Genomic DNA, 43,797 nt, shown 5'->3' on the forward strand with positions numbered 1-43,797 from the left:
CTGGCCCACAACATCAGCCGCCTGCTGGCCGCAAAGCGGCTTTCGCGCGTCTACTGGCTGGTCGCCCCCGAAGGCGTCTTTGCAGCCCCGGGAAATCAATTCCCGGCAACCCTCTGAGAGCGTTGCCGGGAAGCGTCGTCCGCGGGGCGCGCGCAATGCTCGCGCTAGCCTGCCGCCATGGCGCATCCCCGCGTCGTCTCCCACGGCGCCGCCGTGCGGCGCCCCCGCCACGGCGCGTGAGCGCCCCGCCGCCGATCGTCGTCGTCTCGGGCCTGCCGCGTGCGGGCACCTCGCTGCTCATGCAGATGCTCGCGGCCGGCGGCCTCCCGCTGCTCGCCGACGACGGACGCGCCCCCGACGAGTCCAATCCGAAGGGGTACCTCGAGTGGCAGGGCGCGAAGCACCTGCCGCAGGATCCCGGCGCGATCCGCGCCGCGCGCGGGCGCGCGGTCAAGGTGATCGCGGCGCTCTTGCCCTCGCTGCCGGAGAGCGAGCGCTACCGCGTGCTCTTCGCCGAGCGCGATGCGCGCGAGATCGACGCCTCGCAGCGCGCGATGCTCGCGCGGCAAGCGGCGGCGCGCGGCACGCCGCCGCTTGCCGGAGACGAGCTCGATCCCGCCGCCCTCGAGGCCCACGTCGAGCGGATCCGCGCCTGGCTCGCCGAGCCCGCCCGGCGCGATCGCTTCCCCGTGCTCCGCGTCCGGCACGGCGACGTCCTCCGAAGCCCGCGCGAGGCCGCGGCCCGCATCGCCGAATTCCTGGCACCGACGGGCGTCCGCCTCGATCCGGCGTCGATGGCGGCAGCCGTGGATCCGGTCCTGTACCGAGCTCGTGTCACGACCCGCGGGATGCCCAGCGGTGCCGGGGTCCGATGAGCCCGAGCGCAGCGGATCCCCTGGTCGTACCTCCCGCCAGCGGGCCGCGACGACCCGGCAACCCGCGGCGCCACCCCTCCGCCGGCGAGCGACCGCGTCCCCGTGGTGTCAGGCGCGCGCGAAGTACTCGGCCGGACCGAGGCAGCGCTCGAGCCACGCGCCGCCGGCGACGTCGGCCAGCGTCATCCAGCGGGGATCGTCGACCAGGCGCGTGACCTGGCTCCGGTGGCAGACGAGGGCGTCGCGTTTCGACTGCAGATGCCGGCCGAGCTCGACGGCAATGTCCAGGTCACGCGCGAGCCGCCGCGCGCGCCGTGCTCGCACCATCGCCCGCCAGCGCGAGCGGACGCCGTGGACCTCGGGCTGCACGAAGGGCCAGACGTTCCAGAACCAGATCGGGTACTCGAGCACCTCCGTGCGCTGGGCTCCGATCTCGCGAGCGCGCAGGCCGGCCTCCCGGGCGGCGAGGTGATCGGCGACGCTCTCGCCGCGGAACGGCACCAGGATCCTCTCGATGCGGTGCTCGGCGATCAGGCTGGCGAGCGTGCGCGCGGCCTCGTCGACGTGCGCCGCGAGGGAGCCGTCTGCGTGGCCGAGCAGGTGGACGCAGGGAGGCTCCACGCCCAGACGCTGGCAGGCGGCGAGGAACTCGGCAGCGCGGCGCTCGCGCAGCTCCGCGGGCGGCATCAGGCGTGGATGCGAGCGGCTACCGTCCGTACACGCGACGGCGATGACCGGCGCGCCTGCGGCACGAATGCGTGCGATGGTTCCGCCGCAACCGAGCGTTTCGTCATCTGGATGCGGGGCAACCACCAGCGTCGGCCGCGCCAGGGCAGCGTCCTCCAGCTTTCGGCACTGTCGCGCGAGCATCCGGTCGAAGCGCGCGATCGCACGACGCTGTCGCGCAACGCAGGCCGGCGCTCCGCGTCCGCGGCCGTCGCGGAGGTCGGCGTCGTGATCCGCGAGGGGGCGGTCGGCGGAGGGGTCCGGTCGCCGGGGAGACAAGGGCATGATGGGCCTTCTGCGGGTTCGATGGGACGAGGCCGGGGCTCTGCGCATCGGTATCGGCTGCGGGCTCAACGCGAGGAGCAGGTCCCCTCCGGCTCCATGACCCCATCGGAGCCCGGCTCGCGGCGGGAGAGGATCGCGAGCAAACGCTCGGTCGAGGCCTCCCAGGAATGGGCCGTCGCCGTGCGCCTGGCTCCCTCCGAGAGCTCCTGCCAGGTTTCGGCCGGCATACCGGCGAAGCGAAGGATCTCGTCTGCAAAGGCCGGGGCCGAAGCGGGCAGGAGAGCCCCGTTGCTGCCGTCGATCAGGTCCGGCGCGGCCCCGGCGCGGGTGGCGAGGACGGGCGTCCGGCACGCCATCGCTTCGAGGATGGGTAGCCCGAACCCCTCCTTCTCGGAGGTGAAGAGCCAGGCATCACAGGAGGCGTAGATCCTCGGAATCTCCTCTTGTGGCGGGGCCTGGCGATACCCGACCCAGGCGGGCAGGGGCAATTCCGCTGCCGGCGGGATGGCGCCGAAGGCCAGCGCCCGCAGACCGGGAAGCCGTTCGCGGGCCAGGCGGATCGCCTCGATGGCCAGCACGATGTTCTTGACCTTCTTGGTGGTGTAGAGGAAGCCGACCGTGAAGTCCGCGTTGCGTCTTCGCTGCGGGGCATCGAACTGCTCGAGATCGACGGCATTCGACACCACCTCGATGTCCGTTGCTCCGTGATGGGTCGCGATCGCATGGCGGATGTAGTTCGAAACGGCGATCTTTCGCAGGGGCAGCTGGTAGGTGGCAACGACCCGCTCGACGGGAAGATGCGGGAAGACCTCGTATCCCTGCAAGAGATAGAACTTCCGTCCCTTGACGGCGGGAAGTTCCGCCACCCATTCCGCGGTCTGCCACCAGGTGGCCACGACGACATCGGCATCGGGCACGTCCCCGGCGGTCACCGGGCGGCGGCGCTCCAGGATGCGGTGGCGAGGCCCGAGGAAATCGAGCAGGGGCGTGGCTCTCACTTCTGGCTTCCGCGGCCGCCCGAGGATCGCCTTGATCGTGGACTTCCAGCCCGGTTCCGCCTTCACGGGCTGGGAGACGACGGTCAGCTCGTGGCCGCGCTCGTGCAGGACCCGGGCGTAGGTCGCGACCACCCGGATCCCGCCGTCCAGGGAAGCAATCGGAAGGACGAAGGTGATCCTCATTCTCGAGCAGCCTCGCCACGCAGTCCCGTAGCGGGCAGACGGCGCATCTCCCGCCCCTCGGCCGGCCGGGGGCTCGCGCCTCGCAAGGGTTGTCGCGGGGCATGGAGATCGGTCGCGGGGTGCCGGCCCGAGATCGTTCCCGCACGATGTCGGCCCGTCGAATGCGTCATCTACGTCCTGCTGGCGATGAACCGGTCGACACGCGCGCAGATGCGGTCGATGCGCTCGGCCAGGTCATCGAGCACGGCAGGGTCGGCGATCAGCGGCGGCGCGACGGCCATGAAGGTGGCGCCGCGGTCGTCGGGGCGGATCAGGATGCGTGCCTCGCGGATGTACTGGAGCAGCAGGCCCCCGCGCAGCGCGGCGGTCTGCGCCTCGTCGAGGTCGCGGCCGCTGTCGCGGTCGGCCATCAGCTCGACGGCGTAGAAGTAGCCCTGGCCGCGGATCTCACGCACGCAACGGTGGCGCGCCGCGACGTCCTCGAGTCGCGCACGCAGGGAGGCCTCGTTCGCGAGCACGTTCGCGAAGACCTTCTCCTCGTCGAGCGCGCGCAGATTCGCGACCGCGACCGCCGTCGCGACCGGATGCCCGCCGAAGGTCGAGCCGTGTACGAACGAGCCGCCCGGTGAGTCCCAGATCGTCTCGATCACGGGCCGGCGCGCCACCACGCCCGCGAGCGGCTGGTAGGCGGAGGTCACGCCCTTCGCGAAGGTGATCAGGTCGGGGACCACGCCCACGCGTTCGCTGCCGAACCAGTGCCCGAGGCGGCCGAAGGCGTTGATCACCTCGTCGGCGCAGAGCAGCACGCCGTAGGCGTCGCACAGGCGCCGCAGCTCCTGCCAGTAGCCGGGTGGCGCCACCAGCGCGCCGCGCCCGTTCTGCACCGGCTCCGCGATCAGCAGCGAGACCGTCTCCGGCCCCTCGCGCAGGATCGCCTCCTCGATCGCGCGCACGCAGGGCAGATCGCGGGCGGGCGCGCCGAGCGCGCCCGGCGGTGCGTCCAGCGTGTTGGGCACGTGCACGACACCGTTCCAGAGCATGGGCGCGAAGGGCTCGCGCATCGCCGGGATCCCGGTCACCGCGAGCGCACCCAGCGTGGTGCCGTGATACGACCAGGTGCGTGCGATCACCTTCGTGCGCGACGATTCGCCGCGCGCCAGGTGGTAGTTGCGCGCGAGCTTGAGCGCGGACTCGACGGCCTCCGAGCCGGAGTTCACGAAGAAGACGTGGTCGAGGTCGCCCGGCGCGACGGCGGCGATCCGGCGCGCGGCCTCGATCGCGGGCGGATGCGCGGAGCCCCAGTTCGTCGCGAACGCGAGCCGCCGCATCTGCTCGGCGGCAGCCTCTGCCAGGTCCGCGCGGCCGTGTCCGAGGTTCACGCAGAACAGCCCCGACAGGCCGTCGAGCCACCGCTCGCCATCGGAATCCCAGACGTAGCAGCCGGCGCCGCGCTCCAGCACCGGCAGGTCGTCGGCGCGCCAGACGGCGCTGCGCGTGAAGTGCGGAACCAGGTGGCGGCGGGCCTCGTCTCGGATCGGCATGGGGCGACAGGGTACGCGACCGGCGCCGGGGCCGGAACGTACCCCGGGCGCGTCGCGATCGGGCCCTCCGCGCCGGCGGCGGCCCGGGCGGGGCCCCGGGGACGGCGGTGATCCGGCGGCCCCCCCACGACCACGCCCTCAGCCTCCGCCTCGATCTTCCGATGAGGGACGCGGAGGGCCGGCGGAGGCGGAGATCCTGGGCCGGGTCGGGGTCGGCTCGCTGCTGGTGCTCGCGGCGGCGGCCTGCGAGTGGCTCGCCTTCTTCCCGCCGGGCGTCTGGCGGGCGCGCTTTGCATCACGAGCCGCTGGCTGAGCGACACGGAGGGACCCGGCGTGGATGGAGCCGTCAAGGGCAGCGCGATCTCGAGCGTCGTGGAGGACGTGCAGCGGCTGGTCGCGGAGGGGCGTCTGACCCCGGAGACCGTCGAGGCGGCGCTCGACAAGGAGGACCTCGCGCTCCTCGATCCCGCGACCAAGATCCTCCCCTCGCTGTGGTACCCGCTCGCGAGCTACGGCCGCCTCACGGAGCTGCTGCTCCGCCACGAGGGCAACGGCGAGCTCGAGTACCTCGTCGAGCGCGGCCGGCGCGCGGCCGAGCGGCTCCGGGCGGCGGGACTCTACGCGCAGCTCTCCGCCAACCGCGCGCGCTGGGGCGAGCGGGTCGGCGAGGTGATGATCCTGCTCGGGCCCCAGATCTACCGCGACACCGCCTGGCAGATCCGCTTCACCGACTTCCGCTTCGTGATCGAGGTCGACGTGCCGGCCTCGTTCCCCGACGTCTGCCGCTACCAGACCCAGGGCTTCATCGAGCACGCCGCCTCGCACGCCCGCGGCGACGCCGTCCGCGTCGCCAGCGAGCGCGCGTTCCCGACCCGCGTCCTCTTCCGCGGCGAGCCTGGCTAGGGTCCGGGGAGACCCGACGCCGCCCGCGTCCTGACCCCCTGTGATCGGGCGCTACCCTCGCAGCCGATGGCGGCCCGGATCTTCATCGACGGCTCGGTCGGCACCACCGGCCTGCGCATCCGCGAGCTCCTCGAGGCGCGCCCGGACCTCGCCGTGTCGGTGCTCTCCGAGGACGCGCGCAAGGATCCGACCGCACGCCGCGCCGCGCTGCGCGCGGCCGACGTCGCGATCCTGTGCCTGCCCGACGATGCCGCCCGCGAGGCCGCCGCCTGGGCAGAGGACGTTCCGACGCGCCTGATCGACGCGAGCACCGCCCACCGCGTGGCCGACGGCTGGGTCTACGGCCTGCCCGAGCTCGCGCCCGGCCAGCGCGAGGCGATCGCCGCTGCCAAGCGCGTGGCGAACCCGGGATGCTGGCCAACGGGCTTCCTGCTCCTGGTGCGCCCGCTGGTGGCCGCCGGCCTGATCGCACCCGACACGCCGCTCACCGTGCACGGCCTCTCCGGCTACAGCGGAGGCGGCCGTCCCTTGATCGAGAAGTGGGAGGATCCCGCGCGCGGCCTGCTCTCGCTGGTGTACGAGGCGCCCTACTCGCTGGCCGCGCGCCACAAGCACGTCCCCGAGATGGTGCGCTGGAGCGGGCTCGCGACCGAGCCGCTCTTCGTGCCCGCGGTCGGCCCGTTCCGCTGCGGCATGCGCGTCGAGCTGCCGCTCCCCGCGCCGCTCCTGCGCCGCGGCGCCGACGGCAAGGCGGTCTGGGAGACCCTGCACGCGCGCTACGAAGGCGAACCGCACGTCCGCGTGCTCCCGCTCGCCGACGCCGCGTCGCTCGACGAGCGCAGCTTCGACCCCCAGGCCTGCAACGGCAGCGACCGGGTGGACCTGCACGTGGTGCCGCACGCCTCGGGCCACGTCGTCGCGATCGCGATCCTCGACAACCTCGGCAAGGGCGCAGCGGGCGCGGCGGTGCAGAACCTCGACCTCCTGCTCGGCGCACGCTGACGGGCGGGGACAGTCCCGGCGATTCGGCGATTCTAACCCCCGATCCATGGAAGCCGGGATGACCAGAATCGCCGAATCGCCGGGACTGTCCCCGGGCTTTCGCCGCGTGGGGGTTCTCGATCTCGGGAGCACGTCGTTCCACCTGCTGGTGGCCGATGCCGCGGCGGACGGCACGATCGAGCGCGTGTTGCGCGAGCGCGTGATGCTGCGGCTCGGCGCGCTGATCGGCGAGCGCGGCGGGCGCATCCCGGAGGAGGTGTGCGTCCGCGCGGTCGAGGCGGCACGACGGCTCGCCGGGACGGCGCGCCGCGCAGGGGCGGATCTGCTGCTGCCGATCGCGACCGCCGCGATCCGCGAGGCGAAGAACGGCCCCGAGATCGCCGGGCGCATCGGCGCCGTGACCGGCGTTCCGGCGCGCGTCCTGAGCGGCATCGAGGAGGCGCGCCTCACCTTCGCGGCGTTCCGGCACCGGCTCGCGGTGGGCTCGCGGGTGGCGCTGGGCCTCGACCTCGGCGGCGGCAGCCTCCAGCTCATCACCGGGGACGACCGTACCCTGCGCTGGGAGACGAGCCTCCCGCTCGGCACCACGCGCCTGCACGCCGAGCTGGTCCGGAGCGACCCGATGACCCGCGACGAGCGCCGCGCGATCCGCGCTCGCGTGCGCGAGCGCCTCGCCGACTACCGCGAGGCGATCGAGCGCTGGATGCCGCAGCCCGCAATCGCTGCCGGCGGCTCGCTGCGCGCGCTCGCGCGGATCGCGATCGCCGAGGACGGCCGCGATCCCGAGGCGGCGCTGCGCGGCTGCTTCCTCGACGCCGAGCGGATCACGGCGCTCACCCGCCGCCTCGCGCGCTCGAGCCAGGAGGAGCGCCTGCGCATGCCCGGCATGGGTCGCCGGCGCGCCGATCTGGTCCCGACCGGCGCGCTGGTCCTCGACACCCTCGTCGCGTCCCTGCGCCTGCGCGGGCTCACCGTGTCGGACTGGGGCCTGCGCGAGGGCGTGATCCTCGAGACGCTCGAGGGGCGCTGAGCGCGCCCGGCGCCTGCCCCGCCGCGTCGAGCGGCGCCGATCGCGTTCATTCCGCCAACGCGAACGCCACCAGCGTGTCGCCGGGCTCCGACCAGCCGTGGCCGCCGGCGGCGACCACCACGAACTGGCGTCCGGCGCGGCGCAGGCGGTAGGTCGCGGGGGTCGCGTTCGCGGTGTAGGGCAGGCGCGCGCGCCAGAGCTCGCGGCCGCTCTCGGCGTCGAAGGCGCGCAGGAACTTGTCGGTGGTGGCACCGATGAAGACGAGGCCGCCCGCGGTCGCGATCGACCCGCCGAGGTTCGGTGCGCCGAGCGGCAGCCAGAGCGGGAACGGCGCCTGGTCGCGGGTGGTGCCGAGCGTGCTCTCCCAGAGCAGCCGGCCGCTCTTCAGGTCGACGGCCTGGAGGACCCCCCACGGAGGGGGATTGCAGGGCGCACCGAGGGGGCCGAGGAGCGGGCCCACGCGCAGGCCGTAGGGCGTGCCGCGCATCGGCGCGAGCATCTCGGGATACGCGACGGCGGCGGGATCGAGCTCGTCGAAGGCAGCGCGCGGCACGAGCTGCACCACCGACGGGACGCGCATCGAGTTCACGAACAGGACGCCGCGCTCGGGATCGATCGAGACGCCGCCCCAGTTCGGGCCGCCGGCGTTGCCCGGGAACTGGATCGTGGGCTCGAGCCCGGGCGGGGTGAAGATCCCCTCCGAGCGCATGCCGGCGATGAGCTCGCGGCACCGGCTGCGATCCCAGGGCGTGAAGCCCCAGGCGTCGTCGGGGGTGAGCGTCGCGGGGTGGAGCGGGGCGGGATGGGTCGGGAAGGGCTGGGTCGGCGCGAGCACGTCGCCCGCGACGCCGCCCTGCGGTACCGGCCGCTCCTCGACCGGATAGAGCGGCACGCCCGTCTCGCGGTCGAGCAGGAACAGGTGACCCATCTTGGTGATCTGCGCGACGCCCGGGCGCCCGCCGCCCACGCCGTCGATGCGGAACAGGGTCGGCTGCGCGGGAACGTCGTAGTCCCAGTGGTCGTGGTGCACGGTCTGGTAGTGCCAGCGCAGGGCGCCGGTGGCCGCGTCGAGCGCCACCACCGAGCTCGAGTAGCGGTCGAGACCGCGGCGCTCGCCCCCGTAGTAGTCGGGGGCTGCGTTGCCGGTCGGGACGAAGACGAGCCCACGCCCGGGGTCCGCCGACATCGCGGACCACACGTTCGGGGTGCCCGCGGCCCAGCGCTCGCCGGCGCCGCGCGGCCAGCCGGGCGGCACGGGATCCCAGGCCCAGCGCAGGGCGCCCGTGCGCGCGTCGAAGGCGCGCACCACGCCGGCCGGCGCGTCGGTGCGCTGGTTGTCCGCCACCAGCGCGCCCACCACCACGACGTCGCCCACCGCGAGCGGCGGCGAGGTCACGTAGTACTCCCAGGGCTCGGCCTCGATGCCCTCGCGCAGCGCCACGCGCCCGTTTGCGCCGAAGTCGGCGCAGGGCCGGCCGGTCGCCGCGTCGAGCGCGACGAGCTCCGAGTCGATCGTGCCCGTGAAGATCCGGCGGGCGCAGGTGCGGCCGGCCGCGGCCGGCGCCGGGTCCACCCAGTGCGCGACACCACGACACACGAGAGGATAGGGCCCCTGCAGGCGCTGGAGCCGGAGCTCCGGGTCGAAGCTCCAGCGCTCGGTACCCGTCTCCGGATCGAGCGTGATCACGCGGTTGAAGCCGGTGCAGAAGGTGAGCCCGTCCTCGGTCACGACCGGCGTCGCGTTGAACGAGCTGCGCGTGCGCTCGCCGCGGCCGTCCGACACGTCTCCGTGGCGATAGGTCCAGGCCACCTCGAGGCGCCCGACGTTGTCGCGGTCGATCTGGTCGAGGGGCGACCAGCGGAGCCCGCCGGGGTCACCGCCCCAGGCGGGCCAGTCCGCCGTCGGGCCCGAGGCGTCGAGCGGCGGCAGCTCGCCGCCGCAGGCCGGGAGCAGGGCCGCGAGGAGCGCCAGCGCGCGCAGCGCCCTCGACCGCGGGGGCGGGGCCCTTCGGGAAGGTCTCTTCGAAGGACGCCGCCCGGGACGGCGGCAGGCGGGGCCCATCCCTCAGCGGCCTCGCGGGCTCGCGGCCGGCCGTGCCCGAGGGCTCACGCCGGGGTGCCGCGGCGGCTCACGCGATCGCCCCGGCCTCGCGCAGCTTCGCGAGCTCGCCGGCGGCGAAGCCCCAGTCGGCGAGCGCCGCGTCGGTGTTCTCGCCGGGCTGCGCGCCGAGCCGCTCGATGCGCCCCGGGGTACGGCTGAAGCGCGGCGCCGGGCCGGGCTGGCGCGCACCCTCCACCTCGACGAAGGTGCCGCGCGCCCGGAGATGCGGATGCTCGGGCGCCTCGGCGAGCGAGAGCACCGGCGCGAAGCACACGTCGCTGCCCTCCAGGATCGCGCACCACTCGTCGCGGGTCTTCGTCTTGAAGAGCGCAGCGAAGCGCTCCTTGAGCTTCGGCCAGCCGCTGCGGTCCATCTGCTGCGGGAGATCCTCGCCGGCGAGCCCCGTCTTCTCGAGCAGCTCGCGGTAGAACTGGGGCTCGATCGAGCCGATCGAGACGTAGCGGCCGTCCTTCGTCTCGTAGCAGTCGTAGAAGTGCGCGCCGCCGTCGAGCATGTTGGCCATGCGCTCGTCCCGCCACCAGCCGGAGGCGTGCGCACCGTAGATGATCGCCATCAGCGTGGCGGCGCCGTCGACCATCGCGGCATCCACCACCTGGCCCTTCCCGGAGCGCGCGCGCTCGACCAGCGCGCACGCGATCCCGTAGGCGAGCAGCAGCCCGCCGCCGCCGAAGTCGCCGACCAGGTTGAGGGGCGGCGGCGGCGGCGAGTCGGGCCGCCCGATCGCGTGCAGCGCGCCGGTCAGCGCGATGTAGTTGAGGTCGTGGCCGGCGGCCTTCGCGAGCGGACCCTCCTGGCCCCAGCCGGTCATCCTGCCGTAGACCAGGCGCGGGTTGCGGGCGAGGCAGACGTCGGGGCCGAGGCCGAGGCGCTCCATCACGCCAGGCCGGAAGCCCTCGAGGAGCGCGTCCGCCTTCTCCACGAGCCGCAGCACGACCTCGACGCCGGCCGGCTTCTTCAGGTCCACGGCCACGCTGCGCCGGCCGCGCGCCAGGAAGTCGAGGTTGGGGCCGGGGCGGCGCGGCAGGCGGGTGGACTCGACGCGATCGACGCGCAGCACCTCGGCGCCGAGGTCGGCGAGCATCATGCCACAGAAGGGGCCGGGGCCGATCCCGGCGATCTCGACGACCCGGATTCCTGCGAGCGGTCCCGCCACCTGCTGCCCTCCTGGAGCTGCGCTCTGCGAATCGAGGCGGCACGGTAGCCCAACGCGCACCTTGGAGCGCGGCGCGCCGTAGCCGGCTACGCCCCGCCAGCGCCCGCGCGCGCCACGGCGTCGAGCGACGCCCGCCCCTTCGCGAGCGTCTCCGCCCACTCCGCCGCCGGCTCGGAGTCGAGAACGATCCCGCCGCCCACGTGGATCCAGGCCCGGCCCGGCCGCAGCAGCAGCGTCCGGATCACCACCGCGAGCTCCGCCCCCCCGCGCGCGTCGAGCCAGCCGAGCGCGCCCGAGTAGACGCCGCGGCGGACCGGCTCGAGGCGCGCGAGCCGCTCGATCGCGGCAAGCTTCGGAGCGCCGGTCATGGAGCCGGGCGGGAAGGCCGCGCACACCGCGTCGACCGCGTCGAGCCCCGGGCGCAGGCGGCCGCACACGGTCGACACCATCTGCCACACCGTCGCGTAGGGCTCGAGAGCGAAGAGCTCGGGGACCTCGACGCTCCCGGGCATGCACACCCGCCCGAGGTCGTTGCGCACGAGGTCCACGATCATGACGTTCTCGGCGCGCTCCTTTCCGGAGCCGGCGAGCGCGGCGCGCAGCGCGGCGTCGGCGGCGGGCGTGGCGCCACGCGGCCGGGTGCCCTTGATCGGGCGGCTCTCGAGCGCGCCGTCGGGGCCGAGGCGCAGGAAGCGCTCGGGCGAGCTGCCGGCGACGGCCGCGCCCTCGCCGGCCAGGAAGGCGGCAAAGGGCGCGGGATTCCTCCGGCGCAGATCCAGGTATACGTCCCAGGGATCGACGTCGGCACGGGCGAGCAGCCGGTGGGTCAGGTTGGCCTGGTACAGGTCGCCGGCAAGGATCTGCTCGCGGATGCTCTGCACCGCCTTGGTGTAGGATGCCTCGTCGAACCAGGCGCCGAGCGTGAGCCCGCTCGCGGGATCGACGAGCCGGACCGGCTCCGGCCCCTGCTCGGGGGCGACGCCGCGCGGCCAGGGGCTCGCATCGGGCGCCTCGAAGGGATCAGGCTCGCGGCGCGCGACGCGCGCGGCGAGCCGCTCCGCGGCGCGCTCCGCCGCGGCCAGCGCGGCGGCCGGGTCGGCGCCGAAGCCGAGAGCGGTCGCGTAGAGGCGCCCGCTCGCGAGATCGCGGGCGAGCAAGCGGTCCGCGAGCGCGAGCCGCAGCTCGGGAAGCCCGAGGTCGTCGAGCCCCGGGAACGCGAGCCGCTCGAGCCGCGCCGAGAGCTCGTAGCCGAGCCAGCCGACGAGGCCGCCGGCGAAGGGCACGCCGGTGTCGGCCGCGTCGGCGCGCGGTGCCCGCGGCAGCCAGGCACGCAGCTCCGCGATCGGGTCTCCGCGCCAGCGCAGCCGCGCCGGCGGCCAGCGGCCCGCGAGCGTGCGCGCCGCGTCGAGCTCGAGCCGGTCGCCCTGGCTGCGCAGCACGAACGCGGGATCGCAGCCGGCGAACGACCAGCGCTCGGCACCGGCCGCACCGCCCGTGGGTCCCGGGGGCATCGCGTTCTCGAGCAGCCAGAAGCCGCGCTTGCGGCGCAGCGCGTCGAGCAGGTCGTCCCAGCGCGGCGGGCCGGGGATCTCGCGCACCGCGATCCGGGCGGGGGGCGTCATGATCCGCGCGCGAGGCTAGAGCAGATCTCCCGAATGCTCCCGTCGCCTCACGGGTCCTCGGCCCGGCTCGGTCTGCCGCTCCGAGGTGCGCTCCAGCGAGCGCGAACGCCGGACGTGCGCGTGTATACTGCGCCCGCCGCGCCCCGCGCTCCTGGGAGATCCGATGCCCTTCCCGCCCGCCCGCTCCGTCCAGCTCCCGCCGCTCCGGCTCCCGGACGGCACGAGCGAGCCCGGCATCCGATTGTCCGTCCACGAGGCGGGAAGCGGGCCCGCGATCGTCTTCTCGCACGGCTTCCCGGAGCTCGGCTGGTCGTGGCGACACCAGGTGGAGGCCGTCGCCGCAGCCGGCTTCCGCGCGATCGCGCCGGACCAGCGCGGCTACGGCGCGAGCGAGAAGCCCGAGGCGATCACGGCCTACGACATCCACCACCTGGGCGGCGACCTGGTGGGCCTACTCGACGCGCTCGGGATCGAACGGGCCGTCTTCGTCGGCCACGACTGGGGCGGCTTCGTGGTCTGGGCGATGCCGGCGCTGCATCCCGATCGGGTGGCGGGCGTGGTCGGCGTGAACACGCCCCTCACGCCCCGGCCGCCGGTCGCGCCGACGGCGCTGATGCGCGCGATGGTCGGCGGGCACGACGAGAAGCTCTACATCCTGTGGTTCCAGGAGCCCGGCGTCGCCGAAGCCGCGCTCGACCGCGATGCCGCGCTGGTGTTCGAGAAGCTCCTGCGCAGCGGCGTGCCGATGCAGGAGCTCGCGGCGCGCATGGCCGGGAAGGACATGGACATGAACCCCTTCCGGCGCCTGGCCGAGCTCGAGCCGCTCGGCGAGCCGATCGGAACGCCCGAGGAGCGCGCGCACTACGTCGAGACCTTCCGGCGCACGGGCTTCCGCGGCGGCATCAACTGGTACCGCAACTTCGACCGCAACTGGGAGAGCGCGCCGGCCGTCGGCGCCACCCGGATCGCGCAGCCCTGCCTCATGGTGACGGCCGAGTGGGATCCCGTCCTGCGCCCCGAGATGGCCGCGGGCATGGATGCCTGGTGCGCGGACCTCGAGACCGTGATGATCCCGCGCTGCGGGCACTGGACCCAGCAGGAGAAGCCGGCGGAGCTGAACCGCATCCTCCTCGACTGGCTGCGGCGGAAGATCGGATAGCAGCGCTCGCGAGGGACGCGCGGCGGGAGTGGCCGCGAGCCCCGGACCGGGGCACGGGCCGGGGCTCGCGCAGCACTCCCCTCTTCCGATATAACCCGCCAGCGGGGGAAGGACCTTGGGTGGCGGCGTCGTGATCGCGCGGATCACGGGCGGCTTGGAGCTCTCGGCGCGCGCGCTGGCGCTGCCGTGGCTGCTCGGCCTGCGCTGGGCCGGCGCCTTGCGCGGGCCGGCCGGCTCCGGCATGCCGCAGGTGCGGCGCTCGGCCGCCCTTGCACTCAAGGTGGCCGCCGACGAGGCCTTCCTCGCGACGGAGCTGGTCTCGGGCGGGCTCCTGCTGCGCGCCACGGACCGCCGGCGGCTGGCCGGCGAGATCGCCGCGGCGCACGAGCTCTTCGCGCGCCGCGGCTGGCTCGCCGAGCCGCGTGGCTACCACCGGGCGCCACCGCTCCTGCACAGCGTCGAGGAGGAGCCCCGGAGGCTCGGGCGGCTCGGCTACCGGCATGCCCGCTTCGAGAGCGGCTACGCGCCGCACCCGGACGAGCCCGGATCCGAGCGCTGGTCGCAATACCACGCGAACCGCAGCGCGCACGTCTGGCTGCTGCGGCACGACGAGGAGGCGCCCGCTCCGGGCGCGCCGGGGCCGGGTCGGAACGGGAAGGGGCGCCCCTGGGTGGTGTGCGTGCCCGGCTTCCGGATGGGCCATCCGCTCGTCGATCTCACCGCCTTCCACGCGCGCTGGCTGCACGAGGTGCTGGGCCTCGACGTCGCGATCTACGTGATGCCCTTCCACGGGCCCCGCCGCTGCGGCCGGCGCAGCGGCGACGGCTATCTCTCCGGCGATTTCGTCGACACGCTGCACGCCCAGGCCCAGGCCGTGTGGGACCTGCGGCGGCTGATCGGCTGGCTGCGCCGCGCGGGCGCCGGCCGCGTCGCCGTGCACGGCATCTCGCTCGGGGCCTACACGGCGGCACTGCTGGCGGCGCTCGAGCCGCGGCTCGACGCGATCGTGGCCGGCGTCCCGGCATCGTGCTTCGTCGGGCTCGCACGCTCGCACGTGCCGCCCGGGATCGCGGGCCTGCTCGCCCGCACCGGCTTCCCGCTCGAGCGCATCGAGGAGGTGCTGCGCGTCGTCTCGCCGCTGGCGATGCCGGTGCAGGTGCCCCGCGAGCGACGCTTCCTCTACGCCGGCACCGCCGATCGCCTCGCGCCGCCCGAGCAGGCCTGGAACCTCTGGCGCCACTGGGAGCGCCCGCACGTGACCTGGTACCAGGGCAGCCACATCTCCTTCCTCTTCGAGCCCGCCGTCCACGACCTCCTGCGCGAGGCCCTCGTCGGAGAAGGGGACGGCGACGGTCGCAGGACCGTCCCCCGCGATCAGGCGTGGATGGGAGGACGCTGGTGGCGCCAGGGGAGCGCCTCCTCGAGCTGAGCGGCGACGCGCAGCAGGAGATCCTCGCGGCCGGTCGCGGCCACCAGCATGGCGCCGACCGGGAGCCCGCTCTCGGTCAGGTGCGCCGGGAGCGAGATCGCGGGCTGGCCGGTCATGTTGATCGGGAAGGTGAAGGGGCCGAACGGAGCAGCGCGTAGGAACGGGCGCAACGGCTGGTCCGGCGTCTGCTCGAACTCGCCGATCCGCGGCGCCGGCTCGGCGGTGGTCGGGGTGAGGAGCAGGTCGAAGCCGCTGCCCCACCACGCCGCCATCCGCCGCCCGAAGCGGTGCACGAAGTCGATCTGCTCGAGGTAGGTCGCCACCGGCGTCGCGCGGCCGAGCTCGGCGATCGCCCAGGTCATCGGCTCGACGTCGCCGGGGCCGAGCGCGCGGCCGAGCTTCTCGCCGACGGCCTCGAGGGCACGGGCGACGTTGCAGGCGACCACCGTCACGTAGCCGCGCCCCACGGCCGGATCCGCGTAGGCCTCCGGGCTCGCCTCCTCGACCCGGTGGCCGAGCGCGTCGAGCGCGCGCGCCGTCGCGAGCGCGGCCTCGGCGCACGCCGGATCGACGACGACCCCCTCGCGCGGCGAGCCCGCGAGCAGGCCGATGCGCAGGCGGCCCGGGTCGGCCCCGACCTCCCGCACGTAGCGGCGCGCGGGCGGCGGCGCCGTGTAGGGATCGCCCGGCTCGGCACCCTGCGCGAGGTCGAGGAAGCCCGCGGTGTCCCGCACGGTCTTCGACACCACCAGCTCGCACGAGAACCCGCCCCAGCGCTCACCCGCGCCCGGCCCGAAGGAGCTGCGCCCGCGCGTCGGCTTGAGGCCGACGAGGCCCGTGTGTGCGGCCGGGATCCGGATCGAGCCCCCTCCGTCGCTCGCGTGCGCCATCGGCACCATCCCGGACGCGACCGCCGCCGAGGCGCCGCCGCTCGAGCCGCCCGAGCTGTGGCCCGGGTTCCAGGGGTTGCGCGTCGGCCCGTAGGCGAGCGGCTCGGTCGTGGGAAGCAGGCCGAGCTCGGGCGTGTTGGTGCGACCGAGCGAGATCAGGCCGGCGCGCGCCACGCGCTCGGCGAGGTGGCTCCCCTCGCGCTCGATCCAGCCGGCCTCCTTCAGGCACCCCATGCCCATGTGGCAGGGGGCGCCGGCCTCGGGGCCGCCGAGATCCTTCATCAGGAACGGGACGCCCGCGAAGGGCCGGTCGGCGAGGTCCGGCGCGGAGGCGAGCGCCTTCGCGGCGGCGCGCGCGCGCTCGAAGGCCGGCAGGATCACCGCGTTCAGCTGCGGATCGAGCTTCTCGATCCGCGCGATCGCCGCGTCCACGAGCTCGATCGGCGTCACCTCGCGCCGGCGCACCAGCTCCGCCATCCCCGTTGCGTCCGTTTCCATGGCTCCTCCGCGTCCGGAGCGGCGAAGCTAGCAGTCGGGCCGGCGCCGGCCCGCGCGGCGCGGAAGCCGGGGAGCCCAGGCCCTGCGGGCGGCGCTCGCGGAGCGGCGCGACGCGGCCCCCTTGCGGAACGCCGCTCGACCGGATGCTCGCGGGGGCGGAGCCAGGACACCGGGCTCCAGCAGACGTCCGCCGCCCGCTGCCAGGACCCCGGTGCGGACTCCCCGGTTACGCCGAGCGCTTGTAGGTGACCAGCGCGCGCGCCACGTGGGTGCCGTCGGCGCCGTGCACGTCGACCTCGGCGATCACGATCGAGCGCCCGCGCTGCACGATCCGGGCCGCGGCGAGCAGGTCCTGCGCGCGGCCCGCGTTCAGGTACGAGATCGAGAAGCCGATCGTGGTGCCGCGTGCGCCGGGGGCCAGCTCCGGCGTCGCCCAGCAGGCGCCCGTCGCGGCCACGTCCACCAGCGAGGCGATCGCGCCGCCGTGTACGAGGTCGCCGATCGTGACGTGGTCCGCTGTCCAGGGCAGCCGCATGCGCACCTGGTCGGGTGCGACCTGCTCGCAGGCGATCGCGAGCTTGCGCGCGTAGGGCGAGCCGGCGATCACGTCGCGGACGATCGTCTCGAAGGTCTCCATGGCGAATCCTTCCGGGGCGCGGCTAGCCGAGCGCGGTCAGGAGCCCGCGCATCAGCGTGTGGGCCTCGGCGAAGGGCGCGTCGGGAGCCAGGATCGCGCTCGCATCCTGCACCCAGCGTCCCGGCCCGAGCTCGTGCGCGCAGTGCTCGACCAGCGCCTTCGCCGACTCGGGCGTCGTCTCGAGGTGGAACTGGAGCCCGAGCACGCGCTCGCCGATCGCGAAGGCCTGCTCCGCGCAGGCCTCGCTCGCGGCCAGGCGCACGGCCCCGGGCGGCAGCGCGAAGGTCTCGCCGTGCCAGTGGAAGGCCGGGAAGCGTGCGGGCAGCGCGCGCCCGAGCGGGGAGCACTCGGCGCCCGGCGCGCGCGCGACCGGGAACCAGCCGATCTCGCGCTCCGGGTTGCGCGTCACCGCGGCGCCGAGCGAGGCGGCGACGAGCTGCGCGCCGAGGCACACGCCGAGCACGCGGCGCCCGCCCTCGACGGCAGCGCGCAGCAGGCGCTTCTCGGGCGCCAGCCAGGCGTAGTGGGCTTCGTCGTGCACGCTCATCGGGCCGCCCATCACGACGAGCCAGTCGAGCTCCGCCAGCGAAGGAAGGGGCTCGCCGGCGTCGAGGCGGGTGACCGCGACCTCGTGGCCCGCGGCGGACAGCGCGGGCGCGAGCGCTGCCGGACCCTCGAAGGCCACGTGTTGGAGGACGCGCACGCGCATTCAGAAGCTGTACGGCCGGCGCTGCGGGTCGTCCGCGCGTGCCCAGGCGTTGCGGAAGCCCTTCTCGGCCCAGCTCGCCTGCGCCTTCTTGCCCTGCTTCTCGAGGCTCTTCGCCAGCCCGTAGAGCGACCAGCCGTTGTTCGGGTGGCGGCGCAGGTCCTCGCGGAACACCGCCTCGGCCTCGCTCGCGCGACCCGCGTCGAGCAGGACGCCGCCCAGCACCTGGCGCAGCGGCACGTAGAAGGGGGGCGGCTCGGAGTAGGGCATCGCGTCCTGGAGCGCGATCCCCTCCTCGAGCGCCTCGACCGCCGCCGCGACGTCCTTCGCCGCCGCGGCGATCTCGCCGTCCAGGTGCTTCTGGGCGACGCCGAGCCGCTCGCCGGCCGTACCGCCCGCGGTGTCGTAGAGGAGCGCGCCGAGCTGGGGGTCGGCGGCGATCGCGGCGAGCGCGGCGCGCTCGCCGGCTGCGGCCGGGAGGTCGCGGGTGCGCGCGAAGGCGAGACCGCGGGCGTAGTGCCACAGCGCGGTCTGGAAGCGCCGCTCGGCCGGCGGCGGCGGCTCGCCGAGCACGAGATCCCACTCGCCGAAGCGCGCGAAGGTGAGCATGGGCGTGGCCAGGAAGTCCTCGAGGAAGGGGAAGCTCGCGAGCTGGTCGTCGCGGACCTGGGCGACCAGCCGGCGCGCCGCGGTGAGCGAGCCGTCGAAGTCCCCCGCTGCCATCTCCGAGGCCCACAGGAAGTGCAGGTTGTGGGTGTAGTAGAGGGCCGCATAGGCCTGCGGTGCGCGGCACCACGAGAACCACGCGACGTCGGCGGCGGCGGCGCGCTGGTTCACGTCGGAGGACTCGGCGTAGCGGCCGACCCGGAAGTAGATGTGGGCCGGCATGTGCACGAGATGGCCCGCCGCGGGCGCGAGCTGCCAGAGCCGGTCGGCCTCCGCCTCGGCCCGCTCCGGCTCGAAGCGCTCGTAGAGATGGATCCAGAAGTGCAGCGCCCCGACGTGGTTCGGGTCGCGCTCGAGCACCGAGGCCAGCGCCTCGGCCGCCTCCTCGGTGTGCTCGCGCGGAGAGCCGTCGTCCTCCCAGTAGTTCCAGGGCGAGAGATCCATCAGCGACTCGGCGAAGAGCGTGGCGACGTGCAGGTCGTCCGGCTGCGCCCGGCGCAGCGCGCGCATCGCGTCGGCAAAGGCGAGGTCGAGCGCCTTGCGCTCCGCGCCGGCCGACAGCTCGGGGTCCTCGCTGTAGCGGACCTGGATGGCCTCGATCCAGGCGCGCTCCTCGGGGCTCGCGTGCTTCGCGAGGCGCTTGGCCTGCCGCGCTGCCCGCCACGCCTCGGCGGCGCCCTGCGGCCCCATCGGCGCGTTGATGTTCGGGCCCGCGGCGTAGGCGACGCCCCACCAGCAGATCGCACACCGGGGATCGAGGCGCGCTGCCTCTCGGAACGAGTCGATCGCGGCCTCGTGGTTGAAGCCGTAGGTGAGCGCGAGACCCTGCTCGAAGTACTGCCGGGCGCCGGGGACCTCCGTCGAGATCGGCTGGCGCACGTCCCCCAGGCCTTCGAAGAGACGCGGCGGCTCGAGGGAGGCCCCGTCGCCAGGCCCCTGGCGGCACGAGCCCAGGCCCACGGCGAGGGCGGCCGAGAGCGCGAGCGCGGCGAGACGCGGCATGGGCGGTCCTCCGTCCGGGCACGCTACCGCCGCGGCCCCCCCTGTAAAGAGGCTCCGCGAGGGCATCGGCAGGGAAGCCGCCCGCCGGGGCTCGACCGGACACGCCCGCGCTCAGGCGCCGTAATTGAACTCCGTGCGCACGAGCCGCCGCCAGCGGCGCTGGCGATGCGCGAAGAACAGGCGCGCGAACGCGGCCACGAAGGGCGTGCGCCAGCCGGCCTCGATCTGCAGCCGGTCGCAGTAGTGCGTGCCGCCGTCGTCCGCCGGCGAGAGCTCGATGCGATGGTCCCAGACGGGGATCCGGACGCTCGTGCCCTGGTCGTGCACGAGCAGGCGCAGGCCGCGCTGCTCGACCGCACGGATCCCGATCCACTGGGTGCCGAGCGACACCCTGCCGAGCAGCCGGAGGCGCACGAGGTAGCGGCCGGGCTTCCACTCCTCGGGCAACGCGGGCGGGTCGACCGGCTCGAAGCGCAGCCAGGGCGCCGCGACGTACTCCATCAGGCGCGGGCTGCGCGCGTGCGCGATCGCGTCGGAGGGCGGGCACGCGAGATCGGTGCAGCGGGCGAAGCGCATGGGCCTCTCGGGAGCGGCAGGACGGCGGAGCCGGCCAGGAGGCCGGCGAGCATGCATCAGCGTCCGGCGTCCAGCCAGGGCCCCGCGTCGAAGGACAGCTGCCTGGGTGCCGCCGGCGGCAGCTCGATCCCCGGCTCCGACGCCACGAACAGGTACTCCGTGTTGCGCAGGCGGCCGGGCGTCCCGACCTTGCGCCCGGCGGGATCGTAGATCCCGATCTGGGCGCCGACGTAGCGCTTGTAGTCGTACGCCAGCACCGCCACGCGGCCGCGTGTCGCCAGCAGGGCCTCGAGCTCTGCGCGCGTCAGGAAGCCCTCGTCGTTGAACGACGCGATCAGCACGGGCGCGCGTACGGCCGCCACCAGCCGGGCGTAGGTCTCGCGGAAACGGCGCCGCGAGTTGAAGGGGCTGCGTCGCTCGCGGCAGTCGGTGCGCTTCATCGCCGTGCCGTAGACCGCCGGCGCGTCCCAGCGCACCAGCGTCTCCCAGACGTGGTAGTTGCCGAGGTAGGAGTGCTGGTTGTAGGGCGGATCGAGGTAGGCGACGTCGCCGTCGAGCGCGGCCGCCGCGTCGAGGGCGTCGAGGCCGTGGGCGGAGCCGGCCCCGGCGGCGGCCCGCGGCAGCAGCGCCGGAACCCGCAGCGAGAGCTCCTTGTGCGCGCGCGGCGCCCACTGCTTCAGGTACGCCATCTGTACGCCGGTGGTCGAGTCGACGCGGTCGGCAGCCTCCATGAGCGACACCAGCAGCACCGCCTCCAGCACCGGCGGCAGCGCCTTGCGCGCGATCGCCTCGCGGATCGCCTCGATGCGGGCGCCGTTGCGCGGCTGGAAGTAGCGGGCGCGCTCGCAGAAGGTCTCGGTGAACCAGCCCGCGCGGCCGGGCAGCGCGGAGAGCTCCGCCACCAGCCGCTCGGCGTCGCGCCCGTGGGCCTCGCGGTCGGCCTCGACGTAGCAGCGCGCGAGCGCGTGCGCGTAGGCCAGGTGGTCGTTCGCGCGCACCCGGTAGCCGGCGGCCTTGAGCGCGTGGCCCACCCGCGCCGTGCCCGAGAACAGGTCGACGACCGTGCGGGCGCCCGGCACCGCGGCGACCACGTCCAGGATCGCGGGCACCAGCGTGCGCTTCGAGCCCAGGTACTTGATCACGCGCGCCGCCCCGCCTCAGGCGCCATGGCCACGCGCCCAGGCGAGCGCCGCCTCGAGCCGGTCGTTGCCCCAGAAGAGCTCGGCGCCGACCACGAAGCTCGGCGCGCCGAACAGGCCGAGCGCCGCCGCCTGCTCGCCGCGCGCGCGCAGCTTCGCCTTGGCGGCGTCCGCGGACCCGGCCGCGAGCGCGCCCGCCGGCGCGCCCGCGCGCTCGAGGCACGCGGCCACCACCTCGGACTCGGCGATCTCGAGGTCGCGCGCGAAGCTCGCGTCGTAGACGGCGCGCACGAACGCGGGCAGCCAGGGCTCGTCCTCGAACCAGCAGGCGACGCGTGCCGCCCGCAGCCCGTTGCGGGGAAAGCGCGTGGGCCGCCGCAGCGGCAGCCCGAGCCCCGCACAGACCCGTTCGAGGTCCCGCCACATGTAGCGGCCCTTGGCGGGGTAGAGGTTGAAGGGAGAGTCGCTCCAGCCCTGCGCGGCGAAGATCGGGCCGAGCAGGAAGGCCTTCCAGCGCAGGGGGACGCGCAGCGCGCGGGCGCGCTCCTCGATCCGCATCGCCGCGGGGTACGAGTAGGTGCTCGCGAACTCGAACCAGAACTCGACCGGCCGCGGCGGCTCCGTCACAGCCGCTTCCACGAGGAGAGCACGCGCACGACCTCGCCGAAGCCGAGCCTGCGGCGCCACTCGCTGCGATCGGCCGCCGCGGCGCGGCGAATCGCCATCGGCGCCGGCACCATGCTCAGCCTCCCGGCGCCGGACCCGCGGTGCTCAGCTCGAGGTCGCGCAGCAGGCCGTCGCTCAGGTCGTAGATCCAGCCGTGCACGAACAGCTCCTGGCCGCGCGCCCACGCCGCCTCCACCAGCTTCGTGCGGCACACCGCGGCCACCTGGGCCGCCACGTTCCGCTCGCACAGCCGGCGCCAGCGGGCGTCCCGGTCCGGCAGCGCGTCGAGCTCCGCCTGGTGCGCGGCCCGCACGCCGCGCAGGTGCTCGATCCAGCCGTCGAGCGGCGGCTCGAGCCCGCTGCCGAAGGCGGCCAGCACCCCGCCGCACTCGTAGTGCCCACACACGATCACGTGCGAGACGCCCAGCACCTCCACCGCGTACTGGAGCACCGAGACCGCGTTCGCGTCCTTCGGGTCGAAGACGTTGCCGATGTTGCGGTGCACGAACAGCTCGCCCGGCTCGAGCCCGACGATCTGGTTGGCCGGCACCCGGCTGTCGGCGCAGCCGATCCAGAGATGGCGGGGCGTCTGGAGACCGCACAGGCGCTGGAAGTAGGCCGGATCCCGCGCGACCTGGTCCGCGGCCCAGGCACGGTTGCGGGCGAAGAGCTCCGGCAGGTAGCGCATCGCGGCCGAGCTTAGCCGAGGGCACCCGAGACCCGGGCCCGCGGGCGGCCCGCTGCGGCCCGAGCACGACCCGCGAGCGGGCCCCGGGCGTGGATCTCCGCGGGCAACACCGGTTCAGGACCGGCGAGCGGCGGCCGATCACGAAGCTCGCCGCCCTCTCGTGCGTCCGATCCCATCCAGGCTCCCCGGCCCCGGGGGTCTGGTCCCCGAACCCCGCGGGCCCTGGGTTATCCTCGACCGGCCATGATGTACCGTCCGTCCTCGCTCCCCCGACTCGTCCTCCTCCTGCTCCTCGCCTTCTCCGGACCTGCCTCCGCTGCGGGCTCGAGCGCAGCGGTCGTGCCCGGGGCCTCCGAGGGCGAGGCGGACGGCGCCCACAGCGCCCTCACCTGCGGCGATCTGTCGCGGCTGATGGCGACCTACCTCCAGAACCACGTGCTCTACCACTCGGTGAGCGACGAGCTGCGCGGGCGCGTGGCGGAATCCCATCTGCGGCTGCTCGACGCCTCACGCGCGCTGTTCCTCGACGCCGAGGCCGCCGAGCTGCGCGAGAAGACCCGCCAGCTCTTCCCGGCGCTCTCGCTCGACGACTGCTCGCTCCTCGATGCGATGCACCGGGCGAGCATCGAGCACTACCGCGAGATGGAACACTTCGTGCGCGGCTTCGTCTCCGACGAGGACTACGCGATCGACGCGCAGGCGGAGCTCCTGCTCGACCCCGAGAAGCGGGGCTTCCCGAAGACGCCCGCCGAGCGTGAGGCCCTGTACAAGAAGCTCGTGCACTTCCAGATGTCGAACTACGTGAGCAACGGCGAGTCGCTGCCGGAGGCGAAGCAGAAGCTGATCCATCGCTACGAGCTGATCACGAAGCGCGCCGAGGAGATGACCCCGGACGAGATCTACGCGCGCTTCCTCGGTGCCTTCGCGATCTCGCTCGATCCCCACTCCGCGTACCTCACGCCCGACAGCCTCGAGGACTTCCGCATCCACATGGGACTGTCGCTCGAGGGGATCGGCGCGGTGCTGTCCTCGCGCGACGGCTACACGGTGGTCGAGGAGGTGGTGCCGGGCGGCGCCGCCGACCTGTCGGGAACGCTCCGGCCGAAGGACAAGATCCTGGCGGTCGGCCAGGACGCGGGCGGCATGGTCGACGTGATCGACATGGACCTGCGCGACGTGGTTCGCATGATCCGCGGCAAGAAGGGCACCCACGTGCGGCTCGCCGTGCTGCGCCAGGGGTCCGACACCGAACGCTTCACGGTCAAGCTGACGCGCGACAAGATCAACCTCGAAGAGCAGGCGGCGAAGCTCGAGTTCCAGACCGTCGAACGCGACGGCCGCAAGCTCAAGCTGGCGGTGCTGGACCTGCCCTCCTTCTACGGCGACAAGGAGCCCGACGCGCGCCAGGCCACCGACGACGTGGCGCGCCTGCTCGACCTCGTGAAGCGCGAGAAGGTGGACGGCCTGGTGCTCGATCTGTCGCGCAACGGTGGCGGCCTGCTCGAGTACGCCGTGCGCATCAGCGGCTACTTCCTGAGGAGCGGCGGCGTCGTCGCGGTGGGCGACTCCGGCAAGCGCAACCAGGTGCTCGAGGATCCCGACGGCTCGATCCTCTACGCCGGCCCGCTGGTGGTGCTGACCTCGCGGGTCACCGCCTCGGCGGCCGAGATCCTGGCCGGCGCGGTCAAGGACTACCGGCGCGGCGTCGTGGTCGGGGACGACCACACCTTCGGCAAGGGCAGCGTGCAGACGGTGGCGCCGCTGCCGCCGGGGCTCGGCGCGCTCAAGCTGACGACCGCGATGTTCTTCCGGCCGGGCGGCGCCTCCACCCAGCAGAGCGGGGTGCGGGCCGACGTCGTGCTGCCCTCGTTGACGCAGGTCCCCGACCTCGGGGAGGAGTACCAGCCGTACTCGCTGCCCGCGCGCTCGATCGACTCCTTCGCCGCGGGCGGCGAAGCGGGCCTCAACAGCGCGGGCGGCTACGTGGCGGTGTCGGCCGAGACGCTCGAGCAGCTGCGCCGGCAGTCCGGGCAGCGCGTCGGCGCGAGCGAGCGCTTCGCCGAGGTCCGCGAGGAGATCGAGAAGCAGCGCGAGAACGAGGGCGTCGTGAAGGTGGCCGATCTCGTCGAGAAGGAGAAGGACGGCGAGGCGGCCTCGGCCGGCGACCCGGCGCCGCTCTCGCCCGAGGCGGCGATGCTCGCGCCGCCCGAGCCCGGCGAGGCGGCCGGCAAGGAGAAGGACGAGCCGACGCCCCAGCTCGAGGAGGCGCTCCAGATCCTGGCCGACCTCGTCGAGGCGAGCCCGCAGCTCGCGCTCAACTGAAGCCGCGCCGCCGGCGGGCGAGCCGGGCGTTGGTGTAGGCCGGGTCGTCGGTCACGTCGTGCCAGGCCCGCACCCACGGCGGCCGATGCGCCTCCATGAAGCGGCGGCGGGCCTCGACGTCGCGCAGGTCCGGCCCCTCCCCCTCCCGCAGCTCGAGCTCGACCAGGACGATCGCCTCCGGCCAGGTCAGGCAGTCCACCTCGAGCCGGCCCTCGCGGCGGCGGAGCTTCTCCACGCGCGGCAGCGGCAGGCGCAGCAGCGCGCGGGCCAGCCACCCGGGCACCCGCCACTGGAACTCGTGACGGCCTTCGGCGGCCGGCAGCTTCAGGTTGACGAGAGCGCCCGGCTCCTCCCCGACGCGCACGCGCGCCGTCAGCGGGCCGCGCAGCAGATAGGCCTGCGCGAGGCGGCGGCCGCCGGCGGGCGGATCGCCGTCGCTCACGCGGAAGCGGATCTCGCGCTCACGAGCCATCCGGCGCCCCCTACACGCCCCGGCTAAGCTCGCCCCGTGCGGCGCGTCTGCTTCTATCACGCCGGCTGCCCCGACGGCTTCGGAGCGGCCTGGGCGATCTGGAAGGCCTGGGGCGAGGCCGGAGAGTACCGCGCGCGCGGCCACGACGACGCCGTGCGCGCGACCGAGCTGGCCGGCGACCTGGTCGTCTTCGCCGACAACGCGCCCCCCAACGCGGCTCTGCGCCAGCTCGGCGAGCACGCCGGCCAGGTGGTCGTGCTCGACCACCACGTCTCGGCGCTCGAGCGCTTCGCGAGCGAGCCGGAGCTGGCCCGCGCCCTGGCCGCGCGCGGCCACCTGGTGCGCTTCGACCTCGAGCGCTCCGGCGCCATCCTCGCCTGGCAGCACTTCCACCCCGACCACGAGCCGCCGGCGCTGCTCGCGTACGTGCAGGACCAGGACCTGTGGCGCTGGGAGCTCCCGCACTCGGAGGCCGTGAACGCCGCGATCTACTCCTACCCGCGGCGCTTCGACGCCTGGGACGAGCTCTGCGCGATGCCGCTCGACCGGCTGGTGGCCGAAGGCAGCTCGATCGCGCGCGCCCAGCGCATCGAGGTCGAACGCTCGCTCCAGAACGCGCACCCGATCACGGTCGGCGGCCTGCGCCTCGAAGCCGTCAACGCGCTCTTCCACCGGGCCCTCATCGGGCACGAGCTGGCCGTGCGCGCCGTCCACGGCTCACCGGCCGGCGCCGTCTACCGGCTCACCGGCCGGCGCGTCGACTGCTCGCTCTACTCCACCGGCGACTTCGACGTGGCAAAGATCGCCGCCCGCTACGGCGGCGGCGGCCACCGCAACGCCGCCGGCTTCCACGTCCCGCTCGCCGACTGGCTCGAGCGCTTCGTCGCCTGACGCCCCCCGTTACGAGGGCTCGCAGCGCAGCGAGAGGGCATGGATGTCGGGGCCGAACATGTCGGCGAGGGCCTGGTAGACGAGCCGCTGCGCCGCGACCTGCGAGAGGCCGGCAAAGCGCGGCGAGACGACGTGCACCCGGAAGTGACCGGCCCCGGAGCGAGCGCCCTCGTGCCCCGCGTGCCGGTGGCTGTCGTCGATCACCTCGACGCGCAGCGCACCGACCCGCTCGCGCAGCAGCGCCTCGATCCGCCGCACGCGCTCCGCGTTCACCGCCGGCTCCGCCACGCTTCTCCCTTCACCCCGTCACGAACAACACGAAGCTAAAACGCCGGGCCGAAGGCCCGCGAACACCCAGCGGCTCAGCGGCAAACGCCGGGCCGAAGGCCCGCGAACACCCAGCGGCTCAGCGGCGAGCGCCGGCCCGAAGGCCCACGCCCCGCCCAGCGGCTCAGCGGCGAGCGCCGGGCCGAAGGCCCGGCCGCTCGTCCGCTGCAGCCGCCCCCACCCCGCCCGAAGCTCCACCCCCACCACCGACGCCCCTCCCCCCTCGATCAGTCTTTCGGCAACCCGAGGACGCGCTCCCCGATGATGTTCCTCTGGATGTTGGGCGTGCCGCCGCCGATCACGACCTCCGGCCAGTTGAGCGCGAAGCGCTGCCAGCGACCGCCCTCCACCTCCTTCTCGAGGTGTCCGGCGCTGCCCTGGATCTCGAGTGCGAGGTCGCCCATCTCCACCTCGAGCGCGGCGCGATGGAGCTTGTTGATCGAGGTCTCCGCGCCGAGCGGCTCGCCCTTGAGCTGCTTGGTGAGGAAGCGCAGCCCGTTCATGCGCATCGCCTCGATGCGCGTCTCGCAGCGCGCGATGCGCCGCCGCACGCCGTCGTCCTCGAGCGCGGGCCGGCCGTTCTTCACCGCCCGGCGCGCCAGCTCCACGAGCTCGTCGAGCTTGCGCAGCAGGCCCTCGACCTCGGCGATCGACGAGCGCTCGTGCGCCAGGGCCGAGACCGTCACCTTCCAGCCCTGCCCCTCCTCGCCGAGCCGGTTGCCGACCGGCACGCGCACGTCGTCGAAGAACACCTCGGCGAACATCGCACCACCCGACATGTTGCGGATCGGCCGGACGGTGATGCCGGGCGTGTCCATCTCGACGAGCAGGCAGGTGATGCCGTCGTGCTTGTGTTCGACGCCCGGAGGACCGGTGCGCACGAGCAGGATGATCCACTTCGACCACATCGCGATCGAGGTCCAGATCTTCTGCCCGTTCACCACGTAGTGCTCGCCGTCCCGGACCCCGCGGCACTGGAGCGACGCGAGGTCGGAGCCCGAGCCCGGCTCCGAGTAGCCGGTGCACCACTGGACCTTGCCGTCGAGGATGTCGGGGACGAAGCGCTGCTTCTGCGCCTCGGTGCCGTACTGGATGATCGCGGGGCCCACCCAGGCCAGGCCCATGAAGCAGGTGCCGAGCGGCGGGGCCTTCCGCTTCGCCATCTCCTCCTTGAGGATCACCTGCTGCATGATCGAGCCGCCGCCGCCGCCCACCTCGCGCGGCCACGAGAAGCCGACCCAGCGCTTCTCGCGAACCCGGCGGTGCCACTCGGCGAGAAAGGCCGGGTCCATCGTGTGGGTGCCCGGCGGGAGCATCTCGTCGAGGAAGGCCCGCACCTCGGCCCGGAAGGTCTCCTCCTCGGGGGTGAGCTGGAAGTCCATCTCAGCGCGCCTCCGTGCGCAGCCGCGCGACGCGGTCGTAGTGGTGGTCGGGGTCGCCGAACGCGGCGCGCGCCCACTTCGAGCGCTTGAGATAGAGCTGGATGTCGTACTCCCAGGTGTAGCCGACCCCGCCGTGGAGCTGGACCCCGTCGATCCCGATCCGTGCGAAGGCTTCCCCGGCGTAGGCCTTCGCCATCGAGACGAAGCGCGGCGCCTCCGGGTCGCCCTGATCGAGACACCAGGCGGCGTAGTAGAGCAGCGACTTGAAGCTCTCGACGTCGACGTACATCTCGGCGAGTGGGTGCTTGACGCCCTGGAAGCGCCCGATCGGGGAGCCGAACTGCACGCGTTCGCGCGCGTAGTCGACGGTGAGGCGCAGCGCCCCCTCGGCGGCGCCGATCGTCTCGGCGGTCACGACGGCCGCCGCCTGGTCGAGCAGGCGGGCGAGCGCCGGGCCGGCCGCGCCGGGCGCGCCGAGCAGGGCGTCGCCCGCGACGCGCACGCCCTCGCAGCGCAGGCGCGCGACGCGGCGGGTCCCGTCGATGCTCGGCGTCGTCTCGGCGGTGAGCCCGGGCGTGCCGCGCTCGACGACGCCGAGCGCGATCTCGCCGTCGCCGGAGCCGGTGCGGAAGGCCACCACCAGGAGATCTGCGGTGGCGCCGTCGAGGACCTGGAGCTTCTCGCCCGTGATCCGCCAGTCGCCGCCTTCGCGGCGCCCCGCGAGCCGCACGCCGCCCGGGTCCAGGCGGTCCCCGGCCTCCACGACGGCGATCGTGCCGATCGCGGAGCCCTCGGCGAGCCCCGGCAGCCAGCGCGCCCGCTGCGCCTCGCTGCCGGCGTCGCGGATCGCCGCCGCCGCCAGGGTGGTGGCCAGGAGCGGCGAGGGGAAGAGCGTGCGCCCGGTCTCCTCGAGCACGACGACGAGGTCGACCAACCCGAGCCCGGCCCCGCCGTGGGCCTCCGGGATCGTGAGCCCGAGCCAGCCGAGGGCGCCGATCTGCTTCCAGAGCGCACGCGAGAAGCCCTCCGGCGTCTCGGCGAGCTTGCGCACCGCCTCCATCGGGGCGTTCGCGTCGAGGAACTTCCGCACCTCCTGGCGCAGCAGCTCCTGCTCCTCGGTGAAGCCGAAGTTCATGGGCTCTCCGCTCCAAGCATCCGCCCGACCGAGTGGTCCGGCGCGGCCGAACCTAGCCTATACTGCCGCGCCGTTCGACTCGAGAGTCAACCCGAGGAGGCGACGATGGCCCGGCCCGAGGAAGCGACCGAGTCCCGGGAGAACGCGGAGTTCCGCCGCCAGGTCCGCGCCTGGATCCAGGCGAACCAGCCCGCCCACCCCGGCTTCAAGCTGCCCCAGACCTTCCTCGAGGTGGAGTCGGAGCGCCAGTTCGACTTCCTGCGCGAGTGGCAGCGCAAGGTCTACGACGCCGGCTACCTCGGGCTCGACTGGCCTGCGGAGTACGGCGGCCACTCCGATCCCCACAAGCGCCAGCGGATCGTCTCGCAGGAGCTGAACCGGGCGGGCGCCCCGTTCCTCGTGAACGTGATCGGCCTGCAGTGGGCCGGGCCGACGATCCTCGCCTACGGCAGCGAGGAGCAGAAGCGCAAGTACCTGAAGAACATCCTGAGCTGCGAGGACGTCTGGTGCCAGGGCTTCAGCGAGCCCGGCGCGGGCTCGGACCTGGCGGGCCTGCAGGCCAGCGCGACGCGCGAAGGCGAGGGCTGGGTGGTGACCGGGCACAAGGTCTGGACCACGCTCGCGCACTTCGCGAAGTGGATGATCCTGCTCGCCCGAACGGACCCGACGGCCCACAAGTACGCCGGCATCTCCTACTTCCTCTTCCCGATGGACGCCCCCGGCGTGACCGTCCAGCCGCTCGTCAAGATGACCGGCGAGGGCGGCTTCAACCAGGTGATCTTCGACCGCGCGCCGATGCCCGCCGATGCGCTGCTCGGCCAGCTCGGCCAGGGCTGGCAGATCGCCATGACGACGCTCACCTTCGAGCGCGGCGCCGCCGAGGGCACCGGGGGCGGGTCCGCAACCTCGACGGCGGAGTCCGTGCGCGCCGTCGCCGCGCTCGCGAAGCGCATGCGCCGCGACGGCAGCCCCGCCGCCGCCGACCCGGTGATCCGCGACCGCCTGGCCCAGCTCTGGATCGAGGAGGAGGCGCTGCGCCTGACGGCCCAGCGCGCGCGTGTAGCCGGCCTCAACATGGACGACCGTCCGCTCGCGACCCGGCTCATGAACAAGCTCGTGTTCTCGGAGCTCGGCCAGCGCCTGACCGAGCTCGCCTGCGAGGTGCTGGGCCCCGACGCTGTCCTCTGGCTCGGCGACCCGAGCGCACCCGACAAGGCCGAGTGGCCGCGCGCCTACCTGAACTCCTTCGGCGTCACGATCGGGGGCGGCACCAGCGAGGTGCAGCGCAACATCATCGGGGAGCGCGTGCTCGGCCTCCCGAAGACCAAGTGAGGAGCGTGCCGTGACCCTGCGCCTCGAGGTTCCGACCGACTTCGGCTTCACGGAGGAGCACGCGCTGCTGCGCGCCGAGGCGCGCCGCTTCCTCGCCGAGCGGCTCCCGATCGCGGAGCTGCGCCGGCAGGTCGACGCCGGGGTGCGGCTCGACCGCGGCCTCTGGAAGGAGATCGCGGGCCTGGGCTGGGTCGGCCTCGTGCTGCCCGAGCGCTTCGGGGGTGCCGGGCTCGGGTGGCTGCACCTCGGGATCCTGATGGAGGAGATGGGCCGCCGGCTCGTGCCCGGGCCCTTCCTCGGCTCGCTGCTCGCGGGCATCGCGATCGAGCGGGGCGCCGGCGACGCGCAGCGCGAGCGCTGGCTGCCCGCGATCGCCAGCGGCGAGACGATCGCGTCGCTGGCGCTCGTCGAGCCCGGCGGCGCCTTCGAGGGCGCGGCGATCACGGCCAGCGCCGATCCCGCCGACGGCGGCTTCGTGCTGCGCGGCCGCAAGACCCACGTGGTGGGTGGTGCCGACGCTGGGATCGTCGTCGCCGCCTTTCGGGAGCCTTCGGGCCGGATCTCGCTCTTCGCGGTGGACCTGCCCGCGCCCGGCGTCGCGATCGAGGACGAGGTGTCGATCGACCCGACGCGCCCGACCGCACGGATCGCCTTCGACGGGGTCCGCGTCGGGGCCGGCGCGCGGCTCGACGGCGACGGCTCGCGCGCCCTCGCCGAGACCCTGACGCGGGGCTCGGCCGCGCTGGCGGCCGAGCAGGTGGGCGGGGCCGAGGCCGTGCTCCAGCTCACCCGCCAGTACGCGATCGACCGCAAGCAGTTCGACCGCCCGATCGGCTTCTTCCAGGCCGTGAAGCACCCGATCGTGGACATGATGTGCGGCATCGAGCTCGCGCGGAGCCTCGCCTGCGGGGCGGCCGCGGGCCTGGACGCGGACACGCCCGCGGCCCCCGTGCACGCGCGGATGGCGAAGGCGCTCGCGAGCGACGTCTACGCCCAGGCGGTGCGCAAGGGCGTGCAGCTCCACGGCGGCTACGGCTTCACCTGGGACTGCGACGTCCATCTCTACTTCCGGCGGGCGCTCTGGAGCCGTCCGATGCTCGGCGACGCGATCCACCACCGGAAGGGGCTCGCCAGCGCGCTCGGCGGGGAGGCCTGAGGCGGCCCGATCCCCCGGAGGCGGGCTTTCGGAGCTGTCATCCGGGAGGCCGAATCGGGTCCGGGCAGGCCTCGTCGAAGAGCGCCGAGCGCCGGCATTGCGCGGTGGCGCCGTCAGGGGGCGGTGCGCCGGCCGCGCCAGCCGTGCGCCAGGAGACGCAGCATGTTGCGCCTGGCCCATCCCACCGCGCGGGCCGCGACGGCCGGCCTGCTCGGCCTGCTGATCGCGGCGCCGCCACCTGCCGGGGCGGAGGACGACGACGCGGACGAACGCTCGCGGGCCCACGTCACGCGCCGCTCCGACGACCGGCACGAGGGGCGACGGAGCGACGACCACGAGCGGCGCCGGAGCGAGCGCAACGAGCACCGGCGCGACGACGGCCGCCACCACCACGGACGCGAGCAGGCCCGCCACGGAGGAGGGCAGACGCACCCGCGCGGGAGCGATCGTCACGCGAACGGCCGCCGGCACGAGCCGGGGCCGCAGGTAGGGCACCGCGAGCGCCGCGACCGGCGTGATCACCACGAGGACCGTGACCACGCGGTGCACCGCAGCCGCTCTTCGGACTGGCGCGAGTACTCGGGTCGGCGCGAGCGCTCCGAGTGGCGCGACGACCACCGCGCGTGGCGATGGGACGACGAGCGGCACGAGCACCGGGATCGGGAGTGGGACCACGCCCGCTACACGGCTCTCCACGGCCAGCGCTGGCACTGGCACGGGAGCCGCTGGTGCCCGCCGGGCCACCGGGTTCCGCCCGGACGCCACCTCGGCTGGTACGCGGCGCACGACGACTGGCGCTGGGCCCGCTATCGCCGGCCCCTGATCGTCCACAGCGGCTACTACTGCGCGCCCTGCGGGTCCTGGTACGACGACCGCTACGGCTTCGACCGCCACGTGTACGGCTACCATGGCCTCGCGCGGCGCTCGTTCGCCGACGCGGTGGCGCAGGTCGTCTGGGGGCTCGTGTACTTCGGGCTCTGAGGGACGGGGAAAGACGACGGGGGATCGGGTGTGCGCCCGATCCCCCGTTCCTCGTTCCGCGTCCTCCTAGGCGGTCGTCACCGGGATGTGACGGACCCGCGCGTGCTCGGCCTTGGGCAGGGTGATCGCCAGGACGCCGTTGCGGAAGCTGGCCGAGGCCTTGTCCGCCGCCACGTCGTCCGGGAGCTGGATCGAGCGCCGGAAGCTGCCGGAGGCCCGCTCGCTCCAGCGCCAGCCCTTGCGCTCCTCCTCGCGCTCGACCCGCTTCTCGCCCGTGAGCGTGAGCGCGTTGCCGTGCACCTCGAGCTGGAAGTCCTTCTCCTCGAGGCCCGGGAGCTCCGCCGTCACCAGGTACTCGCCCTCGCGCTCGACCACGTCGATGCGCGGCGCGAACCCGGCCGGCACCGGCGGCGCGGCGGCACCGAGACCGCGCCACAGGCCCTCGACCGCGCGGTCGAAGGACCCGAGGGGGTCGGCAGTGTCCAGGTGGACGGGATAGCCGCGGAAGATGGTGGGGAATGCCATGTTCGTGTCTCCTCTCGCTCCGCCGCCGCCGGTCCGCCCGCAGGTCGCTGGGATTGGGACCGGTTCGGCGATGGCAAAGAGCTAGACACGAACCCGGGCGCGTCAAGCCGCGCAGGAACACCGATCGAGGTCGATCCCCGTGGGATCAGAGGGTCAGGACGGCGTAGATCCCGGCCAGGCTGCCGACGGCGGCCACCGCGTAGAGGAGCGAGCCGATCAGGCCGTCCGGCCCGTGGCCGAGCCAGTCGCCGAAGAGCGAGCGCAGGTGATGCGCACCCTTCCAGAGCGGCAAGGCGATGATCGCAAGCAGCACCAGGCGTCCGAGCAGGCTCGAGCCGAGCGCATGGGCGCGCTCGTAGGACAGGGCCCCTTCGGGCAGCAGGCCGAGCGGGGCGCCAAGGCCGACCGCGAGCACGTAGGCCGGCAGCAGGAGCGTGCCCACCATGATGCCGGCGCCGAAGAGCAGCCAGATCACCGGCTCGAGGCGCAGGAGCAGGGTCTTCACGGCCAGAGCCCTCCGAGGATGGCCAGGAGCACGACCGTGACGCCGGCCCAGGCCGCGTAGAGGCCCGCGTGGATCAGCGGGCGCGGGGGCGGCTTGGCCGGGCCGATCCGGGCCGGCTGCGCCTTCGGGAAGAGCCGGAAGAAGCGCACCCCCACGCCGAGCGCCGAGACCAGGACGAGCAGGTGGAAGGCCACGTAGAGGGGGCTCGCGAAGTCCTCCATCAGCCCCGCCCAGGCCTCGGGGCTGCGCAGTGCGAAGGCCACGCGCAGGGCGAGCAGCCCGACCAGCAGGTACGGCAGGCCCGTGGCGTCGAAGAGCAGGTAGCGGAGCATCCGCGGGCGGCGCCAGAAGTCGTCCGGGAGCTGGGGCGCAGCCGTGCGGGTGGCGCCGGGGCGCCGGGAGGTCATCGCCTGCGGGTGGGATGCACGCGCCATCTAGCGCTTCCTCTCGACCACGAGCCCGCTCGCCCAGTCCACCACCGCCAGGAGCTTGGCCTGGTTGATCGCGGCCGCGGGGTCGACGTTCTTGGGGCAGACCTCGGAACATTCGTTGGCGTAGGAGCACTCGAAGACACTCCCCTCGCCGCGGAACACCTCGTTGCGCTCGGCCTGGCCCTGGTCGCGCGAGTCCAGGTTGTAGCGGTGGCCGAGCGCGATCGCGGCCGGCCCCAGGAAGTGGGGCTCGGTCGCCACCACCGGGCAGGCCGCGTAGCAGAGCATGCAGTTGATGCACATGCTGTACTGCTTGTAGGCCGCGAGCTCCTCGGGCGTCTGGCTGTAGGTGCCCTGCTCGGCCGCCTTCTCCTTCGCGACGATCATCCAGGGCTTCACGGACTGGAGCTTGTCGAGGAAGCCCTCCATGTCGATCACCAGGTCGCGGACGATCGGGAAGCTCGCGAGCGGCGCCACCTCGACGACGTCGCCGTAGCCCGCGAGCGACGTCTTGCAGGTGAGCTTCGGCTCCCCGTTCACGTTCATCCCGCAGCTCCCGCACACCGCCATCCGGCACGACCAGCGGTGCGAGAGCGTGGGGTCCACCTCGTCCTTGATGTGGTTCAGTGCGTCGAGCACCTTCCAGTCCGGCCGGCAGTCGACGTCGTAGGTCTGGGTCCTCGGCGCTTCGTCCTGGTCGGGATCGAAGCGCGTCACGACGAAGGTCCGCTTGCGCATCTCGCCGCTGTGGGCCGCCATCAGTACTTGCGCTCCTCGGGCTGGAAGCGGGTGATCGTCACGGGCTTGCGGTCGAGCCGCGGGGCCCCGTCGGTACGGAACGCCATCGTGTGGTAGAGGAACTCCTGGTCGTTGCGGTGCGGGAAGTCCCGGCAGGCGTGGGCGCCGCGCGACTCCTTGCGGTGCGCCGCCGACACGGCCACCGCCTCGGCCACCTCGAGCATGTTCTCGAGCTCGAGCGCCGCGACGAGCTCGGTGTTGAAGACCCGGCTGCGGTCCTCGAGTCCGACGTCGGGGAAGCGGCTCTTGACGCGCCCCATCTCCGCGGCCGTGGCCTCCATCGCCTCCTGGTTGCGGTAGACGCCGCAGCCGCGCTCCATCGTGGCCTGCATCTCGCCGCGCAGGGACGCGATGCGCTCGCTCCCGCGCCGGCCGCGCAGCGCGTCCACGCGCGCGCCCTCGGCCTCGACCGCGGCGCGCAGCCGCGCTTCGTTGCCATCGGAGGTGGCGCGCCCGTGGGCGACGGCCTCGATCCCCGCCCGCGCGCCGAACACGAGGCACTCCGTCAGCGAGTTCGAGCCGAGGCGGTTGGCGCCGTTGATCGACACGCAGGCGGCCTCGCCCGCGGCGTAGAGCCCGGGCAGCGCGGTCGCGCCGCGCCCGTCGGTGTCGATGCCGCCCATCATGTAGTGCACGACGGGGCGGATCGGGATCGGCTCGTGGACGGGGTCGACGCCCGCGTAGGTCTTCGCGAGCTCCCGCACGAAGGGCAGCTTGGCCATGATCTTGGCCTCGCCGAGGTGGCGCAGGTCGAGGTGGACGTACTCGCCGTAGGGGCCCTTGATGCCGCGGCCCGCTTCCATCTCCAGGATCTCGGCGCGCGAGATCATGTCGCGCGGGCCGAGCTCGGCCTTGTTGCCGACGCCGTAGTCGCGCGTCACCAGGAAGCGTTCGCCGTCGGCGTTCAGCACGTAGCCGCCCTCGCCGCGCGAAGCCTCGGTGATCAGGATGCCGGTGCCCGGCAGGCCGGTCGGGTGGTACTGGACGAACTCCATGTCCTTGAGCGCGATCCCGGCCCGATAGGCCAGCGCCATGCCGTCGCCGGTCTTGATGTTCCCGTTGGTGGTGAAGGGGAAGCACTTGCCGGCCCCACCGGTCGCGAGCACCACGGCACGGCCCTGGAAGAGGCGCATCGCGCCACTACGGATGTCGAGTGCGGCGACGCCGCGCACCGCCCCGTCGTCGACCAGGAGCTTGGTCACGAAGTGCTCGTCGTAGCGCACGATGCGCTCGAAGCGCAGCGAGTGCTGGAAGAGCGTGTGCAGCATGTGGAAGCCGACCTTGTCGGCGGCGAACCAGGTGCGCGGGACCGCCATCCCGCCGAAGGGGCGCGTGGCGACCGAGCCGTCGTCGTTGCGGCTCCACGGGCAGCCCCAGTGTTCGAGGCGGGTCAGCTCGAGCGGCGCCTGCTCGACGAAGTAGTCGACGGCGTCCTGGTCGCCGAGGAAGTCCGAACCCTTCACCGTGTCGTAGGCGTGCTTGTCGAGGCTGTCGTCCTTGCCCTCGACGTAGGCCGCGGCGCCGCCCTCGGCCGACACGGTGTGGCTCCGCATCGGGTAGACCTTCGAGATCAGCGCGACGCTGATCTTCGGGTCGGCCTCCACCGCGGCGATGGCGGCGCGCAGGCCCGCCCCGCCTCCGCCGACGATCAGCACGTCGTGCCGGAACACCTCCACCACTCGTCGGGGCCTCCAGGTGGGAGATCTCGGGGGCAGGGATAACGGATCCGCCCGCCCCTGAAAAGGATCCGGCTCAGGTGCTGCTTCCGGCCGGCTCCTGCTGCGTCACGCAGTGGACCGCGCCGAAGCCGGATACGAGCTCGACGGACGGGATGCCCACCACCTCGCGTCCGGGCAGGAGCTCGCGCAGGATCGCGAGCGCACGCGCGTCGGAGGCGCTGCCGAAGACGGGCACCAGCGCGACGCCGTTCGCGAGGTAGAAGTTCGCGTGGCTCGCGGGGCTGCGCTGGCCGGCGGCCGCGAGGCACGGCGGCATCGGCAGCTCGACGACCGTGAGCGCCGCGCCGCGCGCGTCGCGCATCGCGCGCAGGCGGCGCAGGTTGTCGGCGAGCGGCGCGTGGTTCGCGTCGGCGGGGTCGTCGCAGGCGGCGGCCACCACGACCCCCGGCGCGACGAAGCGCGCGACGTCGTCCACGTGCCCGTCGGTGTCGTCGCCCTCGATGCCGTCGCCGAGCCAGAGCACGCGGCGCGCGCCGAGGAAGTCCGCGAGCAGGCGCTCCATGCGCTCGCGCGTACGCCCCGCCCCGCGGTTCGGGTGCAGCAGGCAGGCCTCGGTCGTGAGCACGCTCCCCTGCCCGTCGCCGTCGACGGCGCCGCCCTCGAGCACCGTCTCGCTCGCGAAGCGCGGCAGCCCGAGCACCTTCTCGACGTGACGCGGGACGGCGTCGTCGAGCTCCCAGCCGGGGTACTTGCGGCCCCAGTTGTCGAAGCGGAAGTCGCAGAGCGCCCGCTCGGCGCCGCGCACCACGAAGATCGGGCCGTGGTCGCGGCACCAGGCGTCGGTGGTGGGCCAGCGGTGGAAGCGGACGTTGCGGTCGGGATCCCAGCCGGCCGCGCGGATCGCGGCGCGCGCGGTCTCCTCGAGCGCCTCGTCGCCGGCGCCGATCTCGACGGCCTCGCGGGGCGCCAGCGCTGCCACCATCGCGCCGAAGCTCGCGTGCACGGCCGCAAGGCCCTCGGGCCAGGTCTCGCGGTTGTGGGGCCACGAGAGCCAGGTGGCGCGGTGCGGCTCCCACTCGGCGGGCCAGCGATAGCCCTGGGCGGCGGGGCTCTCCACGGTCAGTCGCGCAGGCGCTTCAGGAGGTCGCCGTAGGCGTCGATGCGGCGGTCGCGCAGGAAGGGCCAGCCCCGCCGCACCTCCTCGACGAGCGCCAGGTCGCAGTCGACGACCAGGGTCTCCGCGCGGTCTGCCGGCGCGCGCGCGATCACGCGGCCGAAGGGGTCCGCGACGAAGGACTGGCCCCAGAAGGTGAGTCGCCCCTCGACACCGATCCGGTTCACCGCGACCACGAAGACGCCGTTGGCGATCGCGTGCGCGCGCTGGGCGGTCTCCCAGGCGTCGTGCTCGGCGGCCTCCCACTCCGGCCGGACCCCGGTCTCCCAGCCGATCGCCGTCGGATAGGTGAGCACCTGCGCCCCGGCCAGCGCGGTGAGGCGCGCCGCCTCCGGGAACCACTGGTCCCAGCACACCAGGGTCCCGATCCGGCCCGCCCGCGTGTCGACGGCGCGGAAGCCCAGGTCGCCGGGCGTGAAGTAGAACTTCTCGAAGTAGAGCGGGTCGTCGGGGATGTGCATCTTGCGATACATGCCGGCCACGGCGCCGTCGGCGTCGAGCACCACCGCGGTGTTGTGGTAGAGGCCGGGGGCGCGCCGCTCGAAGACCGACGCGACCACCGTGACGCCGCGCGCCGCCGCCACCTTGGCGACCGCCTCGGTCGTGGGGCCGGGCACGGGCTCGGCGAGGTCGAAGCAGCGCGCGTCCTCGGCCTGGCAGAAGTAGGGCGTGCGGAACAGCTCCGGGAGCACCACGAGCCGCGCCCCGCCCGCCGCGGCGGTGTCGATCCCGGCGAGCGCCCGGTCCAGGTTCTCGCGGGAGTCCGCGGAGCACGCGAACTGCACGAGGCCGACCTTCAGGATCGAGGCCGAGGGAGCCGCCATGGGCGTGGGGTAGGCAAGGGGACCCGGGCTCGCAAGCGCGTGACCGCTTCCGTCACGCGGACGCCGCAGGATCGCCCGCGAGGAGGAGCGGAGATGACCCCTTTCGCACGCGAGGCGGCGGTGGCGGCTGCCTGGATGGCGGCCTTCGTGGCGCTCGGGATCGGGGCGCGGGCCCTGGGCTCCGGGCCCGCGCGCGCGGCCTATCCTGCCGCGCCGATGGCCGACCCCGCCGACCCCGCCGACGAGCCCCGGATCTGGCTCGTGGACGGCTTCAACCTGATGCACGCCGCGGTGCTCCGCGGCCGTGACCGGCGCGGGTGGTGGCGGGCGGAGGCGCGGGAGCGGGTCCTCGAGCTGGTGCGGAGGCTCCAGGTGCCGGCCGGCGTCGAGGTCGTGGTGGTCTTCGACGGCCAGCGGCCGGCGGACGAGCCGGAGCGCGCGGGGCCGGGCCCCCAGGTGGTGTTCGCGGCATCGGCGGACGAGTGGCTGGTCCGGGCGGTCCGCCAGGCCGCCGAGCCGGGCCGGATCGCCGTGGTGACCGCCGACCGGCAGCTCGCCGACCGCGCCCGCCACCGGGGCGCCCGTGTGATCGGCCCCCGCGCCTTTCGCGAGCGCTGCGGGGGCGACGCGGCGTAGGGGCCCGGCCCTACTTCGCGAGCTCCTCGGCGACCAGCGCCCGCAGCGGCTCGTAGCCGAGCTCGGGGAGCAGCCGGCCGTTCACGAAGAAGCTCGGCGTCCCGCGCACCCCGAGCTGCTCCGCATCGCCCCGGTCGCGCTCGATCTTCGCGCGGTGCTTGATGCCCTCGTAGGAGGCCTGGAAGGCCGCCATGTCGAGTCCGATCTGGCGGGCGTACGAGGGGATCAGCTCGGGGCGGGGGCTGCGATGGTCGCCCCAGACGGGCTGGTTCGCGAACAGCGCGTCGAGCATCTCCCAGTAGCGGCCCTGCTCGCCCGCCGCCTCGAGCGCCGCCATGGCCTGCATCGAGTTCGCGTGCAGCGGCAGGTAGCGGACCACGAGCCGGACCCGGCCGTCCTGCTCCGCGAGCACCCGGTTCACGTACGGGTACATGGCGCGACAGGCCTCGCACTCCGGGTCGAGGAACTCGACGATCGTCACCTTGGCGCCGCGCGGGCCCTTGCTCGGGCTGTCGGGGTGGACCAGGAGCGCGGGATCGACCGCCGGGCTCTCCGCCGCGGCCGCCGGCCGGCGCTCCTCCTGGGCGCCGCGGTAGAGGCGCGCGCCGAACAGCCAGGCCGCCACCGCGATCAGCGCGATGCCGATCACCAGGGCCACCTCCTTCCTCATGCGCGAGACCTCCTCGAGCCGGCGGCAGACGCCAGCAGGCAGGCGCCGATCACCGCGAAGGCCGCGAGCGCCAACGCCGGGATCGTGACGAAGCCGAACCACGCGATCGGGCGCGCCGCGCACGAGACGCCCTGGCCGCAAGGCGCGAGACGCTCCGGGACCACACCGTAGTCGATCAGGTTGTGGTACGCGGCGATCGCGAGGCCGAGCGCGACCAGGGGCAGGCAGTACCAGGTGACGCGGGCGTCGCGCAGCACGATCCCGACCGGGAGCAGCAGCGCGAGCGGGAACATGCAGATGCGCTGGTACCAGCAGAGCGTGCAGGGTGGAAGCCCCATCACCTCGCCGAAGAACAGGCTCCCGAGCGTCGCCGCGAGAGCGACCAGCCAGGCCGCGTAGAGCCAGTACGTCGGACCCATCGCAGACCTCCAGGCGGTGCTGCGGCTGCCGGCCGCCCCGCCCACCCACCGCGGCTCGACGCGGGCGGCCGGATCGACGCGCCGCCCGAGCACGGTGTTCACGTGGATCGCCGTCCTTCACCACCCGACGCACCGGGCAGCGCTGGCTGGCTCTCGCATCGGGCCCCGGGTCGCGTCCCGCCGACTCGCCCGGGATCGCTCCGGGGCTCGCGGCCCGGGCCGCCCCACCGGTCGTCCCTCGATCGCCCGGCCGGGTGCCGGAGCTTGACTCCGGCGAGCGCGGAGAGATAGCGTTCGCCCCGGGTGTGCCGGCCCCCCCGATGGTGACGGACTCCTCCCGCTCGCGCGCCGTCCGTTGAATCGTGTGCGCTCGATCGGGCGTCTTTTCCCCTTTGCGGCCCGCCTCCAGCGGGCCCCGAGCGAGAGGCGCCGATGTCCCAAGCAAGCCCGCCCGAACACCACGTCCGCCAGACGCGGACGCTCCAGTTCGCGCGTTGGGTCGTGCGCAACCGCTTCCCGATCGCGATCTGGCTGATCGTGACCACCCTGTTCTTCCTCTACCCGATCGTCAACGCCGTCCTCGACGGACTCGGCGCGAAGCTGCCCGGTCCGGTGGTACGCGTCGACACCTCGGCGCGCGCGCAATGGCCCGAGCATCCCTTCATCCACGCCCAGGACAAGTTCGCCCGCCAGTTCGGGACCTCGTCGCTGGTGGCGCTCGGTGTCGTGGTGCGCGACGGAAACATCTTCACGCCGGATACGCTCCAGAAGCTCCACGACATCACGCGGCGGCTGGACGGCGTCGGCTACGACTCGCGCAACGAGGAACGCGAGGAGCTCCGGGGCAAGCTCGAGGAGCAGGGGCTCAGCGACGTCGAGATCCTGCGCGAGCTCGACCGCCACTTCCCGCCCTATCCGGTGAACCACGACCAGGTGCGCTCGCTCGCACACTCGAGCACACGCGCCATCCAGATCGAGCCCGACGGCTCGATCACCTCCGACGTGCTGATGAAGAAGGTGCCGCAGAACGCGGAGGAATCCGAGCGGCTGCGCGGCCTGGTGCGGCAGAACCCCCCGTTCATCTACGGGCGCCTGGTGAGCTGGGACGAGAAGGGCGCACTGGTCACGGCCGGCTTCATCACGGACCGCCTGAACTCCTCGGAGACCTATCGTGCGGTCTTCAACCACATCCAGAAGATCAAGACCGACATCGAGGAGCCGGCCTGTGCACAATCCTACGCACACGGCTTCCTCGGCTCCGCCTGGCAGGCGGTGAAGCGGGTCTTCGTCGGCGCCGAGATCCACGAGAGCTTCCCGGAGGGGTGCAACCTCAAGGTCTTCGTCACCGGCGAGCCGGTCCACGTCGGCTGGATCCTGAAGCACGCGCTCGAGATCACGATCTACGTGGTGCTCACCGTACTCGTGATCTTCCTGCTGCTGCTCGGCTACTTCCGCCGGTGGCACGGGGTGTTGATCCCGTTCGTGGCTGCGGTCGCCACGGTGATCTGGGGCCTCGGCTTCTGCGGCTGGACCGGGATCACCTTCGACCCACTGGTGCTGGTAATTCCCATGATCATCACGGCGCGCGCCGTCTCGCACACGGTGCAGATGGCCGAGCGCTTCTTCGAGGACTACGAGGTCCTCGCCCCCCAGTACGGCGATCCGCACGAGGCCAAGATCGAGGCCGCCACGATCGCGATGGCCGAGCTCATCGTGCCCGGCACCCTCGGCATCGTCGTCGACGTCGGCGGGCTCCTGGTGATCCTCGTGACCTCCATCCCACAGATGCGCGACCTCGCCATCTTCGGCGCCTTCTGGGTGACCTCGATCCTGGCGACCGTGGAGATCCTCCACCCGGTCATGATCTGCTACCTGCCCGCCCCCACGGAGCACGAGCACTTCCTGCCCGGCTCGATGGTGCGCTTCACGCGCTGGGTGGGCTGGGTCACGACGCACCCGCGCTGGAAGTACGTGGTCGCCGCGGTGACCCTGATCCTGTTCGCCTCTTCCACCTACATCACGCTGTTCCACTCGAAGATCGGGCAGGTGACGCCTGGCTCACCGCTCCTGTGGCCCGATCACGAATTCAACATCGCCACCGACCAGATCGCCCAGCGTTTCGGCGGCGTGGACCAGTTCGTGGTGTTCGTGAGTGGCGATCGCGAGAACGCCAGCGCCGACCCGCTGCCGATCCAACGCATGACCGAATTCGAGCGCTGGATGGCGTCGTTCACCAACCTCGGCGCCTCGGTGTCGATCGCGCCGATCATCCGCGGCTACTGGCGCATGAACCACTACGGCGACCCGAAATGGCAGTTCGTGCCAGGCCACCCGGGCACCGTACGAACCGTGATCTTCCAGCTCCGGACCAACGGTGCCCCGGGCTTCCTGCGCCCGTTCATGACCGACGACAGCCGGAACGCGAACGTCTCGTTCTTCTATCCGGATCACAAGGGCGACACGATCAACCACGCGGTGCTGGCGTCGGACTACTTCATCAAGCAGAACCCGATGGGCGAGGTGATCGTCCGCCTCGACATGGACATCGCTGCCAAGGACGCCCCCTTCTTCAGCAGGGAGAAGCTCACCGACATCTGGTACTACATGCTCGGGCCGCTGCTCCCGCCGCGAAACCACACGCTGACGGTCCAGCACCGCGACGACGGCAGCTACAAGGCCGTTCCCGTCCACAACGCCGTCGACGGCCTGCCCGACTGGCTCGACGAGTTCCGCGAGGGCGCCATCGCCGACTTCGAGACCGAGCGCGACTCGGTCGAGGAGGGCGAGTTCTTCGCCTGGCCGTCGACGCTGGAGGGCTGGTCGGCCGACGACGTAGACGCCTGGTACGAGAGCAAGGAGCAGGGCATCCGCGTCGTGGCGGTGAACACCCAGGACCTGATCGTCCAGGACATGAAGGCCGTCGAACCGATCCCCAAGTACCAGCCGACCAATTCCTGGACGCGCGGCGTCCAGTTCGTGATGGCTGGCGGCATCATGGGCATCCTGGCTGCCATCAACCACGAGGTCGAGCGCGCGCACCTGGCGAACATCACGCTGATCTTCGCCGTGATCTTCGTGCTGCACTCGATCACCTACTGGTCGGTCGCCAGCGGCGGGATCATCTTCCTGCAGATCGCGACGGCCACCCTGTTGTCGCTCGCCTACATGGCGATCCGTGACATCGGTCTCAACATCAACACCCTGCCGGTGCAGTCGGTGGGCGTCGGCATCGGCGTCGACTACGCGATCTACATCGTGGACCGCATCCGCCAGGAGGTTGCCGACACGGCGGACATCGACGAAGCGGTGCGCCGCGCCGTGGGGACGACCGGCATGGCCGTGACCTTCACGGCGACGACGGTGGTCGGCGGCATCATCCTGTGGTCCTTCTCGAACCTGCGCTTCCAGGCCGAGATGGCCCAGCTGCTGGTGCTGCTGATGGTCGTCAACATGCTCGGTGCCATCACGGTGGTGCCGACCTTCTACTCGATCCTGCGCCCGAAGGTGGCGACGGCCCTGCTCAGCGACGAGCAGCGCGCGCTGCTGGAAGCCCAGAAGGAGCGCGAGCGCAAGCTCGGGCTGCGCGAAGGAGCGTGAGACCCCGGCGCGGGGGCGGCCCCCGCCCGGGCCCCCCCGCCGAAA

40 protein-coding genes are annotated in these 43,797 nt (G+C 73.5%); 13 read left to right on the plus strand and 27 right to left on the minus strand.

Features of this window, described 5'->3' with window-relative positions; all coding sequences use genetic code 11:
- Positions 1–236 precede the first annotated feature (236 nt).
- Positions 237–875, plus strand: a complete 639-nt coding sequence (locus OZ948_17395; GenBank protein MEB2346503.1) for a sulfotransferase family protein — start codon at positions 237–239, stop codon at positions 873–875.
- 108 nt (positions 876–983) lie between these two features.
- Here OZ948_17395 and OZ948_17400 read toward each other — a convergent pair whose 3' ends face one another.
- The 3 genes from OZ948_17400 to OZ948_17410 form a co-directional block, all read right to left on the minus strand.
- Positions 984–1,745, minus strand: coding sequence for a PIG-L family deacetylase (locus tag OZ948_17400; protein MEB2346504.1), 762 nt, complete (start codon positions 1,743–1,745; stop codon positions 984–986).
- Between the two features lie 206 nt (positions 1,746–1,951).
- On the minus strand, positions 1,952–3,067 hold the full coding sequence (locus tag OZ948_17405) for a glycosyltransferase family 4 protein (protein ID MEB2346505.1): 1,116 nt from the start codon (positions 3,065–3,067) through the stop codon (positions 1,952–1,954).
- Between the two features lie 170 nt (positions 3,068–3,237).
- Positions 3,238–4,608, minus strand: a complete 1,371-nt coding sequence (locus tag OZ948_17410; GenBank protein MEB2346506.1) for an aminotransferase class III-fold pyridoxal phosphate-dependent enzyme — start codon at positions 4,606–4,608, stop codon at positions 3,238–3,240.
- Positions 4,609–4,941: 333 nt separating this feature from the next.
- Here OZ948_17410 and OZ948_17415 point away from each other — a divergent pair, with 333 nt between their 5' ends.
- From OZ948_17415 to OZ948_17425, 3 genes are all read left to right on the plus strand, one after another.
- Positions 4,942–5,511, plus strand: coding sequence for a hypothetical protein (locus tag OZ948_17415; protein MEB2346507.1), 570 nt, complete (start codon positions 4,942–4,944; stop codon positions 5,509–5,511).
- 66 nt (positions 5,512–5,577) lie between these two features.
- Positions 5,578–6,513 carry an N-acetyl-gamma-glutamyl-phosphate reductase gene (gene argC / locus OZ948_17420; GenBank protein ID MEB2346508.1) on the plus strand — a complete coding sequence of 312 codons (936 nt, stop codon included), beginning with the start codon at positions 5,578–5,580 and terminating at the stop codon, positions 6,511–6,513.
- Between the two features lie 106 nt (positions 6,514–6,619).
- A complete protein-coding gene (locus OZ948_17425; GenBank protein ID MEB2346509.1) occupies positions 6,620–7,543 on the plus strand; it encodes a hypothetical protein in 924 nt (307 codons plus the stop codon).
- 46 nt (positions 7,544–7,589) lie between these two features.
- Here the strand turns inward: OZ948_17425 and OZ948_17430 are convergent, their stop codons facing one another.
- From OZ948_17430 to pabB, 3 genes are all read right to left on the minus strand, one after another.
- Positions 7,590–9,605, minus strand: coding sequence for a pyrroloquinoline quinone-dependent dehydrogenase (locus OZ948_17430; GenBank protein ID MEB2346510.1), 2,016 nt, complete (start codon positions 9,603–9,605; stop codon positions 7,590–7,592).
- Between the two features lie 67 nt (positions 9,606–9,672).
- Positions 9,673–10,818 (minus strand): CaiB/BaiF CoA-transferase family protein, encoded by a 1,146-nt coding sequence (locus OZ948_17435; protein MEB2346511.1) that lies wholly within the window; start codon positions 10,816–10,818, stop codon positions 9,673–9,675.
- 86 nt (positions 10,819–10,904) lie between these two features.
- Positions 10,905–12,440: an aminodeoxychorismate synthase component I gene (gene pabB / locus OZ948_17440; GenBank protein MEB2346512.1), complete on the minus strand. Its 1,536-nt coding sequence runs from the start codon at positions 12,438–12,440 to the stop codon at positions 10,905–10,907.
- Positions 12,441–12,603: 163 nt separating this feature from the next.
- Here pabB and OZ948_17445 point away from each other — a divergent pair, with 163 nt between their 5' ends.
- On the plus strand, positions 12,604–13,599 hold the full coding sequence (locus tag OZ948_17445; GenBank protein ID MEB2346513.1) for an alpha/beta hydrolase: 996 nt from the start codon (positions 12,604–12,606) through the stop codon (positions 13,597–13,599).
- Between the two features lie 115 nt (positions 13,600–13,714).
- Positions 13,715–15,028 (plus strand): alpha/beta hydrolase, encoded by a 1,314-nt coding sequence (locus OZ948_17450; GenBank protein MEB2346514.1) that lies wholly within the window; start codon positions 13,715–13,717, stop codon positions 15,026–15,028.
- Here the strand turns inward: OZ948_17450 and OZ948_17455 are convergent.
- From OZ948_17455 to OZ948_17490, 8 genes are all read right to left on the minus strand, one after another.
- Positions 14,974–16,416, minus strand: a complete 1,443-nt coding sequence (locus tag OZ948_17455) for an amidase family protein (protein ID MEB2346515.1) — start codon at positions 16,414–16,416, stop codon at positions 14,974–14,976. The genes OZ948_17450 and OZ948_17455 overlap by 55 nt on opposite strands.
- A gap of 226 nt (positions 16,417–16,642) precedes the next feature.
- Positions 16,643–17,053: a PaaI family thioesterase gene (locus tag OZ948_17460; GenBank protein MEB2346516.1), complete on the minus strand. Its 411-nt coding sequence runs from the start codon at positions 17,051–17,053 to the stop codon at positions 16,643–16,645.
- A gap of 22 nt (positions 17,054–17,075) precedes the next feature.
- Entirely contained in the window at positions 17,076–17,762 is a 687-nt protein-coding gene (locus OZ948_17465) for a type 1 glutamine amidotransferase (protein MEB2346517.1), read from the minus strand.
- Positions 17,763–19,427: a hypothetical protein gene (locus OZ948_17470; GenBank protein ID MEB2346518.1), complete on the minus strand. Its 1,665-nt coding sequence runs from the start codon at positions 19,425–19,427 to the stop codon at positions 17,763–17,765.
- A gap of 111 nt (positions 19,428–19,538) precedes the next feature.
- Positions 19,539–20,003, minus strand: a complete 465-nt coding sequence (locus OZ948_17475; protein MEB2346519.1) for a hypothetical protein — start codon at positions 20,001–20,003, stop codon at positions 19,539–19,541.
- 56 nt (positions 20,004–20,059) lie between these two features.
- Complete coding sequence (locus OZ948_17480) at positions 20,060–21,145, minus strand: DNA adenine methylase (protein MEB2346520.1); 1,086 nt, start codon at positions 21,143–21,145, stop codon at positions 20,060–20,062.
- Positions 21,146–21,160: 15 nt separating this feature from the next.
- Positions 21,161–21,769 (minus strand): 2-hydroxychromene-2-carboxylate isomerase, encoded by a 609-nt coding sequence (locus OZ948_17485; GenBank protein ID MEB2346521.1) that lies wholly within the window; start codon positions 21,767–21,769, stop codon positions 21,161–21,163.
- 115 nt (positions 21,770–21,884) lie between these two features.
- Positions 21,885–22,496 (minus strand): carbonic anhydrase, encoded by a 612-nt coding sequence (locus OZ948_17490; GenBank protein ID MEB2346522.1) that lies wholly within the window; start codon positions 22,494–22,496, stop codon positions 21,885–21,887.
- Between the two features lie 243 nt (positions 22,497–22,739).
- Between OZ948_17490 and OZ948_17495 the strand changes: the two genes are divergently transcribed.
- On the plus strand, positions 22,740–24,818 hold the full coding sequence (locus OZ948_17495; protein MEB2346523.1) for a S41 family peptidase: 2,079 nt from the start codon (positions 22,740–22,742) through the stop codon (positions 24,816–24,818).
- Here the strand turns inward: OZ948_17495 and OZ948_17500 are convergent.
- The gene (locus OZ948_17500) at positions 24,811–25,290 is read right to left on the minus strand and encodes a hypothetical protein (GenBank protein ID MEB2346524.1); all 480 of its coding nucleotides are present in this window, start codon (positions 25,288–25,290) and stop codon (positions 24,811–24,813) included. The two genes, OZ948_17495 and OZ948_17500, sit on opposite strands and share 8 nt — an antisense overlap.
- A gap of 36 nt (positions 25,291–25,326) precedes the next feature.
- On the opposite strand from OZ948_17500, the gene OZ948_17505 reads away from it, so the two are divergent.
- Positions 25,327–26,181: a hypothetical protein gene (locus tag OZ948_17505; protein ID MEB2346525.1), complete on the plus strand. Its 855-nt coding sequence runs from the start codon at positions 25,327–25,329 to the stop codon at positions 26,179–26,181.
- 9 nt (positions 26,182–26,190) lie between these two features.
- Here OZ948_17505 and OZ948_17510 read toward each other — a convergent pair whose 3' ends face one another.
- The 3 genes from OZ948_17510 to OZ948_17520 form a co-directional block, all read right to left on the minus strand.
- Positions 26,191–26,454: a BolA family transcriptional regulator gene (locus OZ948_17510; protein MEB2346526.1), complete on the minus strand. Its 264-nt coding sequence runs from the start codon at positions 26,452–26,454 to the stop codon at positions 26,191–26,193.
- Between the two features lie 281 nt (positions 26,455–26,735).
- Positions 26,736–27,890, minus strand: a complete 1,155-nt coding sequence (locus OZ948_17515) for an acyl-CoA dehydrogenase family protein (protein MEB2346527.1) — start codon at positions 27,888–27,890, stop codon at positions 26,736–26,738.
- Between the two features lies 1 nt (position 27,891).
- Complete coding sequence (locus OZ948_17520) at positions 27,892–29,025, minus strand: acyl-CoA/acyl-ACP dehydrogenase (protein MEB2346528.1); 1,134 nt, start codon at positions 29,023–29,025, stop codon at positions 27,892–27,894.
- Between the two features lie 105 nt (positions 29,026–29,130).
- Between OZ948_17520 and OZ948_17525 the strand changes: the two genes are divergently transcribed.
- The 3 genes from OZ948_17525 to OZ948_17535 all read left to right on the plus strand — a co-directional run bounded on the left by OZ948_17525 (position 29,131) and on the right by OZ948_17535 (position 32,494).
- A complete protein-coding gene (locus tag OZ948_17525) occupies positions 29,131–30,357 on the plus strand; it encodes an acyl-CoA dehydrogenase family protein (GenBank protein MEB2346529.1) in 1,227 nt (408 codons plus the stop codon).
- Positions 30,358–30,367: 10 nt separating this feature from the next.
- Positions 30,368–31,513: an acyl-CoA/acyl-ACP dehydrogenase gene (locus tag OZ948_17530; protein ID MEB2346530.1), complete on the plus strand. Its 1,146-nt coding sequence runs from the start codon at positions 30,368–30,370 to the stop codon at positions 31,511–31,513.
- A 162-nt stretch (positions 31,514–31,675) separates the two neighbouring features.
- Positions 31,676–32,494 carry a hypothetical protein gene (locus tag OZ948_17535; GenBank protein MEB2346531.1) on the plus strand — a complete coding sequence of 273 codons (819 nt, stop codon included), beginning with the start codon at positions 31,676–31,678 and terminating at the stop codon, positions 32,492–32,494.
- A gap of 66 nt (positions 32,495–32,560) precedes the next feature.
- Here OZ948_17535 and OZ948_17540 read toward each other — a convergent pair whose 3' ends face one another.
- From OZ948_17540 to OZ948_17570, 7 genes are all read right to left on the minus strand, one after another.
- Positions 32,561–33,019: an Hsp20/alpha crystallin family protein gene (locus OZ948_17540; protein MEB2346532.1), complete on the minus strand. Its 459-nt coding sequence runs from the start codon at positions 33,017–33,019 to the stop codon at positions 32,561–32,563.
- 145 nt (positions 33,020–33,164) lie between these two features.
- A complete protein-coding gene (locus OZ948_17545; protein ID MEB2346533.1) occupies positions 33,165–33,524 on the minus strand; it encodes a fumarate reductase subunit D in 360 nt (119 codons plus the stop codon).
- Positions 33,521–33,958 carry a hypothetical protein gene (locus OZ948_17550; GenBank protein ID MEB2346534.1) on the minus strand — a complete coding sequence of 146 codons (438 nt, stop codon included), beginning with the start codon at positions 33,956–33,958 and terminating at the stop codon, positions 33,521–33,523. The genes OZ948_17545 and OZ948_17550 overlap by 4 nt, the downstream gene beginning before the upstream one ends.
- On the minus strand, positions 33,959–34,714 hold the full coding sequence (sdhB, locus tag OZ948_17555; GenBank protein ID MEB2346535.1) for a succinate dehydrogenase iron-sulfur subunit: 756 nt from the start codon (positions 34,712–34,714) through the stop codon (positions 33,959–33,961).
- Complete coding sequence (locus OZ948_17560) at positions 34,714–36,429, minus strand: FAD-binding protein (protein MEB2346536.1); 1,716 nt, start codon at positions 36,427–36,429, stop codon at positions 34,714–34,716. The genes sdhB and OZ948_17560 overlap by 1 nt, the downstream gene beginning before the upstream one ends.
- 76 nt (positions 36,430–36,505) lie before the next feature.
- A complete protein-coding gene (locus tag OZ948_17565) occupies positions 36,506–37,549 on the minus strand; it encodes an agmatine deiminase family protein (protein ID MEB2346537.1) in 1,044 nt (347 codons plus the stop codon).
- 2 nt (positions 37,550–37,551) lie between these two features.
- Positions 37,552–38,430 carry a carbon-nitrogen hydrolase gene (locus OZ948_17570; protein MEB2346538.1) on the minus strand — a complete coding sequence of 293 codons (879 nt, stop codon included), beginning with the start codon at positions 38,428–38,430 and terminating at the stop codon, positions 37,552–37,554.
- Between the two features lie 93 nt (positions 38,431–38,523).
- Between OZ948_17570 and OZ948_17575 the strand changes: the two genes are divergently transcribed.
- Entirely contained in the window at positions 38,524–39,066 is a 543-nt protein-coding gene (locus OZ948_17575; protein ID MEB2346539.1) for an NYN domain-containing protein, read from the plus strand.
- Positions 39,067–39,076: 10 nt separating this feature from the next.
- Here OZ948_17575 and OZ948_17580 read toward each other — a convergent pair whose 3' ends face one another.
- A complete protein-coding gene (locus OZ948_17580; protein ID MEB2346540.1) occupies positions 39,077–39,736 on the minus strand; it encodes a thioredoxin domain-containing protein in 660 nt (219 codons plus the stop codon).
- Positions 39,733–40,257 (minus strand): disulfide oxidoreductase, encoded by a 525-nt coding sequence (locus OZ948_17585; protein ID MEB2346541.1) that lies wholly within the window; start codon positions 40,255–40,257, stop codon positions 39,733–39,735. The genes OZ948_17580 and OZ948_17585 overlap by 4 nt, the downstream gene beginning before the upstream one ends.
- A 330-nt stretch (positions 40,258–40,587) precedes the next feature.
- On the opposite strand from OZ948_17585, the gene OZ948_17590 reads away from it, so the two are divergent.
- Positions 40,588–43,752 (plus strand): MMPL family transporter, encoded by a 3,165-nt coding sequence (locus OZ948_17590; protein ID MEB2346542.1) that lies wholly within the window; start codon positions 40,588–40,590, stop codon positions 43,750–43,752.
- The last annotated feature ends 45 nt before the right edge of the window (positions 43,753–43,797 follow it).

The sequence above is a fragment of the Deltaproteobacteria bacterium genome (assembly GCA_035063765.1).
Lineage (GTDB): Bacteria > Myxococcota_A > UBA9160 > UBA9160 > PR03 > CAADGG01.

What these genes read in the sequence shown, in the direction of transcription:
- OZ948_17400 (MEB2346504.1), bottom strand. Translation starts at nt 1,745, where the DNA reads ATGCTCGCGCGACAGTGCCGAAAGCTGGAGGACGCTGCCCTGGCGCGG.
- OZ948_17405 (MEB2346505.1), bottom strand. Translation starts at nt 3,067, where the DNA reads ATGAGGATCACCTTCGTCCTTCCGATTGCTTCCCTGGACGGCGGGATC.
- OZ948_17410 (MEB2346506.1), bottom strand. Translation starts at nt 4,608, where the DNA reads ATGCCGATCCGAGACGAGGCCCGCCGCCACCTGGTTCCGCACTTCACG.
- argC (MEB2346508.1), top strand. Translation starts at nt 5,578, where the DNA reads ATGGCGGCCCGGATCTTCATCGACGGCTCGGTCGGCACCACCGGCCTG.
- OZ948_17430 (MEB2346510.1), bottom strand. Translation starts at nt 9,605, where the DNA reads ATGGGCCCCGCCTGCCGCCGTCCCGGGCGGCGTCCTTCGAAGAGACCT.
- pabB (MEB2346512.1), bottom strand. Translation starts at nt 12,440, where the DNA reads ATGACGCCCCCCGCCCGGATCGCGGTGCGCGAGATCCCCGGCCCGCCG.
- OZ948_17445 (MEB2346513.1), top strand. Translation starts at nt 12,604, where the DNA reads ATGCCCTTCCCGCCCGCCCGCTCCGTCCAGCTCCCGCCGCTCCGGCTC.
- OZ948_17455 (MEB2346515.1), bottom strand. Translation starts at nt 16,416, where the DNA reads ATGGAAACGGACGCAACGGGGATGGCGGAGCTGGTGCGCCGGCGCGAG.
- OZ948_17460 (MEB2346516.1), bottom strand. Translation starts at nt 17,053, where the DNA reads ATGGAGACCTTCGAGACGATCGTCCGCGACGTGATCGCCGGCTCGCCC.
- OZ948_17465 (MEB2346517.1), bottom strand. Translation starts at nt 17,762, where the DNA reads ATGCGCGTGCGCGTCCTCCAACACGTGGCCTTCGAGGGTCCGGCAGCG.
- OZ948_17470 (MEB2346518.1), bottom strand. Translation starts at nt 19,427, where the DNA reads ATGCCGCGTCTCGCCGCGCTCGCGCTCTCGGCCGCCCTCGCCGTGGGC.
- OZ948_17475 (MEB2346519.1), bottom strand. Translation starts at nt 20,003, where the DNA reads ATGCGCTTCGCCCGCTGCACCGATCTCGCGTGCCCGCCCTCCGACGCG.
- OZ948_17490 (MEB2346522.1), bottom strand. Translation starts at nt 22,496, where the DNA reads ATGCGCTACCTGCCGGAGCTCTTCGCCCGCAACCGTGCCTGGGCCGCG.
- OZ948_17495 (MEB2346523.1), top strand. Translation starts at nt 22,740, where the DNA reads ATGATGTACCGTCCGTCCTCGCTCCCCCGACTCGTCCTCCTCCTGCTC.
- OZ948_17500 (MEB2346524.1), bottom strand. Translation starts at nt 25,290, where the DNA reads ATGGCTCGTGAGCGCGAGATCCGCTTCCGCGTGAGCGACGGCGATCCG.
- OZ948_17515 (MEB2346527.1), bottom strand. Translation starts at nt 27,890, where the DNA reads ATGGACTTCCAGCTCACCCCCGAGGAGGAGACCTTCCGGGCCGAGGTG.
- OZ948_17520 (MEB2346528.1), bottom strand. Translation starts at nt 29,025, where the DNA reads ATGAACTTCGGCTTCACCGAGGAGCAGGAGCTGCTGCGCCAGGAGGTG.
- OZ948_17525 (MEB2346529.1), top strand. Translation starts at nt 29,131, where the DNA reads ATGGCCCGGCCCGAGGAAGCGACCGAGTCCCGGGAGAACGCGGAGTTC.
- OZ948_17535 (MEB2346531.1), top strand. Translation starts at nt 31,676, where the DNA reads ATGTTGCGCCTGGCCCATCCCACCGCGCGGGCCGCGACGGCCGGCCTG.
- OZ948_17540 (MEB2346532.1), bottom strand. Translation starts at nt 33,019, where the DNA reads ATGGCATTCCCCACCATCTTCCGCGGCTATCCCGTCCACCTGGACACT.
- OZ948_17550 (MEB2346534.1), bottom strand. Translation starts at nt 33,958, where the DNA reads ATGGCGCGTGCATCCCACCCGCAGGCGATGACCTCCCGGCGCCCCGGC.
- sdhB (MEB2346535.1), bottom strand. Translation starts at nt 34,714, where the DNA reads ATGGCGGCCCACAGCGGCGAGATGCGCAAGCGGACCTTCGTCGTGACG.
- OZ948_17570 (MEB2346538.1), bottom strand. Translation starts at nt 38,430, where the DNA reads ATGGCGGCTCCCTCGGCCTCGATCCTGAAGGTCGGCCTCGTGCAGTTC.
- OZ948_17575 (MEB2346539.1), top strand. Translation starts at nt 38,524, where the DNA reads ATGACCCCTTTCGCACGCGAGGCGGCGGTGGCGGCTGCCTGGATGGCG.
- OZ948_17580 (MEB2346540.1), bottom strand. Translation starts at nt 39,736, where the DNA reads ATGAGGAAGGAGGTGGCCCTGGTGATCGGCATCGCGCTGATCGCGGTG.
- OZ948_17590 (MEB2346542.1), top strand. Translation starts at nt 40,588, where the DNA reads ATGTCCCAAGCAAGCCCGCCCGAACACCACGTCCGCCAGACGCGGACG.